Source organism: Siphonobacter sp. SORGH_AS_1065 (genome assembly GCF_030818595.1).
Classification (GTDB): Bacteria; Bacteroidota; Bacteroidia; order Cytophagales; family Spirosomataceae; genus Siphonobacter.
In genome coordinates this window covers 1-57,671 of record NZ_JAUTAM010000001.1, presented here as the reverse complement: position 1 = coordinate 57,671, position 57,671 = coordinate 1, and the positions used below count along the sequence as shown (strand labels likewise).

The following is a 57,671-nucleotide window of genomic DNA, read 5'->3' as shown; positions in this document are numbered from 1 at the left end:
GGTTATGAACTTGGGTATTAACGGCAGGTAGGAACCTGCCTTATTGCAGGAACGAGATGGAATCTTGCACCAGGGGTTCTTTCACACAGAAAGAGCCCAGCCTTATATAAAGACTGGGCTCTTTCTCTACATTTAGATCCACTAAACGGCAACCATGGCCTCTTTGAGTGCTTTGGCTGCTGCTGCTGGGTCTTCAGCTCCATAGATAGCACCACCGGCCACAATAACATCCGCACCTGCGGCTACGACGTCTTTAATGGTATGAATGTTGACGCCACCAGCCACAGAAAAAGGAACTTTCGCTTCTTTCCCTTCACTGATTAATTTCTGAATAGAATAACTGGGCAGAGCTTGTTCATCTAATCCTGCGTGAAGTTCTACGAAAGCTACACCAAAGGCGGTAACTTCTTTAGCCCGCTGTACTCTGTCTTTTACGCCGATTGTATCTACTACAACTTTTTTTCCATGTTTTTCGGCGGCTTCTACCGCACCTTTAACCGTTGCATCATCAACCGTTCCCATCACCGTAACAAGATCTGCTCCGGCCTGAAATGCGATTTCTGCCTCTAAAAATCCGGTATCGGCAGTTTTCATATCTGCAAAAACTAATTTGTCAGGATGGGCCTCCTTCATAGCAGTTACCACCTTCAAACCTTCTGCTTTGATAAGAGGAGTTCCCAATTCGATGATGTCTACGTAAGGAGCTACTTTAGCGGCCAGGGCGAGAGCGTCTTGGGTAGTTAATAAATCTATTGCTACTTGTAATTTTGCCATTTTGACTTATTGTTAGGTTACTGATTAATTACAATTATTCCAGGTTAGCATGACGCTTCCAAAGAGTTTCGGCGGTCGAACCTTCAAGTTTCCACAATTCCATGAAAAGAGCGTCTCCGGTCAATAGTATGGACTGTTCAAATAGACTTCCTGCATATTGCTTCGATCGGCTGCCTTGGTGATCCTGTTTCTCGGCGGCAGGGAGTTGAAGGTGAGCGTCAGCAAGCTGAGCTAGTGTTGACGCAGCATTGGTCGTAATAGCAATAATTCGGGCCCCCACGGCCTTTGCTTTTTCGGCTGCCTTAAGGATGGATTCTGTACTACCAGAGCCGGAAGAAGCCCAAAGCAAGTCACCTGGCTGAATAGCCGGGGTGGTCGTATCGCCTACAAAATGAACCTTTAAACCTAAGTGCATCAAACGCATGGCAATAGATCGCATGGCGTATCCAGAGCGTCCTGCGGCCACTAAAAAAATAGCCTTCGCTTGGCTGATTTCATTCACGAACGGAGCAAATTCATCAAAATTAATCTGGTCGACCAGCCTGGTATTTTCCAAAATAATTTGTTCGTATCTCTCTCGAATATGGGCTCCCAAATCTGTTCCGGGTTCTATTGCTAAGTGCATATGGTATATCCGTTTATGGGCAGCAAAACTATAAGGTAACCCCCGCTCAGGAATTATACATTATTCTAGAATTGTTGGACAATTTGGAACATCTTCATCTACTAATGCTTATTTTTAAGGACTCAAGATGGACTATTTCCGAATAGTCCTCCATTACTGGCAAAATATTCCATCTGAACTCAGAGCAATCAAATTGAAAAATATAGCGGAATCCCGGCTCTCAAATACCTTAGTGTACATGAGGAATTTGCACAACTGCCCACCGAGTTATTTAGAAGACCCGAGTAGAAAAGACTTCTTTGAGATTGTATGGTTAAAAAATGAAGATCCCCTTCACGATATCCGATCCAGTGACATCCAAGTTAAGGGCGACTGGGTATATTTAATTCCACCGTATCGAGTCCACCAGCTCAACAAAGCCGGCAAGAGTGGCGAATTATTGTCTTTTAAAAGAGAAGTGATTAGCGAAGAAGACAAGGAGTTTTTACTCGATATCTTTAAAATCTTTAATGTACAGGGAGAATTTTCATGTCTTAAGCTGGAAGAACCTATAGCCAGAGAACTGACCGCCGTTTTTCAGCTTATGAAGGATGAGTATCAGAAAGAAGCAGCAGACTTAATGATTCTTAAAGCGATACTACGGGTTTTTCTGCTCAAGCTAATTAAAGTGAAAGAGCAGGAATTCACCAACCATGATATTCATCAGAAAAGAGTTTTTGATTTTTTCACGCTTTTAGAGAGTAACTATTTACACGTTCGAAATACAGATTTTTACGCGGGAAAACTGGGCTTAAGTTCAAAACGGCTGAATCAGATCTTGAAGGACAAACTGGATAAGACCGGCATGCAACTCATCCATGACCGCATTATTCTGGAGGCCAAGCGGCTTATCATTCACAGTGATTGTACCATTAAGGAAATATCCTTTCAGCTGGGCTTTTCGGATCGTCCTTACTTTAGCCGCTTTTTTAAGAAGCAAACCGGGCAAACTCCCGAGCAATTTCAAAAGCAGTCTCAAAGTCATCTTATTCAAAAGCGTAATACTTTATCAGATGACAGTACGATTTAGAACATTTAGTAGCTTATTCAAAGCCAAACGGTAGTATATAAATAGTCAATCAAAACCGATACGTGGTTCGTAAAGCCAGATAACGTGGTTGCAGTCGATAACTGAATTCGGTAAAGGAAAGAGGACTTAAAAAATTTGTAAAATAATAGCGGGTATCAAGTAGGTTCTGAGCAACTAGTTCTAGCTCGCACTTGGTGTTGGAGGGCTGATAACGTACACTGGCATCTGCCAGATAAAAGCTGGTGTTGGTGACACCACTCTTCCAGAACAGACCTTCGCCCCAGACCTGCATGCTCCATTTTTTACCAATCTTGCCCGTAATGAGCATACGCGGTTGTAGGAGCGTCGATTTCTGCGTCTCTTCACTGATGGATTTACTTCTCATTTGTTGATGATCCAGTGATAATTCTATATTGACCGGGCCATCGAATGCACTAATAAAGTTGGCTTTGTAACCCATTGATTGGAAGGGTAATAGTTGTACCTCGCTTTGGTTAATTACGGTAGGAAGCTGAGACAGCATTAGATTGCTAGTCAGCTGTAATTTAAAGTCGGCTTCAGCGAAATATTTATCAATAGAGGTGGTGAAGTGCCAGTCATAACGAGAACCCTTAAAAGGTATGAGCATGTTGACTGAGAACAGGTCGTTAATTGTATACCCATGAAGGGTGCCCCCAGATTGAAGCTGATAGGAAATTTTACCTGAGGCTCTAAGGTACGACTTTGGGCTATTATGATGGAAACCTAGCTCAGCCCGGGAAGTCTCTACGGGGCGAAACGCCAGCAATCCCTTAGTTAATGACCGATAGGAGCTCAGTAAGTAGCCATCCCACAGGCTTTCCACTGGGGGTAACCGTAATTCACGGGCCAAGAGCAGACTTAAATACTGATGGCTAGCAGTCGTATGATAACTCAAATGCACCTGCCCCGTTGGTTGTAACCGATCTGATTGGATATACGTATTTCGGACATGTTCCCGAAAGGTAATCGAATAATAGGGCCATCTGCCCGTAAGATCGAAATGCCAATGCTCTCTCTGATGTTTGAACTCAACTAAGGGTACGATTAGCCATTGCCGGTAATTTCCCCGATTTGACCATGAGGAATCCGCCAGGGGATGTTCGTTTAGCGAAAAGCGGGAATCAAACGTATCCTGCTGGAGGTGTGTCTCTATTCCGGCTTTCCAATAAATAGAAGGCTTATTAATGATGTTTTTACCTCGGGACCCCTTCCAGATGACACTCGACTGCCACTGCTGGCTACGGTAATTGATTTGATGAAGTAAGAGGGGAATACCTGTCGAATCCGAGCGATTAAACGAAGCATACCGCCGGCTCCCAAAGGTAGCTTGCAGCGGCTGCGAACGGAATCTATACTGGCTACTAGCAACCAGAGCGTTCCGGTTATTGAGCTTATGAACCCACTCTACCTGATGGGCCTGTTGCTGCGTACGAATGCTGCTTTGCAGATGGAGGCGTTCTGATAAGGCACGGTTGAAGGAATGAATGAAGTTTCGTTGCGGATTGTCCTGACTTGACACGTCCGATAGCCAGCGGATGGAATGCCTAGCTCCAAGGGTATAATCCAGTCGTAAGCGTCCATTTATTTCACGGGGCTTTTCAAATTGCCAGGTCGAATCACGGTACTCAACCTGGCTGTCAGGTAACAAGTTTACATTACGCATGACGGATTCCGCCCGTTGCTGATCCTGCCAGCCACTGCCTTCCAATTTGAGCTTCAGTTGTTTCGAAAGTTTAACATTGACATCCGTTCCCAGCAAGGCTCCTTTGTTGAAAAGAAATCGTTTGCGAGCTACATTAAAAGGCGTGGTAATGCCCAGCCCTACACCTTGATTCATTTGAGGGGTCAGCAGCGGTGTCAGACTCTGAAAAGCATCATCCTCATTATACCAGCGTGCCGTAGGAACGAGTAATTCACGGCCTACGTTATTGGCACTACCAATCAGACCTAGCTTGGTCGGGCCTTTTAGAGAGAACAAGCTTCCGTTCAAACTCCCCCTTTCGAGTGTACCTAGTTCCGTAGTCACATTTCCCATCAGCTTCGTTTTTCGATGAGCTTTAACTTCGAGATTCAGAACGGGCTCATCGGATTGCTCAATGCCTCGAAGTAAAGGGTTTTCTGTATAATTGCTAATGGCCTGTATTTTGTCAATCAGATCAGCGGACAGATTCTTGGTAAGCAAGGTATAATTCTGACTAAATAACTCCTGTCCATCCAGAAAAATCTTTTTGATTAGTCGGTTATTGTAGAACAGTTTTCCTTCCGAGTTCATTCGCAAACCAGGCAATCGTTTCAGTAAATCTTCCACGGTTCGTTCAGTTCCATTGGCAAAGGCTTTGGCGTCGAATTCCAGAGTATCGCCTTTGATGTGGATGGGAGGACGCTTCTGAGCAATTTTTACTTCTCCTAACTCAGTAGCCTGCGGTTTCATTGAAATGAGGTAAGGAGGCACCCATTCCGCACCCGATAATTGAACGGGAGCGTATCCCATCGCACGAATACGAAGCAAAAAATTTCGATTGATACTATTTTCCAGCGTTAGCAAAAACACTCCCTCCGTATTGCTACGAGTATATTGAAGGAAAATAGTATCTTTTGGTGTAACCCGATAAACCATAACTATTGCCGAGGCAATAGGCTTTCCCTGATCATCCTGCGTTTTTCCAGTCTGTGCTGTTGTAAAAAGAGGTAAATAGCAAAATCCTACAATCAGAATAAGAAGTATAAAAGCTTTCATGGACGAATAGGCAGATTAATGATTACCAACAGGAACTTCATTAACTTAATGACGTTCGTTATTGAATTCATGGGTACTTTAATAAGAAGCTATATTGATGCAAACCTTTTGTTGTTATTAATCAAAATATCTTCTTTTATAGGAGTTGATAGTTTGTAGTCTTCAGTTGATAGCTAACGTTTTATGACTAAACAATAAGTAACCCATTAAGCATATTTATTTTTTAGTCTGTAATCATAAATACCATTACCGTAATTTCATTGATAATTGCTATTTTTAACAACTCTTTTGTTGAATAATAAAAAATATATTTTTTATTATAAAAGTGTATCAATATTTGGGCATTAAACAACCACTATAAACTATATAACTATGAAATTTTCTCTATCTTACTCCTTATCATTTTCTAACTGAAACGGATAAATATCAATACTTGGAATATTTAGCTTCTGGGTGAAGCTTATATTTTCCCCTAATGTAGAAGTAGTATTATCTATTTTCATATGTCTTTTAATACTTTCTTCAAGTATCTTTTCGAATTTTTTAGAACTAACATTATCAGGATTACCAAAATTGTAAATATCACGTACGACTACCGAAGAATCCCTAAATTCAAGCTTATCTATCACTATTTTTACTTTGTTATCCTTTGAATGAGCGTCCAGAATGAGACCGGGCAATCCATATAATTTCCAGGGGCCGTCTTCTAATGCTAGGTCTGGAGCAAACCAAACTTCATATTCCCGACCTCTAACGGTGGCATAGGCCGCATTACATTTCCATTTCCCAATCATCCGCTCCTTATTGGAAATTTCCCAGGGAATCGCTACCAGGCTATCTTCTACAAAGTAATTTTTATCGAACGTAGGTTCAGGAGCAATCATACGTTTACGAGTAAAATCCTTGATTATTCCATAAGGCTCATAATCGATAGAAGGATTATTAATCATTACAAATTCAGATTGATTTTTATTAAACCTTAATTCGTATGTTGATACTCCATATTGATTAGATTGAGGGTCGTATAGCATTTCAAGACGATAGGTTGCCACACCGGACACCACTTGAGCTACAGCTTGCTGAGTTAACAATACTAGAAAAAGAAAGTACCGCATATGAACAGGAAGGATTAGGTTAAAGTAAGTAGTTAATCGTTTTTAGCAGTTGATTGATAGTTAATATTTTAAAACTGAACCATAGGTCATTAAATAATGACAAGAACTTATGAAACTAGCTGAATACATTCGTAAAATTTTTACAAGGTGCATGAATATATTTTCTCAACACGTTGTATACTAAATTTAAAGGTTAGATAATATATCTATTTCAACCAGAGAAATATTTCGATACAAGTGTAAAATATGAAAAATAAAAAAGCAAACTATTTTTTATTTTTAAAACAATTTAACAAATACGACATATGCATTTAAATAAGCAAACATATTAAACTCATATTTTATTAAGTGTATTCTTATGGCGAATAGATGATATTATTCATTTAAGCCTATAATGTATAAATGATAGTATACAAATAGATTTAGTCTGCTATCAACATCTGTACCTTTCTTAATTATACATTGATTAATATTTGTACACCAACAACCTATGTAATTCAAATAATCTATCTTTCTTAAGCATGATTCCTACAAACAAACATCAATATTATTCAGCATTATTAGCATATAGTGTAATGTTCATCACATAACTGAATCACATAAAGTATAAGAGATTATTTATTTTAAAATATTTTATTTAATAGCCCAATTAGGATAAAAAAATCCTATTACTAATCGGCTATTTTATGGCCTGTGCCTATGTAAATGCAAGCGTTGAAATCGAAGGGCCTAAAGTTGATTATTTACTAGAGCCGATAGCGTTTTCAAGGTAGTAACCCTAAGTATTTATCGATTTCCTTAACAAATAACCTCTTCCCCACTCTCCCAGTAACCACACCCCACTCACTGGAACACTTTTATACCCTTCTAGGAAAAGTGTTCAATGGATATACATAGGTAAAATTTGGTACTATGAATCCACAGTTCGCTTTTCAATACTCACTATAACTACTTAAAATCGGTATGAGTCCACAACCCCGGCAAACCGTTGCCATTATTGGGGCTGGTGCCAGCGGCGTGAGCTGTCTGATCCAGCTTGTATTTAAACAAATCATTCGTCGTTCCTCTACCCCCCTTTCCCTTTTACTTTTTGAACGCAAGGAAGAATTCGGCCCGGGCTTAGCCTATGGCACGGGTCAGGAAGGTCATTTACTCAATACCAAGGCCGGACTGATGGGAATTATGCCCGGTGAGCGTCAGCACTTTGTCTCCTGGATGCAGGACCATCGGGCCATGATTGAAAAAGAATACCCTGACGTAGATATTCATGAAAATGCTTACCCACCCCGAATGCTGTACGGAAGTTATGTCAAGGACATGCTGGCAACTTATACCCAACTGGCCAAAGAACACGGTATTACCATCGAAAAGGTGGCGGAAGAAATCACGGATCTTGATTTCACTGAAGATAAAATCCTGCACCTCACCACTTCCGGGGGTCAGGTCTTTACCAGTCATTATGCCATTTTAGCGACGGGGAACCCCGCTCCTTCGGCTTTTCAGGAGTTTGAAAAGTTGCCATCTTTTCTCATGTCCCCCTGGCCTACGAGCGTGCTTTTAGAAACCATTCACGATAAAACCGCCTCGGTGGGTATCGTTGGCAGTAGCCTCACGGCTATCGATGCGTTGATTACACTTACCAACAACGGGCATACGGGGCCTATCCATTTTTTTTCCAAAACAGGACAACTCCCCCGCGTACAGTCTCCTACTGAAGTAGGGGTTGATCGCAAACATTTAACGCTTTCCAATATACGTAAACTAATTCGAGAGCAGACCAGAACTCTGCGGGTGAAGGATCTTATTCGTTTGTTTCGAAAGGAAGCCGAAGAACAATTGGGTTACAGCCCCGACTGGTCTCGGGACGAACGAAGCGAAAAGGATGCCCTGACGCTATTACAAGAGGACATCGTGCTGGCTCGGGAGGGGAGTAGCGTATTTCAGAATATCCTTTACGACATGCGGGAAGAGATTTATGACATCTGGCAATTGTTGCCCGTAGACCAGAAACAGTTGTTTGCAAAATGGATCAATCCTTTCTTCAGCATCAATCGTCATGCCATTCCGCTTGAAAATGGAGAAAAAATGGCCCAACTATTTAAATCCGGGCAGGTTCGTATGATAGGTCTTAGCGAAGACATTACCTGGGATGGGGGAAAGTTCTTATTACATCAGCAGGACGGCTCCGTGAGTGACGTAGATTTCGTGATTAATGCCTCAGGACCCGCCACAAAAATTGAACAGATGACCGATCAGCCGCTTCTGCAAGCGTTGCTGGGAAAAGGATACATTCAGGCCTACGGAGCGGGTGGACTAGTGGTTAATCTTCAAACGCTTCAGGTAAAGGCCGAGGGGAAAGAGCTGCCGCTTTATGCCTTAGGTCAACCCCTGTCTGGCATTCAACACGAAGTGAATTCGCTATGGTTCAATGTAGAACAGGCAGACTTACTTACCAATCATCTGCTTGAACATTTGTAGCCCATGGACATCATAAAAGAGTTACTTAGCAAAGTATTACCCCTGTATGGCTTCATCATTTTGGGGTTTTTCGCGGCCCGAAAATGGAATTTGAAAAGCAAATGGATTTCCAAAGTTCTACTCTACGGATTAATCCCGCTCGTTATTATTGAGAATCTTCTCAAAGCCGATCTGTCAGAAACGGCAGTGGTCGGAGCCATGGTTTTTCTGTTGGCGGCACTGATGAATATTCCCGCTCTGGTAGCCAGTCGGTGGATTGCCCCGGATATGAATAAAAACATGCTTCAGTGCAGTTATTCCTATTACAACATTGGCTGGTTTGGCATTCCCGTTGTGATGGCCCTGTTTGGTGAAGCTCAGATGCCGCTGATTATCAGTGCGTACGTAGGTAATGCCTTGTATGGGGATACGGTTTGTTACTATCTGATGTCGAAAACCAATGATGAGTCGCCGGGGAAAGCCTTAGCCAACGTTTTTAAAATTCCGGCTATTTATGCCTGTATTCTCGCCATCGTTTTAAATGTGATGGAGGTAAAGTTTCCCGAAAATTTAGAAATCGCCGGAGACGTAGTAAGCTGGACCATCTCAACTTTAGGAATGTTATTGATTGGCATTACGTTGGAAGGCATTGATTTTAAGGAAGTAGCCTATGCTGTTTTCGCTAAACTACTGGCCATAAGATACGTAGCGGGAGCAGCTATTCTACTAGGTCTGGTTTTTCTGGAGAAAGGATTGATTGGAAAGCTGGATGAAGATCAGTCCAATCTGATGATTCTTCTGGTGAGCTTTCCCATTGCCGCTAATTTAGTGGTATTTGCCACCAATCTGGATACGGAAAAAGAAAACTCTGCCTTAATGGTAGGACTGTCTTCTATTGCTTCGCTCCTACTGGTTCCTTTACTTGCTCTGGTTTTGTTTTAGGAAACCTGGCTATTTTTAGTAGCGTTCCTGTCATTAGTTACTTCTATCTATACTAGCATAAACACTGAATATCAATACATTAAACAGCATTAGCTACTTATTTACTAATGCCCTGCGGGTCTTCGCAGGGCATTAGTCGTATTTATAGACGGGTAATCAGAGCCGTCCAGCCAGTCTGGTGACTGGCTCCTAATCCCCGGGAGGTATCCCCGTCAAAATGTTCGTAGTACAGGATCAGATCTTTGAAGTGAGGATCTTCCGCGTAAATGGTATCCTTTCCATAGCAAGGTCTCAAACCCTTTTCGTCGGGACGGAACGCATGCCACAGTCGGGCGGACAGAAAAGCAGCAGCATCTTTCAGATTCCCCTGATTGTCACTACCTGTTGGTAAGGCTACCTGTACCTGATCCTGGTAATAATTCCCAAATTCTTCCAGCGATTTCACAATGAAGAAATTGAAAGGAAACCAAACCGGGCCTCGCCAGTTCGAATTACCGCCAAACATGTTCGAGTCGGACTCACCAGGCGTATATTGGATTTCTTTATGCTCACCCGCAATCTCCATGGCAAATGGTTCCCGGTAGGCAGCCGATAAAGATCGAATGCCCCCTGGAGCCAGAAATTCGTCTTCTGAGAACAGGAATGAGCTCAACCTTTCCAATTGTTTGGCCGAAAGCAAAGCAAAAAGTAACGATTCCCGATCAGGATTATCATTGATGACACAGTAACAGGGATTATCAGAAGCCGTATGCTGGAGATACTCCTGCACTTTCTCGTAAAAAGTGGGTAACTTCTGAATATGCTCCCGTTCGACGGTCATCACGGCAAAAAGGTTAGCTAGTCCAACCAGCGAACGCAGGGGAATAGTTAGCTTTTCTCCGCTGGGTAAGTGTAAGATATCGTAAGCAAAGCCATTATCACTGTCTGGGTTATCATCGTCAATCCAGAGTTTAGCGATGTTTTCCAGAGCTTTACTGATGTGCAGGTATTGATCGAAATAATAACAGCTCAGGGGTTCATAAATTTCGGGTTTTTCCTGAGCCAGCTCTAAAGCGATTCGCATCATCGAGAGGGTGTAAGCCGCTACCCAGGCAGTAGCATCCGCCTGATCCAGTGTTCCTCCAGCCGGTATGTCTTCGCTTCGATCAAACAGGCTAATGTTGTCCAGCCCCAGAAAACCACCCTGAAACAGGCCATCTTCTACCCCACTGGCGTGATTGATCCACCATTCATAATTGGGTCGCAGGCGGTCGAACATGACGGATAAAAATTCATAATCTTTTCGTCCCGTAAACTCCAGCTCCTGTTTGTAAAAAACCCAACTGATGGCGGCCCGTAACGGCGGGTTATTATCCGAAAAATTCCATTCGTAGGCGGGCAGACGTCCGTCTGGAGACTGATAGCGGAGATCGGCATGCAGGTATAACTGTTGCTTTGCAAATTCCAGGTCAATGCTTTCCACGGCAATCGACTGGAAAGCCTGATCCCAGGCCGCAAACCAGGGATACTCCCATTTATCAGGCATAATCATGATGTGTTCGGCATTCAGGTGCTGCCAGTCTGAGTTACGCCCACTCCAGCGTTCACTCGGAGGAATGGGCTGTCCGACATCCCCTTCCAGCCAGCGACGTACATCGTAATGATAGTATTGTTTGGACCACAGAAGGCCAGCCCAGGCTTGCCGCTTGATGCGGGTATCGTCTTCCGTAAGCCCTTCGGTCAGAGGGGCATAAAAGGCATCTGCTTCCTCGGCCCGTTGGTTAAAAACGGCCTCAAAATCCTCTCCTAAATCGGCGTTTTCGTTGCTGCTTAACCGCAAACGAACTTCCCTGGATTCGCCTGCTCCCAGTGTAATGACATAGACAGGAGCGGCCTTGGTTCCCGTCGGTTGTTGTGAAAACGGTTCATAGTGGCTAGTCGTAACCGCGTCATGAAAAGCATCCTTTACGAATGGGGACGGATTAGGATGGTTAAAGACTCGCTCGGTATTGGTTTCGTTTTCCGTCATTAACACGTGCTGGGCCTAGTCGAAGGTAAAGTGATACGTACCTAAACGCTGATGCGAAGCCCGAAGCTGCTGATCATTCAGGCGTTCAATGACGGGTTTTTCATCTTCTATGTGAAAAGCCCAGCGATTCCGAAACCAGAGTGTGGGTAATAAATGCAGGGTAGCTTCCTGACCGCCCCGATTATGCACGACGATTCGGATCAGTATGTCCTGGGTGTCCTTTTTAGCATAGGAAACTTCTACATCAAAGTAAGCCCGGTCCTTAAAAATACCCGTATCAAGTAATTCAAATTCAGGATCATGCGGACTACGATTGGCGTTCTCTTCAACCAGTTGTTCGTACGGGAAAGCGGCCTGTGGGTACTTGTACAACATCCGCATATGACTATGCGTAGGCGTGTTGTCGAGGTAATAATACAATTCCTTTACATCTTCACCGTGATTCCCCTGCTCATTGGAAAGGCCAAACATGCGTTCTTTCAAATAAGGATCTTTGCCATTCCACAGCGACAAGGCAAAACACAGCGTCTGGGTTTCGTCAGAAATGCCCGCTAATCCGTCTTCGCCCCAACGGTACACCCGCATACGGGCGTGATCGTGGGGAAAAGAATCCCAGGCTTCTCCTTCGGCGGAGTAATCTTCGCGAACCGTTCCCCATTGCCGCTCGCTTAAATAAGGACCCCATTTATACCAGTTTTCTTCATTAGACCATTGCTTGGCCAACCGGTCTTGTTCCAGGTTTTGATTCATGTAATTAAGTATTAATTGTGCAGGTAGTTTATAGTGTATTAACTCAGAATGAATGCTTTTTGAAGGGCGTTCAAAAGGGTAAACGTAATGGCTTTTGATGAGCAGGCCATGCCTCACTTACCAGACCAGGGAAAGTGTGGCTAGTGATGCCAATGGCAAAACAAGTGGGTACATTCCGGTGCATTACCTGACATCCGAACGATTGGGATGCTGACAATCGGACCAGTAACGAATGACCGAATCAAGCTGTCTTTTGAATTTTTCCAGATCGGGACTTTTCTCGAAGAAGCCCTGAATGGTTAAATGGTAGGCTTCCTCAAGTTCTCTTTTGAAGATGGGGTGAGAAAAGAAAACAAATGGAATGGCCTTGGTTCTGATATCATCGTCTTTATCCAACTGTCTTCTCAATTCCATGCCCGTCATACCACTCAGGTGGACTTCAGAGATAATCAAAAAGGGTTGTAAGCTTTTGCTTTCTAAAGCAACAAGTAAATCTTCTCCTTTCGCAAAAAAACGAAGCTGAAGGTACGGGGCTATTTCACTCAGAACGTCTTCATAAATATGTTGATCGTCTTCGTCATCTTCTAAAATAACTAAGGGGTGGGTGTCAAAAGAAAAAGGCTGAGTCATTTTCAAGGGTATAAATAATGGTGTTTTGTATCCCCTACAAAAACCATGCAAGCCCTGTTATTTTTACTCAATGACTAACCTTGCCTACCTGACTTTATTGAAGAAAACCCAGAGCAAAGAAGGGTATATCACTCACTTTCACCAGAAGTATCGCTATTCTTAAACGGGCAGATAAAGTTCAAACAAAGCTCCTTCTCCGAGTTCACTTTCCGCAGTAATGATTCCCCCGTGGTTCAAAGCTACTTTCTGGCAGATAGCCAGCCCTATGCCCGAGCCTTTAAACTCCGCTTTACCGTGGAGTCTTTGAAACACCCCAAAAATGCGTTCTACGTATTTTTTTTCAAAACCTACCCCATTATCCTGAATACTGATGCGGTAATAGCCACTGTTTTTCAACGAAAGTCCGTCAGGAAGTTCATTGGCCGTCAGCGTTCGACAACGAATACGAATCAAAGGCTTCTGGCTTTGCCCATTCAAATCTTTACTACTGAATTTCAATGCATTAGAGACCAGATTTTGCCAAAGCTGTTCAAGCTGGAGGGAATCCCCCAGCACGGTAGGCAGCAGGTCTATGGTAAGCTCCGCCCCGGTCTCTTCCAGTGAAACGGCCAGGTTCTCCTGAACTCGTTCGAGAATTCGGTTCAGGTTAACGGATTTAAGCACGGGTGAAGCGTTTGAGATACGGGAAAAGGCTAACAAATCCGTTACCAATTCACTCATCCGGGTGGCCGATTGGCGAATACGGTCCACATACATTTCATTCAGTACCTGCTCCCGTTCATAGTATTTTACCAACAGATCGCTGAACTGCCGGATTTTACGGAGCGGTTCCTGTAAATCGTGGCTGGCAATAAAAGCAAACTGCTCCAGACTTTCGTTGGAGCGACTCAGGTGCTCGTTGGTTTGCACGAGCGCCTCGTTACTTACCTGCAACTTTTGATTAGAGGTGGCCAGCTCCCGGGTTCGTTCCTGTACACTGGTTTCCAGTTTGTGCTGCATGAGTCGCTCAGCCGTTACCTCTCTAACGAAGCCCCGAATTTGAACGGCCTGGCCTTTCTCATTAAACTGGGTGTGTCCCAACGCATAAAAGATAAGCTTTTGCCGACTCTGCGGATGTCTGATTTCCAGTTCAATTTCAAATTTTCCGGAGGAAGTATCCCGAACGGCAGCCAGATAGGCTCTTCTAAGCTGGGAAACTTGCGAAGACAAAGCCAAAATTTGTTCAAATGTCAACGCAGAGGTCATGCCTATCCAGGTGCTCACGGCGGGAGAAAACATAACAATCCGTTCCCTAATATGCATGACCCAGGTACCTAACTGAGCCAGATCCACGGCGTTCTGAAGCGATTGGCTTGACTGCTCCATTCGTTTCTGAAGCTTTATCTGGGAAGTGACGTCAATAGAAAAACATAGCACGCCATAACTTTGGCCATTCTTGTCCACTAAGGGAGCGTAACAAACGTCAAAAAACTTATGCTGAGTCAATCCTTTTTCCACAATCAGGGCGGGCAACGCTTTTTGCTCATACACCTGCTGGGTAGTGTATACTTCTTTCAGTAATGCTAAAAAAGGCTGTCCTTCAATTTCCGGCATTACTTCTATCAGGGGCTTATTTAATACATTAGGGCCTTTTCCGGCAATTTCGATAAAGGCTTTATTAACGGTAGAAAGCGTGAAATCTGATCCTGTCAGACGGGCAATAGAAACCGGAGCCAACTGAATCACGTGCTCAAGCTTAGCTTTTTGAGTTTCCAGCTCTTTTCGCATCTGCACTTGTAGCGTCACGTCAGTGGTGATGATTAAAAGCGTTGCGTAGCGATTAAGATCTGAATTCCACTGAGGTTGATACGATACATCAACGTAGGCAGGCTGCTCAGGAAAACTTCGCCTGATTTCCACCTCTGACACCCGGTACGCGGTTCCAGTGGCAAGTGCCTGCTGCAGGTGTTCTTTCTGCTCCAAGCTTTCAAGTTCGGGCATTGCCATAGCGATAGGCATTCCCAGAAGCTGATCCGGCGTTTTTTCCTTCAATTTTGCAAAAGAGGCATTGACTTTTATAAAACGGAGGTCTTTTTCATCGAGTAAAGCGAGGCCGATGGGCGAATAATCGAGCCAATCAAAGAGAGAAGGCCATTCCCCCGAGTTGTTTGGATCAGCGGGATTGGCTACCGCCTGAATCACTCCTCTTCCTATGCTTCTTTCCGCTTCCTTCGTCACACTCCCCCAAAGTCGTATCCAGGAAGGAGCTGGTCTGCTAATCTGAAACGTAAGGTCAATCTTCGGCCGACCTGGTAACGTTTGAAAGGCTTCATTCACCTCATTTTGATTCATAGAATGAATATCTTTTATAAACGTTCCGAAATCGCTTTCTGCTGGTTTATCTAATAACTGCTGAGCAAACGTGTCCAGATAAAGCGTTTGAGTAGACGAATCCAGTTGCCAGGTTCCTAGCCCAGCGGCTTGTAAAGCTAAGTTACTAGATAAAGGTAGAGCAGACGAATCAGACATAAAGCAATAAAAATATACTGGAGTTAGAATAATGGACTAAATCCTGTAAGCTAGTAAAAGTTAAGGATTAGTGAATTTTACCTGAGTCAGTCGCTTTGGTATAAGTGTGATGGCAGGCTTGATATTTTTTTATCATCATAACTTCTCTGGTTTGATTATAAATGTTCAAGTAGCCCCAGCAGGTAAGGCAACTTAGGGTCAGGGCTATTACTTAAAAGTGTGCTGACGTGGGGACTATATAAACGGGTTAGCCGATAATTAGTGGGTGTACCGAGTCCTTTCTGAATAATCTTCTCGGCCTCAAGCCGCTCAATCAGAGCCTGTAATAAGTTGATTTCCAACATAGGTTGCGTTTTGGCAAGCAGATAAAGCCATTGATCAAACGTAAACCTGCGTTTAGACCCCAAGCGATAAGATAAAAAACAGAGGCTATAAAAGATTAGGGGATCTTCCAGATGATCCAGCAAATTAATCCATTGTTGTCCTTGAAGGGGTGTGGAAGCAGTAGGCATGAGTAAATGACGGTAGGAATGGCGGTGTTAGAAGATGGTATAGTTCCTTTTCTACCCATGCATGCTACTTTAACAAACCTTCACTGCTATTGTTTTGTACCTATGTCGCCTCCAGTAACAAGCCCTTAGCTATCGTCCTTTCTACTTAACGAACTGAATTTTACTTATAGTAAACTTTTAAGCCAAAATCTAAATAGGAATGATTTACTATGGCTGGGTACCTTATCCACCTACTCGGAAAGGGTGGTTAACGTTTCTATAGTTAATGTTACAGGAGAGATGATTTGTAAAAAATCACAAGTACATTAAATTGCTTGAAAGGTATGCTATCTGAATGTCAGTCTATTACCTATCCTTCTATTTGTTTTCTTGCTAAAGAAAAATGTGTCCAACACTCTTAATCCTGACTTTACGAAAAGAATAGAACATTTGAACTTTAAATGGCAAAGCCTAACCAATGATTTCAATTGGGTAACGAAAACGAAGATACCTGTAACGAAGTAACCCTATTTTATCGAATCACATGTATCTAAGTTAAATTAGGCAGGCTAACGTGTCTTCCCCAAAACGAACAGATTGTATGCCAGAGCTCAATAATGGACGTATATCCTTCTGGTTTAGGGATAAAAGCATTCACTCCTCGCTGATAGGCCTCATTAATAAGCTCTGGACGATTGTGAATCGAGAACATCAGAATAGGTATGGCTTTCCATTCGGATTCTTTCAACTGTTCCATCATTTCAAAGCCGCTCATGCCGGGTAAGTCGTAGTCCAGCAGGATAACGTGGGGGATCAGGTCTTTTGCCTTCAAAAAGGTCAAAGCATTTTCAGCCGTTTCTATACATACATAGTGACAGCTAATGTTGCTGCGTTTATGACCTCTTTCTAATAATTCAATATAGTCTTTATCATCCTCGACTACTAAAATTAATGGTGTTGTGATCGATGGGTTCATGGCTTTATGCTTTTTAAGTCATTGCTAGTGAAAGATGTATTCCAGGCATTTACTTAAACTCAACAAACCCAGCTACTACCAGGCCTGCCTGATCGGGATTCGCCAGCTACCAGAGGTACTTGTATTTAGGTTAAAATATTGATAAGCAAATATTTACTTATCTGAAATTTTAAAATACATACTCAGTAAAAATAGTCATTTGTTAATTTTAACTAAAAATAATCTTTAGTCTTAGATAGTATTTTTTTGTATTGACTCACATTCCTCTCTCCTGTACTTGTACATTTCTGTGGAATCTGGTATGTACTTACCAACTTATCTTTTGCTTTCTTCGATCTTTGTCATGAAAAACTTATTCCTACTCGGGGAGGAACCATGATTATTTAACACTTACAGCAAAGCTAATTAAGTATTAAATAATCATCGCAATATTGCGATTGATTTAAATTCATTTTAATTTCGCCTCATGGGAGTTACGAAAACGGAAAGTTTTACCGCCGAACAAAACCGGATTGCTGATCTGGCAAAAGCCTTTTCGCATCCCGCTCGGGTGGCCATTCTACAAATGCTGGCTGCTAAAAAAGCATGTGTTTGTGGAGATTTGGTAGATGAATTGAACTTGGCTCAGGCAACCGTTTCCCAGCACCTCAAAGAACTCAAACGCATTGGTATTATTCAGGGGGAAATTAATCCACCCCGTGTTTGCTACTGCATTAACCCAGAGGTATGGAAGGAGGCTAAGCAAGTCTTTGGAGGCCTGTTAGGACCCATTACTGAGGTTTCCTGCTGCAGCTAGTGCAGCTTTTTTTTGAATGAATTCATCGTAATAATACAATAAACCGATAAAGCTATGACTAACCAAACCAGTCCTATGACTTGGCAGGTGTTTAAAAGTACATTGGAAGCTCATCCGAACTTGCACCTAGCTTTTGAGTATCAATCGGGGGAACAGGTGGATGCTTCGTTTCACATTACAGAGATTAAGCAAGCTCCCATAGTATCCGTTGATTGTGGAGGACAAATGAACAGCTGGACGGAAGTCATTGTACAGCTTTGGGAACCACCCGTAAGAGAGGCTGAACGTTCCATGACGGTGAGCAAAGCCCTTAAGATTGTAAATCTCGTTGAGAAGTCCCTACCGCTGAATCCTCTAGCCATCGTTAAAATTGAGTTTGGCAATTCTAAGTTTGACACTCGCCAAATGTATCCCGGTGAGTTTTCCATCACTTCTGAACACTTTACCGTTCATCTTGTGCCAGATTTTACGCAATGCAAAGCCCTGAGCCGTAACGAAGCTTGTGGTGTAACGGCATCGGATTCGTCGTGCTGTGGTACCGCTACTGAAAAACCAGCTTTAGAAATTGTAGCCGAAGCAGCTACCCGTAAACCCAATTCTCTTTGTTGTTAACGATTCATTCCTATGAAAAAGATTCTAGTGTTATGTACGGGGAATTCAGCCCGTAGCCAATTAGCTGAAGCTTATCTACAATTCTTTGCTGGAGACCGGGCTCAGGTATACAGTGCCGGAGTAGATCCGAAAGGAGTAAACCCAGTGGCTATTCAGGTAATGGCCGAAGATGGGATTGATATTTCTCATCACACGTCTAACCATGCCGATGAATATACCGGAATGGCCTTCGATTGCGTCATTACGGTTTGCGATCATGCCCGGGAACAGTGTCCTTATTTTCCATCCGCCGGGCAAATGATCCATCAAAGCTTTTCTGATCCCGGACACACCGAAGGAGAAGATCTGGTCACTTCTTTCCGCCGGGTGCGAGATGAAATCAAAGCCTATAGCCAGGCCTTCGTTCAAAAAAACCTGTCTTAGTGTACCAAAACTGTAGTAATGTGGGCGTGATAACTGTAGAACCATCAAAATCTAAAAAAAGGCTTTCCTTTCTGGATCGTTATTTGACGCTCTGGATTTTTCTGGCGATGCTGGTAGGGGTATCGTTAGGTTACTTCTTCCCAACTGCACCTGAGTTTGTCCATCAGTTTAGTACTGGGTCGACGAATGTACCCTTAGCCATGGGCCTAATCCTGATGATGTATCCTCCTCTGGCAAAAGTTCGCTATCGGGAACTCCCACTAGTAGTGGAGAACACCCGCCTTTTACTGCTATCACTGGTGCAAAACTGGATCATTGGGCCTTTATTGATGTTTGGGTTGGCGGTTGTGTTCTTACCCGATAAACCCGAATACATGACGGGCTTGATTATGATCGGCATTGCTCGCTGCATTGCAATGGTGATTGTGTGGAATGATCTAGCCGGGGGTGACCGGGTGTATGCCGCCGGATTAGTGGCTTTTAATAGCATTTTACAGGTACTCTTTTACTCGATCTATGCCTATGTATTTGTTACCCTACTGCCGCCCTTATTCGGATTACAAGGCTTTGATGTTGCTATTACGATCGGTGAAGTAGCTCAGAGTGTATTTATCTATCTAGGCATTCCATTCCTTCTAGGCATTACCTCGCGGGAAGTACTCAGCCGGGCATTCAGCCAGCATTGGTACGAAACCAAATTTTTACCCACTATTAGCCCAGTTACCCTACTTGCCTTATTGTTTACGATTGTGGTAATGTTTAGCCTGAAAGGACAGTTGATCGTAAGCATTCCCTTCGACGTAGTACGCATCGCTATTCCGCTTACCGCCTATTTCGCGATCATGTTCTTTTCTGCCTTTTACCTTTCCAGGAAAGCGGGAGCTGATTATCCTAAATCGACTTCACTAGCCTTTACTGCCGCAGGCAATAACTTCGAACTGGGGATTGCGGTGGCTATTGCCGTCTTTGGTATCCATTCAGGAGCTGCTTTTGCCGCTGTGATTGGACCACTGATCGAAGTGCCCGTATTAATCCTGATGGTAGCGTTTGCTCGTCGGCAGCAGCGTAAGTTTAATTCAGGCTTCTGATGTTTTTAAGAATAGTTAGTATATGCTTAGGTTCTATCAACCCGATTACTCCTACGCTAGTATTCTTCTAAGCAGCATGTTAGGTTCAGAAAACAAAGCATTGCTCCGGTCTATGGGGGAAGGGCACGAACGAAGTAATAAAAGGAGAAAGGCCGAAGCAATTGCCTTTCTTCGGCCTTTCTCCTTTTATTACTTAGCCTGTACAAACTGAACGGCATCCGCTACTACCGCTCCATCCGCTTTCTCATTGGTAATTTCGACGTATGCTTTTTTACCCGCCGGTAGTTTAAAGGTTCCCAGCGGAATCCAGGCACCGGAGGTCTGACCTTCGACGATAACTTGCTCTTTATTGAGATGAACCGTTTGCGTCTGGCTGCCATCATATACCCGGAACACCGTTTGAGAACTGGCGTCTTTTCTTCGGGGCACGTATACGTACACCTGATAAGCCTGAGTGGCAGGAAGTGTAGGCGTGAAGCGTACCGCAGCCGGAGCCTTAGACTGCGTACTTAACAGGGAATGAGCGTAAGACCCGGCTTTTTCCTGAGTCCAGTCGCCCGTAATCTGAACGTCGCTGCTTTGAGCATCATCCACGACCACATCAGCAGCCGAACCATTCAGCAGCGGATCTTTGAGTAACAACTTTTGGATATTCCGGCCATCGATGGCCTGTACGGACGTTTTTCTGTCAATAGCCATACTCGCCGCAACGGCGGCAGACTGGCCCAGAACCATGAAAACGGGTTCCATGCGAATGGAGCCATAGGCAATGTGCGTAGCCGACATGCACACAGGAACGAGTAAATTGGTGCATTCGCTAGCTTTAGGAATCAGCGAACGGTAACTGATGGGATAAGGAGCAAAGCCGCCCACTTCTACATTTCCTTCGTTTTTGACCATTTGCTTGCCATCTTTTTCAATAACTATTCGCTGACAATTGTGCGAATCCATGGTATAGGCAGCGAGTCCTACGCCATCCGTAACGGTTTCTTTTCCTTCGCAATTGGCCTGCGTCATGACGTAATCCCCTACCATTCTTCGGGCTTCGCGGATGTAAAGCTGAGGCGACCAGTGGTTGTTATCGGTATATTCATCTTTGGGGTAACCCCATTGCTGCATCTGTTCCCGAATGGAGGCCGATACACGGGGGTCATTCCCAATAAAGTATAAGAGACCTTTGGTGTAATTTTCGTGCTGACGAATAATCTCCGCCCGTTTTTCGTAGGAAGCTTCGGGATATTCATAATTCATCCCAATCATGTCGGTAGAAAAGCCGTTTCTATTGTTAATATCCGTCTTTTCATTGGGCATGTTGCTCCAGATAAATCCATCGTTCAGCGTCCTCCAGGGCTTTTTTTGCATCAGACGTAAGACCAGTTCATAACGGCTGGGGTCGTAATCGTCAGGCTTAGTAATGGCGACCCGGTTGTTTGGATTTTTGGTTAGACAGATTCGGTAGTTATAGGCTTGTACTTTCCTATCGCCCTCGCCCCTGGCCGCCAGTTTTTCAGGACTAATACCCCAGAGCAGGCCGCTTTCGGGTTTGCCTGGTTCTTTATAGGGGTCAATGCCATCGGGAAACTGGTGACCATCTAAAAGCTGAACGCCGTTGTAAGTTTCTTTATAGTCCGCATTGGCTTCGCGTCCCACTCGGTAAGACACGCCCGCTTTCGCCATGAGGTCACCTTCGTAGGAACAATCCATAAACATTTTAGCCCGAATGCGTTGCGTTTGACCACCCGAAGCGGTCTCCAGCGTGATTTCTTCCAGCGTTGTTTTATTTTTTTTAGCCGATTGAATCCGGTACCCGTATACTACATCAACCTTGTCTTCTTTCACATACGTTTTATAGAGATCCTCGGCTACATGCGGCTCAAAAATCCATTGCTCAAAGGGACCATAGTGCTGACCCAAACGTCGGTAAAAGTGAAGAGAAAGACCCGTAATGGCGTATTTATTACCAATATCCGTCAAACCTAATCCCCCCGAAGTCATGCCTCCTAGATGTTGACCGGGTTCGATGAGTAACACCGATTTACCCAAACGTTTGGCGGCTACAGCGGCCATTACCCCCCCTGACGTACCTCCGTAAATGCAGATATCGACCTGTTTCTGAGCGTATAAAAGGCTTGAACTGAGCAGAAAAAAAAGCGTAATAATTTTCATAGGCTTAGCATCTTATTTTAAACTCGCTAATTGCTTGGATGCAAAATCTTTAGCATGAACGTCTATGCCCGGCGAATACACCAGTATCGCCTTTTGCTTGAGAAGGGACTCTTGTAAAGCTTTGATGGAAAGCTTATGTACGGATGCAGAACCCGTTAAGGCCGCAGCGGTACCCGCCGCCTGTCCCAGAGCCATCCAGCAAGGTTCCATGCGAAGGGTAGAAAAGCCAATGTGCGTAGCCGAAGCAGCAACGGGACATAATAAATTCTCAATCGGAGCATCGGGAACCATGACGCGGAAGGGAACGGTGTAGACTTGGGAAGGGTAACTTAAAAAGCCGTCCAGGTGTACCCGACCCGCTTCCCGCTTCCGTACCGCGTGCGAATCCAGAGCATAGTGACTGGCCGTAACGCTATCGGAGTGAAGCGGAGGTCTGCCACTGGAGCCGACGGCCTGGGCATCCTGAGCTTTGAAGATATATTTACCCTTCATGCGGCGACCTTCCCGCACGTAAAGCTGACGCGGGAAGTACCCATTATCGGCGTATTCATCCTTAGCCCAGCCCCATTCCGAACATTGCTTACGGAACCACTCGGGTAACTCGCTGTCGTTTTGAGCGAAGTAGAAAAGGCCTTCGGTATACTCCCGCAATCGCTGGGCAAACTGATCTCTCCACTGCCAGCCCGAAGTAGGATAAGGCCAGTTTTCTTCCGGTAAATCGGTGGAAAGAAAAGCCAGATGTTGATTGTTGGCATCCGTTTTCTGATTGGGTAACTTCACCATATTGGTCAGCCGGGCAATGCCCTGGGGCATACCGGGCACTTGCGGAGATTGACCGGCTGCCACTCGTTTCTCGTTTTCGTCGATTTGAGCTGGCGTCAGTTTTTGCATCTGAACGCCCGTGTGACGGCCCGTTTTTACGTCTTCAATCAGAGAAACAAACTCGTCTCGGTTGTAGTGAGCTGGCTTTTGAATCGTAACCCGGTTGGCAGGATTATTGGTCAGACAAAGTCGGTAGTTATAGGACTCGATGGCGTTATCCTCCTGATACGTAGAACCTTCGCCTTCGGGTCCGGCCCAGTATTTATACACTCGTCCCGCCCCTACTTCATTGTATTGGCTTTTGCCTTCCCGACCCAGAAAAAACGGCACGCCCGCCGCCGCGATGAGATCACCTTCGTAGGAAGCATCAATAAAAAAAGTACCCGAGTAGGTTTCTGGTTTTTGAGTAGTCCGGTTGATTACCCGGATGCTTTCAATGCGGTTGTTACGAATGCTTAGGTTTTCGGGCTCAAAATTGAACTGACGAAGCGTTAACACCTCAATAGCCGGATGTTCTTTAATAAAATCCTGAAAAATTTTCGTAGCAACGGAAGGTTCAAAATGATACCCGTCTGAACAATCTTTTACCTGTTGGGAATCCGCTCCGTATGTATCGATGTAATAGTTTTTAATGCGATCCACAAACTCCAGAAACAGGCCGCCCGTGGCTCCACGGGTCGCAATATCGGTAGCTCCGAGGCCATTGGCGGGCAATCCCCCCAGATAAGCCGTCCGTTCCAGAATGAGGGATTTCTTTCCTAAACGGGCCGCCGCTACGGCAGCCATGATTCCGGCGGGAGTGGCCGAGAGAATAATGAGATCGTAGGTAGCCGCCAGCCGAGTGGCCCCGCTAAGGGCCAGTCCAACGCTGGCAAGACTGGTTATTTTTAGAAAGTGGCGACGAGGGTAATGCGACATAAGCTCAGGAGGTTTAGAAAATACTTGCTGCACACGATTTGCAAGTTCTGAAAGAATCCATTAATAACCAGGATTTTGATTTTCAGCGGTTAATAACTTATTGTAAAGAATTTCGGAGCTGGGAATGGGCCAAAGCATGTGCTTATCGGCCACTACAATTTTCTTCACTTCCAGAATGCGTTGTTTGGCAATCCCCAGTCTTTTTAAATCGAGCCAGCGTTTGCCTTCATACATGGTTTCGTATCCCCTTTCTTCAACCACTTTGTCAATAAAGGAGGTCAGGTTATAATCGGTCCGTTTGAGATCGACGGCAGACACGGTGTTAGAAGGATAGCCATACGCCCTGCGGTGTACTTTATTGAGACTTTCGAGGGCGGCTTCCGTTGGAGCCTGATTGGAACGGGCTTCGGCCTCAGCGTGAAAGAGCAGAAGATCAGCGTAACGATACCAGGGATAATCGTTACCCGCTCCATAATTCGTAGCGGCAGGATCTCTGAATTTTCGGTACAAACAACTGCTTTTACCCAATCCAATATCGACGTTATAGAGAATATGAGCTTTGCGTAGATCCTTTCCACTCCAGTTTTTAATGACTGAATTAGTGGTCGAATCGGTGTACTGAGCGTACACGCCGCCGGGACCGTAGTAGTTATATTGAGCCGTTTTGCGGTGAGCATAACTCACCAGGCCGAAACCCTGCTGACGGGAATACTTAAAGTAAAAAATCTCTTCGGCAGTGTTCACTACTTCCGGACCATAAATTTTCTGAAAATCCTCGGACTGGCTGACTTCTACCAGAGCGTACTTTCCAGAGTCGATGACTTCCTTCGCTTTGGCCGCCGAAGCCTTGTAGTTTTCCTGATACAGGTAAATTTCCGACAAAAGAGTCTTGGCCGCCCACTTGCTGGGCCGACCGATTTCGGCAGGCGTGTCTGGTAGTGAAGCCTCTGCGGCCAGAGCATCACTTAAAATAAGTTCATACACTTCCGCTACACTAGACCGGGCTACGTCCGAAACCGTCATATTGGCCTCTGTTCTCAGGGGTACACCGTTCCAGTTACGCACCAGAGCAAAGTAGAGCAACGAACGGAGAAATTTGGCTTCCCCCAGAAACGCTGCCTTATTGGCCTCCGAGATGGCCGTAGCCTTAGGTACATTGGCGATGACCAAATTGGCATTTCGGATGGATTGGTAAAAATTATCCCAAATCACGCCAACGCGGTTGATATTGGTATTATCCAGGCCCTGATAGAGGCTCACTGGCGTTTGACTTCCTCTGGAATTACCGTAATCTGCCAGTCCTTCCAACTGTGCAGGGTAATTAATACTCAGGGCATTGTCGGCACGCATAGGGCCATAAATGGCATTCACTGCGGCCTTCACCTCCGCATCTGTGTTATAGAAAATCTCTGAGGCCAGCGATTTTGGCTTTTCCAGCAAAGCATCCGAGCAGCCAGTCGTGAGGAGCAGTAGAAGTAAGAATATTTTTTTCATGACGGTCATGTTCTCAATTAAAAACCAACTCGAATGCCCACAGTCGTGGTTTTGGCTACTGGATATACATAATGATCAATGCCCAGCAAAACGGAGTTTGATCCACCATAGGAGTTAATTTCGGGATCATACCAGGAATACTTGGTAAACGTGAATAGATTCTGGGCACTGACATACACCTGGGCATTTTCAAGCCATTTCAGCTCTAGTCTGGAAACGGGCAGTGTATAACTTAACTGGATGTTTTTCACGCGTAAGTAAGAGCCGTCTTCAATGAAACGGTCGGATACCTGCGGCTGCGAAGAGGTACGGATGATGGGATACTTGGCGTTAGGATTCGACGGAGTCCAGTGGTTGAGGTAAACCTCGCGGGGCATGTTTAGAGCCTGTCCATAATCATTGGTCTGGTTGACCGCACTTAAATTGAAGATGTCATTCCCCTGACTTCCCTGAAGAAACAGCGTAAGCTCAAAGTTCTTAAAGGACATCGTCGAATTTAACCCGTAGGTAAACCGGGGCAGTGGGTTCCCAATGATTCGTTTATCACCCGCATCGCGAATACCATTGTTATTAAAATCTTCGTAAACGACCATTCCCTTCTCATCGTAACCCTTGGATACGTAGCCATAAAAAGCCCCCAGCGACTCCCCTTCCCGAATGATATTGATGTTATCATTAATGACGGAAATATTAATGGCATCGCCCAGAATATCGTTTCCGCCGTAGAGCTTCATGACTTTATTGCGATTAAAGGAAATATTACCTGATACGTCCCATTTAAACGCCTGTTGCAGGATTTGGGCACTGGCTGAAAGTTCAAGTCCTCTGTTTTGAATTTTACCAATGTTCTGAATGGTGTACAGGTAGCCCAGTGAAGAGGGTAACTGAACGTTATTCAAGAGGTTACGCGTGTTTTTAATGTAGTAATCCAGCGTGAACGTGAAGCGGTTGTTGAAAATACCAATGTCCAGACCAGCATCACTCTGGGCTGTGGTTTCCCAGCGTAAAGGCCCTGCCAGTCGGGTACCCGGAGCGTAGGAAGTAGTCAGGGCATCGCCAAAAACGACCCTCCCGGAATTAAGTTGATTCAGGGTCTGGTAAGGGCTAATGGCGGTGTTACCCGTTTCCCCATAACCCACCCGAATTTTGAGATCCGAGATAAAGGGAAGTTTTTGAATAAAGTCTTCTTCGGACAACCGCCAGGCCAACGCTCCCGAAGGGAAATATCCCCATTTCTGCCCTTCGCTGTAGCGGGATGAGCCGTCCGAGCGAATACTCAACGTAGCCAGAATTTTGTTGTTAAAGGTATAATTCACCCGGGCCAGGTACGAAAGCAACGCCCATTTGGAGTAAGACGAGCTAGGTACATTTTGCGTAGCAGCCGCACCAATGTCGTATGTTTCCTGAATGTCACTAATGAAACCGCTTCCAGAAGTGGCAAATGAGGTATAGGTATAGTCCTGATAGGTAAAGCCCGCGACGGCTGAAATCGAATGCCGGTTCCAGTTTTTTACGTAACTCAGCGTGTTTTCACTCAATAGACTAGTTATCTGAGCCGTACTGATACTGGCCGAGCCGACTGAATTTACGAAACGATTGGACGTAAAGCTGTCGGTCCGATCATCCGTACTTTCAATACCCGCCATCGTCTTCAGAGTCAGACCCTTCACGGGTTCGTAGGATAAAGCCGCATTGGCTAAGACTTTGTTGGACTGAATTTTATCATTTTGCAGATAGATGAAATTAAGGGGATTAATGATGGCATTCGAACCCCATGCATAGTATTGACCCAGATTGCTATAACTGCCGTCTGGATTTGTGGCAGGAGCCGTAGGATAGCCCGATAATATCGCTGAAATGAGCGAGCCACCCCGGTTGCCTTTCTCTGAATTCTTCCGATCTGACTTGATTTTACTCAGAATGGAGCTAACGTCAAGTTTAAACTTTTTCCCTAGGTCAAAACTCAGGTTAGCCCGTAAGGAGTTTCTTACGTAATTGCTGCCGATAATGATTCCCTGCTGGTTAAAGTTACCTCCCTGCACGGTAAAGCGGGTTTTCTCGCTCCCACCGCTCACGGATACCGAATGATTTTGCACGGGAGCAGATCGAAAAACTAAATCCTGCCAATCCGTTCCTTTGCCAAACTGAGCGATTTCTTCGGCGGTAAAATGAGGAGCAAGTCCGTCATTGGTTGCTTGTTCATTATAGAAATTGGCGTATTCCTGAGCGTTCATCAGGTCGAGTTTTTTACGAACCGTCTGAATGCCATAATACCCATCATAACTGACGCTGGTACGGCCTGATTTACCTTTTTTTGTGGTAATAAGAACGACCCCGTTAGCTCCCCGCGAACCGTAAATAGCCGTAGCAGACGCATCTTTTAATACCTCAATGGATTCAATATCCGAGTTATTCAGTAAAGTCGGATTGCCGGAATAAGGAAAGCCGTCTACCACATACAAAGGTTCATTACTTCCCTGAATGGAATTAGTACCTCTGACGCGTACACTAATGGCACTGCCGGGCGAGCCGTTGTTTTGAGAAATGTAGACACCCGCTGCCCTGCCCGACAAGGCCTGAACCATGTTTGTCGTCGGGTAAGCATTAATTTCCGATGCTTTGACCGAAGCGACCGAACCCGTTAAATCGCTTTTCTTCACCTGTCCATACCCAATTACCACGACCTCATTGAGCGATTCCGGGTTGGGCTTCAACTCGATGTCAAGATTCGTTTGGGAGCTGACTTCAACCTCTTGTTTTTCATAGCCCACGTAACTGAAAATGAGGGTAGCAGGAAGGGAAGGAATGGTAACCTGAAACTGTCCTTCTGCATTGGTTGTAGTCCCCTTCGACGTACCCTTAACTAATACCGAAACCCCTACCAGAGCCTCTCTGGATTCGGAGGCTACTACCCGGCCTGTGACCACTGATTCCTGAGCCAAGGCCTGTGACCTAGTTAACTCTGACGTAGAAGCTGATTCATGGGCTGAATCTTTCTCTGAAGCGTTTTTTTTAGAACGCTTTATGATATACGTCTTCGCTTTGAGTTTTTGAAAATGCAGATCCAGGGGTTTGAATAACTCTTCCAGAGCCGCTTCCGGTGAAGCATACCGGGAAAAATTAAGGCTGGGCACGTGCTGGCCTTCCACCAGTTTATCGGCATAGATTAAGTCCACCCGATAATAATCCCGCAGGTTATGAAGCACTTGTTGGAGGGGAAGCGTCTGCTTCGCCGAACCGGAAACTACGGAAGGAGGCAACCAGGCCAGCGTTTGGCTAAAAGCTGTAGGGAAAAACCATAGACATAGTCCGCCCAGCAACGCATACCTTCCAAGCAAGTAGATACAGCGTCTGTTCATAGAAAATCTGATTTAGAGGTTAAGCTTTTTTGGAGCTACAGAAGTTATTGAGAGAACGTAACGTGGTTGTTTTGACGGTTATAGTTGATTTCAAACAATTGGGAAATGAGCTGAAGTAATTCATCGGCATTACGGGCCTGATAGGACCCCGATGTAGTTTCCTTTCTCAACGGCGGGTTCTTAATGTCCACTTCCAGACCATAGTTTTCCTCTAACATATAGGAAAGTTCTTCCAGGGAAGTATGATTGAATTCATAGCGATGATCTTTCCAGGCATCGTAAGGGGTCGGACTCGGTACCTGCTTCCGCTGCAAGCGTCCTTTCTGATCCAGACTGACCAGCTCGCCGGGTTTCATGAGTAGCTTTTCCGAGCGATGGTCCTTCGTATAATCAATCTGTACCTTACCCGTTTTAAGCACGAGCTGCGTCTTTCGGGAACGGGCAAAAACGGTAAACTTCGTACCGAGTACCGTTACCTGAAAATTATGCTCAGTAGTAATGCGAAAGGGTTGATGATCTGGGAGGTGTTTGACATCAAAATCGGCTTCCCCTTTTAAAAACGCCCGGCGACTATTCGCAAGAAAGGTGAAACGAGGTACCTGCAACGACGAATGAGCATTAAGCGTCACGAGGGTGCCGTCCGACAGGGTAATTTGTTTGACCTGTCCGTAACCCGTTTCAAACGTTTTATAAAAAATACGATCAAAACCCGCATAAAAGCAGGCCGAAAGGCTCAGTAACAAAAGAGCCGCTACGCTTAACCGCCGGAATGTCAACCAGGTCCTGGAGGGCTTTACTTCTTCGGGCCTCTGGTCTGGCATTTCGCCCAATTGAGTCAGACTTTTTCGCAAAGCCTCTTCCGAATCGGCAACGTATTGTAAGTTCTGATGTTCCCATTCTTCCAGCCAGGTATAGTAGATTTCCTGGTGCTGAGGTCTTTCAAGCCATTCTTCCATCAGGCGTCGTTGCAACGGCGACAGCCGACCAGCAAAGTGCTCGAAAACCATTCGTTTAGTAACCGGATGTTCCATAGGTGGGTATGAGAAGTGTCAGGGCTTTTCCCGACTTAGCTGATCCAGAGTAAAAGAAATAAAAAGCCGTTTTGCGTAATGCGGCGTAAATGCTCCAGGGCTTTATGCAAATGGGCTTCCACCGTTTTCTGATTAATATTCAGCTCATCGGCTATTTCGCGGTGCTTCTTCCCCTCAAATCGACTCAGCAGAAAAACCCGCTGGCATTGGGGCGGCAGAGACCGAATGCCGTTTTCGAGCTGATTGAGTAGTTCGGTGTACTGTAAAATATGCTGAGGATCATCCTGCGTGGGCAGCGTTTCTTCCGGCTGTTCCAGAGAAATTCCCCTTCTGCCGAATTCTTCCTGTACATGCGAATAGGCTCGTTTACGAACGGCTGAAAATAAATAAGCCCGGTAGCTGCTGGTAATGGTCATGAATGACTGATTTCGCCAGAGACTCAGGAATACTTCACTCACCAGGTCTTCGGCCACTTCCCGGCCATACACGTAACGCACGGCGTGACTGCAAAGGACTTTATAGTACCTTCGGTATAGAAGCTCGTAGCCCTTGCGGGAATCCTGAGCAAAAGCCTGTCGAATGAATTGCTCACTGTCAGCCACGATGGGTACCTTATCTTCGGAAAAAACAGGCCCTTTGGTTGTTGGTTCTTGTTCAGGTAAAGACTGCATCCGGCGTGTTAGCTCTAAAAGTTATACGGACAAAACTACCCGATTGAATAGCTGAAGCACGAAGACGAGTCCTGACTTCCTGTTTCTATTACTAAGTCAGTGAAATGCCCAAACACCCTTAGTTAAATTCAAAAAAAACTTTGTAAATCAATAACATTTTCTTTTGCTGAGCAACAAAGAAGAAAGAGCTGAAGGGAAAAGGATGGCTTCAAGCAACTGTACTCCTAAAAGATGTACCCCCTCTGCATGAGAAGAAAACGGGATAATCGCTTTTAGATTCGTCCCTTCCTTTATGCCAGAAGAAACGAACCTAGAAGCGATTACCCCTTAAAACGTTAGCTTTAAATCCAGTAAAGAAAAATGTTAATGAGCCCCGTCTATGACATCGCGTTTATCCTGCGTTTGGATTGGTTTATAGGTTACGTTCGAAATTTTTAGTACCACCGGATTAGGCCACTGGTTATTGGTATAGAGTCGCTGTCCGTTTACGGCACTAACCGCCAAACCCATACTAGTGGGCTGCACCAGTAACCGGGCATCAAATCCCTGTCGATATTCCACTAATTCGCTGGCATAACCCAGCACTTCCACGCGAGTCTGAGCGGTGCCTTCCAGGGTATGAAACACAAAATCTTTTCTTTCGCCGTATTTCCACTCTTTTCCTCCGGGAACAAAGACATAAACGGTATTCGGCTCCCGAGCCCTGGTAAACCAGTAAGGGCCTTCCCGGGTCAGCGGCCAGGGTCGAACGTGGTCTACACTTTCCTGATTTACCAATTGCCACAGGGCTATTTCACGTAATAAAGCTTCCTGTTCCATCTGAATTTCTCCATTGGGTTTAGGTCCTACGTTCAGGAGTAAATTTCCGCCTTTGGCTCGTGTTTCAATCAGCATATGGATAATTTCCGTACCCGATTTATGAGGATCATTGGTAGGCTTATACTGCCAGTCCGTCCCCATGGTGAAACAAGCCTCCCAGGGACCCGGAATCGGCTGGTCGGGCAGCGTTTGTTCGGGGGTATTCATCTGTCCTCGGGTAACCACTAGTTCGGGTTGCAGTTGCCAGGCGTATTCTTTCAGCCCCTCGGCTGGTCCATCAAAAAACAAAAGATCAATTTTCCCGTACTGCGTCAGTAACTCTTTGAGCTGACGCTTATCGTAAGCCATCAAAGCCGGGTTCTGGGCCGGATAATGTTGCGGATGTTGCAAGCGTCCGATGGGAAGCTGATGCTGATACAGAAAGTAAAAGTCTTCTGGAGAAAAGTATAACCCAATGGCAATGCCCTGCTTTCGAAATGCTTCCATTACTTCCCGAAGTATATCTCGCCCGAAAGGCGTTTGCATGACCTGAAACGCAGTCGTTTGCGTATTCCACAGGCAGAATCCTGAGTGATGCTTGGCCGTAAAAACGACGTATTTCATGCCTGCCAATCGGGCCAGCACCGCCCAATCTTCGGGATCAAACTTCTTTGGGTTGAAGGTTTTAGGTAATTCCGTGGTAAATCGCCGGAGATAGTCCGAGGAGGCTCCGGCCATGGAGTGGCTAATGACGGCTCCCACCTGAGCATCCAGACTCCAGTGAATGAACATCCCAAAGCCCAGATCCATGAACCAGGCTTCCCGCTCGGGTTTATTACCCCGTTGCTGGGCATTGGCCATTAAAATGCCCAGGATACAAACTAGCGTTAGATACGTTTTTTTCATGGGATGCGGTCTAAGGAATCAGGTCACCCACCAGTAAAAGCTGACCTGCGTACCCGGCATTTTCTTCAAAGCGGCGGCTATCATCCATGCGTTGATTTCTTTTGCTGAGGATGTCGGCCTTGTTCAGTTTCTCCCCGGAAATCCGAAACCGGATGACGTGGGCCTGCTCGGGGGACGTTGGCATGACAAAGAAATGGGATCGGTAATAGGTGGCGTACGAATCGAACCGAGGAATGAGTTGGGGCGTTTGCTGATCCATTTGCCATTCATAGGAGCCGCAACCCGGCCCTACGACGTCATACAGACCGCAGGCCAGCCCTTTCATGCGTACTTCCAGGTAATCGCCCGGCTGTGTGGATTTTAGCAAGTACGAAAACCGATTGCGAAGCAGGTAAGCAACAGAATCCGTGCCGGGTTTTATGACCTGCCAGCTACCGTGCCGGGCAAGCCTGTCGAGGGGCACCATGCGGGCAGCTTCCCAATGATCGGCCACGAAAGGAGCGGGCATCACAAAAGCTCTTTCCTTTTTCTGTACCGAAGCCAGTTTACGCAAAGCTGCTCCCAAAGCCTGGGTATAAAGAGCCTGACCCGTCTCTGGATAAGGATGTACGTTATCTGCCGAAAATACCAGTTGTTGGGGATGCTCTTCCGGTTTGCCTTTAAAAATCAGTTTCCCTTCCTGAGCCAGCCGGGCCACTTCCAGCCCCAGACAAACGCCCGGAACGTCGTAGTGCTCCGCAATTTCCTCCATCGCCAAAGCCGCCGGTGGCAGTTCCTGCCGCTGGTAATAGGGAGCCAGATCAGCCGTCAGGGTATAGACGAAACAAATGTCAATGGCCGGATTCTGCCGCCAGATTTTTCTTACGATGCCTTCCATGGCCCGGTAAATCTGCTCCGGTTTCTTCCCCTGATCATTCACTGCAAATTCCACAAAGACCAAATCTGGTTTCAATGCCAAGACCTGAGGTTCTACCCGGAACACGCCTAAATCAGAGCCCGTCCCTCCAACGCCGGCATTTATTCCCGTAAACGTGGCCTGCGGATACTGCTTCTGTAACCATTGCAGAGACTGGTCTCGCCAACCCCCACTGGCTTCGGTAATGCTTCCGCCGAGATACCCTATCCGCACCTTTTCCTTCGTTTTGATCTTTTCAAAAAAGTGAGGCAATCCCGCCCGGACTTTAACCAGTTGGGCTTGCTTTAGAGAACTGGGCTGAGCCAGAATTAAACCGGGAATCAGGAGCCAGTAAATGAGTAGTGTACTACGGATACGCATATGAAAAATCAGTAAGTCTGGGTTCAAGGGCAGCAAGCCACGGAACCCAGGCTGTGTTTTAATAGCCGTCATTCTGAGTTAATTGTGAACTATACTGCAACTCAGCCAGTGGCAGGGGAAAGAGTACCTGATACGGTTGTACCTGCACCAGGCTACCCCCACTATTGACAAATAAGCCATTATTAGGAACCTGTGGGGTAGAAGCTATTTTGGCGTACTTCTCATAAAAGGCATTCATTACGGGTAATAAACGGCCCGTTCTGATCAGATCAAACCATCGGTGCCCTTCGTAACTGAGTTCAAGGCGACGTTCGTTTTCCAGGGCCAGGCGGAGTTCACTCGGGCTGCTAGTGGTTAAAGCGGCCAGCCCCGCCCGGCTCCGAACCGCGTTAAGATAGGTTAAAGCAGTGGTTGATGATCCTGATTCATTGAGGGCTTCCGCGTACATCAGCAATACATCCGCGTACCGAAGTACAATCCAGTCATTATCGCCATCATTGCGAGCAAAGGGAGCCCCGTTGCCAATGTATTTACGGGTGTAATAATCGGAAGTCGCGGCACTGTTTCCTTTGGTGTAATAACCAACCGAAAGGGCTTTGCGACGGTCCCCTTCCGGAAAGGCAGTGGCCAGATCCTGCCGCACTACCGGGCCGCCGGATAATCCCGCTTTGATAATATCCGTTCCAGAATAGGTAGGAAGAAAATTGCTGGCAAATCCACTGCCCAGCCCGATGCCTCCCGACAGATACCGCACCGCGAAGAGTATTTCCTTATTCATTTCGTTACCCGTCGAAAAAACATCCTCAAAACTCGTCGTCAGTAAGGCATGTACGCTGGCCAGATTGCCCGCCGTGGGCGTGCCGGGAATCAACTCCCCCAGTACGGCGGCGGCCTGCGAATAATTCCCCTGGGTTAAATACACTTTCCCCAGCAAGCCTTTGGCAGCACTACGAGTAGCCCGCCCCAGATCTCCAGCCGAATACGTCACGGGCAGAGCCGTTGCAGCTTCCTGCAAGTCCTTGACAACCTGGGCATATACTTCGTTGACAGGCGTTCGGCCATAAGTATAGGCCTTTTGATAGTCCGCTCCTAAATCTTCCGTTACCAGCGGCACCGCTCCCCAGATGCGTACCAGATTAAAGTAGTTTAAAGCCCGAATAAACTTCATCTCGGCCAGGTAGCGGTTACGCAAGGTCGTATCCATAGCGACCGTTCCCGCATGAGCTAGCACGGTGTTGGCCCGGCTGATGCAGCGGTAACTATCCGTCCACATGGTTTGCAGGTTCGGGTTGTTTTCCTCGACTCCAAAAATGGAGAAGAAATACCGGGCATTGGCAGAGACGGGTTCGTAGGCATTATCGCTGGCCATTTCCCCGAATACGAAATAGCTATTGTTATAAATGGGTTGTAACTGGCTGTATACGCCCGTTACGGCAGCCGCCACATTCGAAGCGGACGTAAATAAATTTTCCGTTGGGATCTTTGTTGGATCTCTTAATTCCAGAAAATTTTGTTGACAGGCCGTTAAACAAGCCATCAGTAGACTAGTAATAAACAGGATACGTTTCATAGAATTAAAAATTGGCACGGTTAAAAACCCAGGTTTATGCCCACCGTAATGGTGCGGGCTAATGGATACGAAGCCGAATCATAGCCGTACGTGGGGGCAGTCGTGTTTCCGTTATCATTGGCTTCGGGGTTATACCCGATGTATTTCGTAAAGGTGTATAGGTTCTGACCGCTCACGTACAAACGAGCCTGCTCGATTTTCCAGCGTTTGGTAAGGAGGGAAGGAAGGGTATACCCCAGGGATACCGTGCGGATACGAAGAAACGAAGCATCGTATACGTAACGACTCGACGGGTTGTTGGCTCCACCCGAAGGGGTGTTCGTAGCCCGGGGCTGCCAGCCATTGCCGGGATCGCTGGCTGACCGCCAGCGATTGGCTACGTCCGTAATGGTATTGGCGTTGCCGTTGAAAAAGTAACCCGATCGCAACCACTGAGCCCAGATTTTATTTCCCTGCGAGCCTTGCAAAATGACGTTCAGATCAAATCCTTTCCAGGTTAGGGTATTGGTGAGTCCGTAAATGAATTTCGGCAGCGGGTTACCCAAATAGGTTAAATCCGACGCATTGATTCGGCCATCTCCATTGATGTCTTCGTACTTGATATCTCCGGGTTTTGAGCCTCCACTGGCCCAGACGGCTCCGGCATCTACCTCGGCCTGATCCTTGAAGACACCTATCTGTCGGTAGCCGTAAAATTCTCCCAGAGCCTTCCCCGGTTCAACAATGGCGTAATTCGTAAAGCCGCCCGCACTGTAGTAAATGGGTTTGTCATTCACCAGCGAAAGCACTCGGTTTTGATTGAAGGAGATATTACCGTTGGTAGTCCAGCTCAGGGATTTGCCGCTTACATTCCGCGATGTAATGGAAAGCTCCAGCCCCTTATTGCTTATTTTCCCGATGTTCTCCAGCACCGAGCCTGCGATTCCAACCAGAGCCGGAACATTTCGGTTATTCAACAGACCCGTCGTGAGCCGTTGGTACACATCTGCGGTCAGGTAAATCCGGTCCTGCCACAAACCTAACTCCAGACCCAAATCCGTCTGCTGGTTCGTTTCCCAGGTGAGGCTGGCGTTGGCAATATTCGTAGCCGCATACCCATACGTACGAGCCCCGGCCCCTGAGCCAAAAGAATAATTGGCCTGGGTCGCATAACTCTGGGAAGCGTAATTCCCAATGTTATTATTACCCGTTAGCCCGTAACTACCTCTGATTTTCAGATCACTAATGAGGGTTACTGATTTCATGAAGTTTTCTTCCGAAAGTCGCCAGGCAGCAGATACCGACGGGAAGGTAGCATAGCGATTATTCGCTCCGAAGCGGGAAGAACCATCCCGACGAATAGCCGCCGAAAAGAGGTACCGATCCTGATAGCTATAATTAACCCGCCCCAGATAAGATACCAGATTGTTTTGAGAGTAAGTATTCGTCGCTGTAGTCGTTCCGGCTCCGCTCACATTCGTAATCAGATCGTTAATGAAACTGCCATTTACTCCCGTAATCACATTCCCGGACCCCGTGGCCGACTGCACTGTATAACCAGCCAGAACATCGAAGGTATGGTCTTCGTGGAAAGTTTTACGGTAATGCAGCGTGTTTTCCCACAGCCAGTTGGAGCTGGTATTCATCCGTTTGGCGGCAGCAATGTTATTTACCAGTGGGTTACTCAGGTTTGCCGTGGGGGCCGTGTTGGAGGGCATCGTGGCGGGCACAAACTGATTACGGGTATCCGTATTGTACTCTACGCCAAAGCTGGTTTTAGCAGTCAGATCCGGTATCAATTCCCATTCGATGAAAGAGTTGGCTAAAAACCTGGGACTGCTGCCCCGATCCCGGTACTGATCAAACTGAACCGTTGGACCTCTGAAGTTAGGCGAGATGGAATTAGCTCCCTGCGTCAATGGATAATTATTGGTGTTGGCATAATCGCCATTGGGCAGGCGTTCGGGAAACAGCGAAGGCATCACCAGAGCCGCCGCAATGGGGTCCGTTCCCACGGCAATGATGGAGGCATCGTTAGTACCAGCAACGGTTTGGTACTGAGTATTCGTAAGAGAGGGAGCCAGTACTACGCCAGCTCGAACGCGTTTGGAGAGTTGCATTTCCAGGTTAGCCCGTAGCGTAAACCGTTCAAATCCGGTCGCTTTAAGAATGCCCTCCTGCTTGAGGTAAGAACCCGAGACGTGGTAACGTACTTTCTCACTTCCACCCGAAGCCGATAGCTCCTGCTGAGTCATGAATGCCTGACGATAAATGGCTTCCTGCCAGTCGGTTTCAGGCAAATCGCTGGGCGGATTGTCGTAAAAAGCGTAATACTTAAGCCCGGCATTGATCGCCGATTCTCTGGAGAAATCAATGAACTGCTGGTTGTTCATCAATGAAACTTTACGGGCCAGATTTTGCACGCCCGCGAAGGTATTAAACGTGATTCGGGGTTTACCCACTTCGCCGCGTTTGGTCGTCACCAGGATCACGCCATTTCCTCCTCGGGAGCCGTAAATGGCCGCCGCCGCCGCATCTTTTAATACTTCTATGGATTGGATATCGCCAGGATTGATCTGATTGAAGTTATCCGCACTGGCCAGCGGATACCCGTCTACTACGTAAAGCGGACTATTACCCGCTCCGAGCGAACCTACTCCCCGAATACGAATGACCGGAGCCGCTCCCGGCTGACCACCCGTTTGGGTGATGTTCACTCCTGACACCTGAGCGGCCAGAGCCTGGGCGGGGTTGGCTACGGGAATATCTTTCAGTTGTTTGGAGGATACGGAGCTTACAGCAGTTGAAAGAGATTTGCGGCTCTGTTCGCCATAACCCACTACCACTACTTCGTTCAGGGCCTGAGCATCGGGTAACAACGTTACGTCAATAGTGGTCCGGTTGGCTAGAGGTACCTCCTGTTTAATGTAACCGATGGAAGAAAAAAGCAGGGTTCCGTCCCCCGAAGGAAGCCGGAGCTGATACCTTCCTTCCGCATCGGTAGAGGTGCCTATGTTGGTGCCTTTCACTACTACGTTGACCCCGGGTAAGCCCTGACCACCCTCAGCCGTGACCCGACCCTTCAGGGAAAGTTCCTGACCTGACCCCAGCAAAGGAACGAACCACAACACTAAAAAAGGTATGAGTAATCGCATAAAAATAAGTTTAGATAAACGGTGTAAGTCTTGACGAGCGTCATTAGCCCCTTTTGAATCGACTATTTATGATGATATTTTATCTTCATAAAATTCAATAATGACTGAGCAAATGTAGCCTCTCACCAAGTCGCGGAGTGGGCCGAGATGTTGCAGACACTAGTGGAAATGTTGCTTTTTCGCGTTTTTAGACCCATTTAAATGAAAAAAGCCCCGAACCGGGGCTTGAATGCATGAGTAACTCCTAAAAAACGCAGTAGTGCCAAGCCCTTAGTGCACCTGACGGTCAATCAGGTCCTGAAGGTATTCGGTGGGGGCTTTGCCAAACTGCTTGCGAAAAGATTTGCTGAACGAAGACGGATTCTTGAAGCCGACTTCATACGTAATTTCGGTAATGCTGTGACGGCGTTTCAGTAACAGGTTCATGGCGTGTTTGAGTCGAATGAAATAAATGAATTCCAGCGGCGTCTGACCCGTCAGGGCTTTCAGTTTTCGGAAGAGGTTACTCCGACTCATGCACACGCAATCGCCGAGGTCTTCCACGCTGAATTCTTCATTACTCAAGTTTTGCTCAATGGACGAGATTACCTTTTGCAGGAAAGCCTCATCAAGCGGATTGCGGGTTAACGCTTGCGGAGCTATTTCTTCGGCTGACTGGTATTTCCGAATGAGCTGCTGCCGACTTTCAATCAACTTCTGAACCCGAACCCGTAGTAATTCCGGGTGGAAGGGTTTGGCCAGATATTCGTCCGCCCCTACCCCAATCCCTTCCATTTCGCTTTCCACCCGTGTGCGGGCCGTTAATAAAACCAGCGGAATGTGACAGGTATGGAGGCTGCTTTTCAATTGTCGGCACAACTCCAGTCCATCCATTACGGGCATCATAATATCGCTGATGATGGCCTGAGGCTCATGCTGCTGTAGATAGTCCAGAGCTTCCTGCCCATGACGGGCCCGATGAATGCGATACTGATGCTGAAACAGGAGCTGAAGGAAATCCAGAATCTCCTCATTATCATCTACTACTAACAACTCAGGCAGTTCCTGATCTGAAACCAAATTAGGAACCATTTCAGGAACTGAAATAGGAACAGGAATGCCAATATCCAAAGGCTGTAAGTCTTTTTCTTCTGCCTTCATTTGCAAAGGCAGCCAGACCGTAAAGTTGGTTTGTACATGCGGCTGACTCGATACGGTAATCGCTCCACCGTGTAGCTCAATGAGACTTTTCGCCAGCGATAATCCCACTCCCGAGCCGCCCCTATTAGGGTCCGACTGGTAAAAACGCTCGAACAGGTGGCTCTGCTCTTCTGCACTCAGTCCACTACCCGAGTCCTGCACGTTCAGACAAACCCGATCTTCCCCTGAGATAGAAACTTCCAGCCGGATTGTCCCACCCGTAGGCGTGTATTTAAAGGCGTTAGATAATAGATTGTTCATCACCTTTTCCATTTGCAAAGGATCAATCATTACCCAGACTTCCGCATCTGGCCTAATGCATTCAAAGCGAATCTGTTGGCGTTGAGCCAGCGGGATAAAGTTCTGATAGATTTCATTCAGCCATTCCAGCAGTTTTACCGACTGAAGCTGAAGGGTAATTTTACCCTGCTCCAGTTTCTGGAAGGTCATTAACTCCTCAATGAGTTGCAGAAGCTTACGACTGTTTCGCTGAAGCATACTCACTTTTTCCCGGATGGTTCCTTTTACTTCCGGGTTACTGATGAGATCTTCAATAGGTCCGGCCATCAGAGTAAGGGGCGTCCGAAATTCGTGCGAAATGTCGGTAAAAAAACGAAGCTTCAGCTGATTCAGGTTTTTAATCTGCTCTTTTTCAGCCTGTTCCAAGGCCAGAGCATCCCGTTGACGAGCCTGGGCAAGCAAGTGACGAATAAAGACGAACATTAACCCATGAAAGACCAGAATGTACCCCGCAATGGCCCACCAGGTTTTCCAGGGCGGCGGCAGAATGGTAAGCGTTACGCTGGCGGGTTGCCGACTCCACTCGCCGTAACTATTAGCCACTTTTACCCGAAAAACGTAGGTCCCGGCACTGAGGTTGGTATAGGTAGCCGAACGATGCTGCGGGTCTACGTTAATCCAGGCTTTATCAAAACCTTCCATCTGGTAGGCATACCTGGCTCCCTCGGGATTGGTAAGCTCCAGAGCTGCAAAATCAATACTGAATACGTTATTTTTATAATTGAGCGTAATCGCTCGCGTTTGCTGAAGGGATTGATTCAAAACGGTATCGCCATTGATTGCCTCGCCAATGCCTACCCTTTCACTAAACAATTTAAAATCCGTCAGAACCGCCCTCGGAGGTAGCACCTGACGGCTTAATTGAAGCGGATCAAAATACAGAAAGCCGTTCGTTAAGCCGTAGACGAGTGCGTTGTTTTTGAGGCGGGTAATGACGTTATAATTGAAATGCTGATGCGGCAAAAACGTTTGAAAACGGCCCGAGCCAGGATCAAAACGCATGAGTCCCTTGATTGTGCTAATCCAGAGCAGGCCGTTTTTATCCAGAATAATACCATTGACGGAAGGATGCAGGAGGCCGTCTTTTTCCGTGAAGGTCTGAATCTGGTACTGCCCGGTAGCTTTCCGCTGAATCCGATGCAGTCCTGACTCGGAGCCTGCCCAGATCACATTTTTAGGGAACTCAACCAGCGTGTAGATAGCCGTGCCCAGGCGATCAGAATCCGTTCCCTGCACTCGTTCAAAGGCTCCCGTAACCGGATCATAGCGACCCAGCCCGTTGTTATCAAAACCAATCCACAGCTTGCCCGATTGATCTTCGGTCAGGGAGCGAATGAATTCCGTATCCGTGTTCCCTAATCGAACGCAAACTTTCGTGCCGTCAAAACCATGACGGTAAAGCCCCTGGTTACTTCCTAGCCAGATGTTTTTCCGGGAATCTTCCAGCAAACAGAAAACGGCGGCTCCCTTTAGTTCGGTTTCAATCTGCTGGTTTTTCTTCAGCCGCAGGGCTCCGCCGAGGGTTCCCATCCATACGTCTCCTGCTGAGCTGACCAGCAGAGCTCGATGATCGTTCCAGAAAGGCGTATCAAACTCGTATTTTTTCGTAGATCCGTCGAGTAAGGAATAACGGTACAGACCCGCTTTACTCATGCCCAGCCAGACCGATTCTTGGGCATCGGTAGCAATGCTACGAACCTGATTATCTGCTAATCCCGTTGAAAAAGAGAACGACCGGAAAGGCAATAAGCTCAGGTCGAGTGCACTCATTTGCTGCTCAGTACCGCACCAGAGTACCTGCGTTCGATCCAGATACAGCCGATACACCAGGTTATTACTCAAACTCTGGGGATTGCTCGCATTGGTGCGGTACCACTGAAGCTGAGCCTGGGGCGTGTGCAACTGGGTTAATCGGGCCAAGCCCTGATCGGTTCCTAACCAAAAGGCACCGTCGGGAGATTTACAGATGTCAAAAATCTGCGTGCGTTCCAGGGTTTGGCTGGGGAAGTGGTTCAACGGCTCAAACGGGCCGTATTTTTTAGTAACGGAATCGTAGGGCAACCGCCATAAACCATTGCCGCCCGTAGCCAGATACAAGTGCTGGTTGTCTTCCAATAAAGACCAGAAGTGATCGCCATATGCATTGGGCTGCACCGAAAAAGGATAAAATGTGTGCTGGCCGCTGCGGCTGTTGTACCGAACGGGACCGGCTGCGGTCGCCACCCAGAGGTAATCGCCCTGCGAACGGATGATCCGCCGAATGGGACGATTCAACGGATACGTCTGAATCGTTTGGAATTGCCGACTAGCTGAATTCCAGACACTTAATCCCTGGGGTGTTCCGATCCATACCTTCCCCTGCGTATCTACGGCCAGGGCATTAATCTGATTACAAAAAAGTGAGGTCGGGTCGCTGGGATTATTTCTGAAATTCTCAAACGTTTCCCGACGAGGATCGAAGCGACTCAGTCCTTCCCGGGTTCCAATCCAGATGAAGCCCTGCGAGTCTTCGCAAAGATCATACACCCAGTTGCCCGCAATGGCGTCTTTATTTTTGTAAAATTTCCGAAACCGATACCCATCGTACTGGGCCAGTCCGTTCATGGTTCCTACCCAGAAAAAACCTTTTTTATCCTGAAGAAACGAACGAACCCGATTATCCGGCAGACCTTCGGCACTACCATACCGTTTGAAAATGAGATCTTCCTGCAAGCCCCTGACTGGGTGAACAGATCGTTTGGGTTGTGCGAAGGCAAAAACTACCATCAGATTCAACCCCAGAAGGAAGAGCAGGCTTCTCATTGAAATACGGTTAGATTACGTCTTTTCCATAAGGTCTGAATTATCCTGCTATACTCTTATTTTTTAATCAAAAAATTACAAAAATACTTTAAGCAGATACAGTAGCAGGCCCAGAAGACTTACATAACTAAGAATTAAGATCAGAAAAGACTTTAGCGGTTTTCTTTTCACGGGTGAAAGAATTAAGGGTTGGCAGAGTATTCTGGTAGGCAGAAGGTTCCCTGATCGCTTCTGAGAAAGATTACAGGGTCGAAGGCACACCAAAGGCCCTCCCGTATGAACGGAGGGCCTTCGACGAATGCTTTACTTTACAAATTTTCGGATGTACGTTTTTGAATCTTCCTGAATTTTCAGCAGGTAAACACCGGGGGTGAGGGACTCAATATTGCATTCAAATCCCTTCCCGGCAACGGCCATTACCCCATGCTCAGCCAGCATTACCTGACCAGCGAGATTGAGAATACTAACCCGAAGCGGTACCGAGCGATCTTCCTTCAACTTTACCTGAATAACCCGCTGGGCGGGATTCGGATAGACGGTAATCACATCCGTTTCCGGGCAATGTACCGAACCTGAGATGATGGAGCTGTACGCAAAGGAATGATCCTGATCCATGATTTTCAGCCGATAGTACCCGATTTCTGCGGCGGGCGGAGTAGCCAGCAAGGAATAGTAGTTCCGCACTTTACCCGCCGGACTAGCGAACGTGAGCGGCTGAAAATTGAATCCCATCACGGCTGTGTTCGACGATGAATTGGCTTACGTTTCGCTCTTCGGATGTATTCCAGAATAGCTTTACCTGGCAATTTTCGTCTCTTAGGTAAAAGTTAAGTAATTTGAGAGGTAAAGGAGTACTGGTTTGTTTTTCAAGGATGACGGACGCGTAGGGAGCCAGCGTGTAATTACCCGAATACGTTACACCACGCACGTCTTTATAGGTCTGCGTTCCCAGATTAATGGTCTGGCTTACGCTATCTGGATTGACCCGAAAAAGAATCTGATCTTCGGGGGAATGTTCGGTCACTTCCAGCTCAGCAAATACCACATTATCAATCCAGGCTTTACGGGGAGCATCGTGCAGGGTGAGGCTTAAGAAGGTATTGTCGTTGGTATAGTTCGGACTCAACAACAATTCAACTTCCTGACGGGACGAGGATAGAAATACCGTTTTTAACTTGCATACGGCGAAATTGGAAGAAGCAGAGGTCAGCAAGGCTACTTGCAGAGCCGTAGTGTCCACACTGCCTTTGGCTGAGAACTTCAGCCGGTAATACTTGCCATACGTTAGCGTCCCGACATTGATGACCACCCGGGAGGATTTGGTTCCATTCCCCTCGTCCATGTTTAGTCGGAGAGAGCCTCCGTCCAGTTGATTGGTGTTATCCCAGGTAGGGGCATTCGTTCCGCTGGCAGGTGTCAGGGTATAAGCCGTAGCACCCGTGGTGAGACCCGTGGTAAACGTACTGTTATTGGCATTGGTAATACGATTGGCCCCTGCCGACTGAATCGTTACGGGGGCATAATAACTCGTTCCAAATTGACTGTGTGCATCGTAGGAAAGACCCTGCCATTGGCCCAGCGTCAGGGCTCTGGATATGCGGGGCGTGGAATTGGTAAGGACGGTCTGCACAAACGTAGGATCTTTCTCGAAGGGCTGGGCATAAAAATTACTATCCAACGTACCGACCATCGGCAGGAAGGGCTGTCTTCCCGTCTGCAAGATACCGCCCTGCTGACTCACCAACTTGGCATAAAATAGGTTTCCAGTAACCCGGTGGTTTCTTGACACAAATACGGTATCCGGGAAATAGCCAAAACCGTACATATTATCGTAAAAAGTATTGTTTCGTACAGTATGCGAAGAGGTGGTTACATTCAGCATCAGAGCCGCACCCATGACTTGATGCACGGTATTACCCGCCACCAGATTCCCGAAGCTGTTCCCATCCATGTATATGCCAGTGGCATAATTGGAATTAACTACCTTCGATGTCGTTCCGAAGAGGTTCGGATAGGCCTTACTCACGATATTACCAATCACCTGGTTATTACCGTATCCGTACGTTGCCGGGGCAAAACCCTTGAAGGTATAAATTCCCCCCACGTCACATTTCACCAGAGCAAAATTAGAAATGCGGTTATTCTTTACGATCAGATTACGCCCTTCAAACCGGATGCCGCAAAAGCCTACGCTATCAATGTAATTCCAGGCAGACAAAGCATTTCGTCCTACCATATTGATGGCATTGTACTGGTTATTATTAGGCTCGCCCATGCCCGCCCGCAAAGCCGTGCGGGTAATTCGGTTGCGGTTGCATTCGTATTCGCTGGCGGTAATAAAAATGGCGTTGTTGTTGGTGTTTATACATTCATTCGCGGAAACCACCACCTGCGAAGCCCGGTTTACCCAGACCCCGTTATGCGTATTTTCAAAACGACAGTTTTCTACCCGAATGCCCTTCGTTAATACTCCTGCGGCACTGTCTACGCGTACGGCGTACTCATTGGACTGCGTGAACGTAAGTTGCTGGAGACTAAGGTTACTTTTTCCGCTGGCAAAAAAGCAGGTACTGCTAGCGGGAGCTTCCGTCAGTAGTTGATTAGGGTCTACGTTTGAATACAGATAGATTTTCTGAGCCGTTCGGTCATAGTACCATTCGCCCTGCTGATCCAGGGTTAACAGGTGATTTTGAATGAAATAGCCATAGCCCGCATTTACTTTATAGTTGCCAAGAGCTGGTGACGCAAACGTGAGGGTGTTACCTACGTGCGACTGAATGACGGGCTTGTTGAGCAGAAACAAATTAACCCGAACCACAGCCGTAGCTCCCGTCCAGTCTTGGCCTGATAGCGTATTATCCGTTAATACATTATTGCCAATTCCTGACTGGATTCGCAAGTAGCCCTGATTTGTAGCGTCGGCATTGGGGTAACGGCCTATTTGCTGAGACACGCCATTGATGAAAAAGTTGTTCAGCGATGAGAGGGAACTGGCGTAATCAGCCACGTAGATATTACCCTGATAAAGACTCCAGTTGGTAATTACCTGCGAGCCATTAATAACGGGTTTGGCACCCTGACCATAAGAGCTATACGTAATACTCGCTCCCGCTGTCCCGGATTGATTCGCCAGTATTTCTCCGCGAAAGACGTCTCCGCTTCGAAAGAGAATGCTATCGCCCGCCTGGAAGGTAGTGGCATTGAGTTTGGCAATGGTTTTCCAGGGACTCGCTGGACTTAGTCCGTCGTTGGTTACATCGTTCCCGAGGGATGAAACATAATACGTCTGCTGAGCCTTAAGCCCCAGACTACTCGCCAGAAAAACGAGAATACATAGGTAATACTGTTGCATAATACGTACGGTTTAGAAAGTGTATTCGTACAAGAAGCCCGACTTCACTCTCAGCCTTCGGAAGAATGCCTTCCTTATCCGAAAGAAGCTTCTTATAAAAACATTTATTATTAGCAAAGTACCATATTTAAAAATCGAGGGATCGGATGAAATGGTGCATAGACTACCGGAAATGTTGCAATCTTCAAGGTATACGCTGATTTTCCGGTGGTAACATCGTCTTTACTACTCATAGATGTTGGGTTCTATGATCTTCAAACCCCATCAAACCGTGAGTTCATTAGTAAAGCCATGTATCAGACTTGACCATCTGGTCCAGCTCCACATCTTCAGAATCGTTCAGAACAATCTATTGCATTTTTTATACTGAACAGAACATTATTATCCCATCCCTTCGCTCGATCTATAAGGCCTTGCCAAAGTTCCCGTTTAAATATTTTATTATTTTGTTTTGATTATATAATTATCATTTTGTTAATTTACGGCATACTTAATAAATATTATTATTAAGTATGCCGTAGTTTCTGTGTTCTATTATCAGAGAAGCATCCCTTTCGCTATTGATTCATTATTCTGAACCTATTTTATGAAGGTACTTGATTACCAGACTCTTTATGAGAATGAGTTACTTGAAGGCATCATCCCTTTTTGGCTGAAGCATTCCATTGATTCTCAACACGGAGGCTTTTTTACCTGTCTGGATCGGCAAGGCCAGGTATATGACACCGACAAATTCGTTTGGCTACAAGGACGGCAGGTATGGTGTTTCGCGATGCTCTATAACCAGATAGAACCTAAAAAAGAGTGGCTGGATTGTGCCGTTCAGGGAGCCGAATTTTTACTCAAACACGGGCGTGATGAAGCCGGAAACTGGTATTTCTCCTTAACTCAGGAGGGAACTCCGTTGATTCAGCCTTATAATATTTTTTCCGACTGCTTCGCGGCGATGGGTTTGGCCCAATTGCATCGAGCCACCGGAAATGAGGTATATGCCCAGGTAGCCAAAGAAACCTTCCTGAATATCCTCGCGAAACAGGGTAACCCCAAAGGCATTTATACGAAGCAGTATCCAGGCAGCAGGCCTTTGAAGAATTTCGCCTTACCCATGATTCTTTGCAATCTGGTCCTGGAACTGGAGCATTTGCTGGACCCGGCTTTGGTAGAAGAAACGATTCAAAAAGGGATTCATGCGGTGATGGAAGAATTTTATCGCCCTGACCTGAACCTGATCCTCGAGAACATTGGGTTGGATAACCGTTTTTCTGACTCGTTTGAAGGACGTTTGATTAATCCGGGGCATGGCCTGGAATCCATGTGGTTTATCATGGATTTAGCCGAACGCCGGGGAGACAAAGAACTCATTACCAAGGCTAAAGACCTTACCTTATCCCTGATCGAATACGGTTGGGATTCGGAACACGAGGGCATTTTCTATTTCCTGGATGTCAAAGGACATCCGCCTCAACAACTGGAATGGGATCAGAAGCTCTGGTGGGTGCACGTGGAAACGCTGGTTAGTCTTTTAAAAGCGTACCTGCATACGGACGATGAACGTTGCTGGGAATGGTTTGAAAAAATCCATGCGTATACCTGGACTCATTTTAAAGATGCAGAATACCCCGAGTGGTTTGGTTACCTGAATCGCCAGGGTGACGTACTTTTACCGCTGAAAGGTGGCAAATGGAAAGGCTGTTTTCACGTACCCCGAGGTTTGTATCAATGCAGCCAGACGCTTCGGGCCATTGCCACGAAAAAAGAAAGCCCGCTTTATCAGGATTAGACTATGGCTAACATCCCCGTTTCTGAGTTTACGCAATCCAGTGAGGATTCACAGGTAACTTCCTATAAATCAGCTCTGGTATCGCTGGCGGTGTTATACTTTATGATCGGTTTTATTACCTGTCTGAACGATACGCTGGTGCCTTTTTTCAAAAAGGGATTTGATTTATCTTACTCTCAATCCTCACTGGTCCAATTCTACTTTTTTCTCACCTACGGAATCATGTCCATTCCAGCCGGGAAAATCGTTGAAAAAGTAGGCTATAAATCAGGGATGGTTAGGGGATTTATGATTGCTTCCCTGGGAGCTGCCCTGTTTTTACCAGCGGCTCTCCTGCATGAATATTACCTGTTTCTGGGGGCCTTGTTTGTCATTGCCATTGGTATGGTTTTACTACAGGTAGCCGCGAATCCTTACATTACCATTTTGGGGCCCGCGAAAACCGCCTCTTCGCGTTTAACACTCATTCAGGGGGTTGGGTCCATCGGGACAACCACGGCCCCTCTTTTTGGTTCTGCGTTCATTTTGGGCCCACTCGAACATGCATCAAGTGAGGCTGTACATTACCCTTATCTCGGCATTTCGCTGGTGCTTCTGTTGATTGCCGTAGCCGTCTGGAAACTGAAATTACCCACTTTAACCGCTAATCATTCTCATACGAAAGAAGCCCGAGGGCCGTTTACCTACCGCCATTTACGTTACGGCGTTTTAGGGCTTTTCTGTTACGTAGGAGCCGAAGTATCCGTCGGGACCTTTCTTACCAACTACATTGCCGATACTCTCCAAATCTCTGAAAATGAAGCCAACACCTTTGTAGCTTTCTATTGGGGAGGAATGCTGGCCGGTCGGTTGATTGGCTCTGTGGTCTTAAAATCCGTGGCTCCCGCACGCCTGCTAACCGCTCTGGGCTTCGCTTCCATGGCGTTAATTTTCTGCTCGCTGAATACGAATGGATACGTGGCCATCTGGAGTATGATTGCCCTGGGGGTATGTAACTCCGTGATGTTTGCCATCATTTTTTCACTATCGGTAAAAGGGCTGGGAGCGGCTACCTCACAGGCTTCCGGTTACCTGTCCACCGCCATTGCAGGAGGGGCCATTGTCTCCTACGGACAGGGGTATCTCATTGATCATTACAACTGGTCGATTGCTTTTGTATTACCTCTGATTTGCTACGCATACATCACTTTTTTTGGAATGAAGGGCTATAAACCCGAGCAAACCTATACCGCATGATTCGCTCTTTGTTGTTTTTGATGATCTTCTGGAGTTTTTCCGTAACGGCACAGAAACCAGGGAAAAACCGGATTTTGCTAATTCCCCTGGATGACCGTCCCCCCTGTTTGCAATTCACGCAGCGAATGGGGCAAATTGCCGGGGCCGAAGTCGTAGCCCCACCGCTGGCGATGCTGGGCCAGTTTACCACACCGGGCCAGTCGGAAGCCATTGGGCAGTGGATTCTTTCCCAGGATCTTTCGTCCTTTGATGCGGCCATTGTTTGCCTGGATATGCTAGCGTATGGCGGACTTGTGGGGTCACGCGTTCATCAGGTGCCGCTGGAAACGGCAGTAAAGCGACTGGAGATTATTGCCAAACTCCGGGAAAAAGCTCCTCGTCTGCCTCTCTATGCTCAGAGTGTACTGATGCGACTAGCCCCTTCGGCTGATATGAAGAATGACGCTTACCGGGCCCAGTTAGCTCGTTGGGCCGAAATTTCCCCTGACCCTTCCCGTCAGGAAGAAACCGCTCAGTTAGCGAAAGTTATTCCGGCAACGGCACTGGCTGATTACCAACAGGCACGGCTTCGCAACCATACCATCAATAAGAAAGCCATTGAATGGGTAAAAAAAGGAATGATTGATTACCTCCTCATCACGCAGGATGATGCCAAACCGCAGGGTGTTCACATCGCGGAAGGGCAACGCTTACGGGAGCAGATCAAGCAGCAAAACCTTCAGGCGAAAGTAGCTTTACAACCCGGTACGGATGAGGTGTCTATGTTGCTGTTAGCTCGTTTCCTGACCCAAAAGGCTGCTTTTACTCCTAAAATTAAAGTCTATTATTCGTCGGATTCCCTCTCCAAACGGGCGATGCCTTTTGAAGACCGTCCGCTGACGACTTCGGTGCGTTATCAGATTGAATCCGCCGGAGCTACCCAGGTTGACAAGGAAGCAGATGCTCAGATTTTGTTATACGTATATACCTCCCGTCAGCAGCCTCAACGAGCAATCTCCTTTGTAAACGAAATCAAAGAAAAGCTGGCTTCGAGAAAGCACGTTATCGTAGCAGATATTGATCCCGTTGGGAATGTGCAGGGCGGAGATTCCGTTTTTTCAGCATTACTCATCAAACACCAGTTACTACCCGCCTTGAGTGGGTATGCATCCTGGAATACCGCCGGAAATACGTTGGGAACGGCTTTACCCCAAGGCGTTACGTATTACCTGGCTTCGCAACGTTTTAAACAACCCAAAACCGCCCTATACTCGGCCCAGCAATGGTTTTTACTCAACCGGGTTCTGGATGATTATTATTTCCACACGCTGATTCGCCCGGAAGCCAACCGCCGCTTTGGTAAACCCGGGTTAGGAGCACTCATTCTGGATGAAAGCCGGAACAAGCAGGTGGAAGCCTTCTGTCTGGATCGATTACAAGGGTATTTGAAAACGCTTGAGCAGGATTACTTTACCTCTAAACCTTTTGCTTCTTTCTGCCAACGACCCCAGCATCTGCAATTCAGTCTTCCCTGGCACCGCACCTTCGAAGCTCTGATTGATTTTGATCTGGATTGTTCGCGGAAGAATTAACCTAGTTTCACCTCATATTTTACTTCATGCGATGATGAATTTTACCCAATCCCGGCACCGGGAATGGCTGCTAGCCTTTTTTCTGGTGCTGATGCAAGTATGTACACTTTCAGCACAAAGTCTGATCGTAAGAGGCAGGGTAACGGCGGATAATGGAGAGGCCCTACCCGGAGTAACGGTAGTTGTTAAAAACACTACTACAGGTACCACCACGGACACCGATGGACGCTATACGCTCAGACCCGGTAGCTCTTCGGGTATACTGGTCTTTTCTTACCTCGGCACCACTACGCAGGAAGTTCCTTTCAACGGAGCCGGGGAGTATAACGCGGTGCTTAGTGAAGAATCCAAGAAATTAAATGAGGTAGTCGTGGTGGGCTATGGCACTCAGAAAAAGGTCAATCTGACCGGATCGGTGGCCATTATTGACCCCAAAACCCTCACCAATCGTCAGGTAGGTTCTACTTCCCTGGCCCTACAGGGAGCCGCTCCCGGCGTAACCATTACCCAGCAGTCGGGCGTACCCGGCGGGGATGCTGGCACCATTCGCATTCGGGGCGTAGGCTCTATCAATGCGGGTCAGAGTCCTTTGATTCTGGTGGACAACGTGGAGATGAGTCTGGATGCCATTGATCCGAATAACATCGCCAGCATTTCCATTTTAAAGGATGCCGCCGCTGCCGCCGTTTACGGTTCCCGAGCCGCCAATGGGGTGGTCTTGGTCACGACCAAACGCGGAGCCAAAGGGGTTAACATCAGCTATAATAGCTACGCTTTGAAGCAAAGTCCTACGGATTTACCGAAGAAAGTAAGTGCTCTGGAACACATGATGTACTGGGATGTAGCCCAGGCTAACAGCGGACTTCCCGCCACTTTTACCCAGCAAATTGCGGCTTACCAGAACACAGGCCCGGATAATAAAACCATTTTCAACACCGACTGGCAAAAACTGGTGCTGACCAATTCTGGGCTGATGCAAAACCACAGCCTCACCCTCTCCGTGGGTGGTGATCGCATTAAAACCTTTGCTTCGGGCAGTTTTTTAAATCAAAACGGACTCACGGCGAACACCAATTACAAACGCCTGGACCTTCGCTTTAACACGGATATCAGTATCACCAAAAAGCTGAATGCCTCGGTGGATCTGGTATTAAATAATTCCAACCGACTCTGGCCGGGACAATCTTCCCCTCAGTACCTGATTCGTGAGATGATTGGGCTTCCCGCCATTACCCCAGGCCGTTTCGATACCGGCCAGTGGGGCGAAGGCTGGGCTAACTCCAACCCTGCCGCCAAGGCCCAGGACGGTGGTTTTGACCGTAGCCTAACGGATTCCCGCATCATCAAAGGAACCCTTACCTATACCCCTATCGAAGGGCTGGAATTACTAGCCACCTACAGCTCGAACTATTACACCAATCGGGCTCGCAATTTCGTCGATCAGTACGACATCTATTCAGCGGACGTGGCTAATAATACCATGATTTATCAACGTTCGTGGCCCGCTCTTAACTCGCTCTCCGATAACATTTCCCAGAATAACCAAAATCTGTTCCGGGCCCAGGCCACGTACACCAAAGCCCTGGGTAAACACGCCTTTACGGGTTTGGCGGGCTTCAGCACGGAAGATTTCAAAACGAGCTTTATTAATACCTTCCGTCAGAATTTACTCTCGCCCGACCGTCCTTACCTAAGTAGTGGCGATCAGTTAGGACAGACGCTGAACGGGGGCGAAAGCCGCTTTTCCATGGTGTCGGCTTACGCCCGACTGAATTATACCTACGACGAACGTTACCTGCTGGAAGTCAATGGCCGCTGGGATGCCTCTTCCCGTTTCCGGGAAAACAACTGGTGGAAGCTCTTCCCTTCCGTCTCTGGCGGCTGGCGGATTTCTCAGGAATCCTTCTGGGAAAGCCTTCGCTCTACTATTAGTGAAGCCAAAATCCGGGCTTCGTACGGATCTCTGGGTAACCAAAATCTGATTCGTGGCGGGGCAGCAGACTATTACCCGACCTACGCTTTATTTAATTCGGGAACGGCTTATAACTACTACTTCGGTAATGTCGTCGTGCCCGGTTATGCTCTTACGAACGCGGCTAATGCAGGAATTCGCTGGGAAACCTCCCGGATTCTGGATCTAGGTCTTGACATGAGTCTGCTCAAAAACCGACTTAACCTGACGGCTGATTTCTTCCAGCGGGATATTGTCGATATGCTTCAGTTGGTCCCCATTCCTTCGTATGTGGGCCTGACCGCTCCGTTTGTGAACTCCGGTTCCATGCGAAACAAAGGCTGGGAGTTGGGACTAGGCTGGCGTGATAAAGTCGGAGCTTTTAGTTACCAGGTTCAATTGAATGCTTCGGATGTAAAAAATACGCTGTTACGCAATGGCGGCAAACCTATCATCAACGGAGCTACCATTCAGCAGGAAGGCTCCGCTCTGGATTCGTATTACGGCTATCTGGCGGATGGGTTTTTCCAGACGGCAGAAGAAGTAAAAAATGCCCCTTTCCATTACGGCAACACCGCTCCCGGTGATATTCGCTACCGGGACATCAGCGGCCCAGATGGAAAGCCAGATGGAAAAATCGATGGGTATGATCGCACCATCCTGGGTAACTACTTCCCACGCTACGAATACAGTCTCAACCTCTCCGGCCAGTATAAAGGATTTGACTTTACCGTTTTCCTTCAGGGTGTAGGAAAAAAGGACAATTACCTGTCGGGAACGGCGGCCCGCCCGTTCTTTTCCTCCAACTTCCAGGGGACCATGTTTGAGTATCAGAAAGATTCCTGGTCGTCTGACAACACCAATGCTGCCTATCCGCGTCTGACCGTTAACAGTATGCCCAACAACTACGTAACCTCCTCTTTCTGGGTACGTTCGGCGGCTTACTTACGTCTCAAAAATATGGTGGTAGGCTATACCCTGCCTACGGGCTTTACCAATAAGGCTCGAATCAAATCGGCTCGTATTTACCTCAGCGGCCAGAACCTGATTACCTGGACTAACTTCTTCCCCGGTTTCGATCCTGAACAACGGGATACGGGTGGTGAGTTTTACCCCATCATGCGTACCTACACCGTCGGTTTAAATCTTAATTTTTAACCCTCATGAAATACAGATTCCTCTCTATACTAAGCCTTTGCGTATCGATGACCCTGTTTTCGGGTTGCAAAGATTACCTATCCCAAGCCCCCTTGGATGCCCCGGCTACGGGTGAGTTTTTCAATAACCAGAACGAAATGAACGGGGCCTTAACAGCCCTATACCGTTCGGCCTACTGGAATACGGGAAACACACCCTATCAGTCCATGATGGATGGTTGGACGGACTTAGCCCTGCTGCGTGGACTTGATTTAGGCGAAGGCAATATTGATGTGTACAACGCTCACGCCCAAAACATCTGGACCTTTGCCTATGCGACCATTCAACGAGCGAACACGATGATTGAAGGCATGGAAAAAGGGAAAGGGAATGTTCCGGCAGCTACGTATAACCGCTTGCAGGCCGAAGCCCGGGTCTTACGGGCCTATGCTTACTTTTACCTGGCTTTCATGTTTGGCGATGCTCCCTTACTCACGAAACCTTTATCGCCAGAAGAATTTTACACACAAACCCGAACGTCAAAAGCCGAGATCATCAAATTTATTTACGATGAACTCGACGCAGCAAGTAGCGTTCTGGCCTGGGCCCCAGCGGACTACGGACGAGTTAGTAAGGCGGTTGCTCTGGGCTTGAAAGCTCGCACCGCTTTGTATAATAAAGAATACCAGGTTGCGGCGAATGCTTCCAAACAAATCATCGACGGAGCAGGATTGAGTCTGAATCCAAACTTTGGGGATTTATTCACCAGAACCGGACAACTCAGTAATGCGGGCAAAGAAATCATGTTTCATGTCCTGCACTCGGAAGCCGATGCCAATTCGATTACGTACCTGCCGCTGGGCAGTATCTCCCGGTCAGCGGGCGGGCAATCGGGACGATTCCCCCAACAAAGACTCGTCGATATGTTTGAAGCCAAAGATGGCAAACGGATTGATGAATCTACGGTTTATGACCCCAGCAAACCCAGCCGTAACCGCGACCTTCGCTTAAAGTATACGGTAGCCTTGCCCGGTGATACCATCCGCATGAATTTGCAGACGCTGGTTTACACCATTTATCAGAATACCACCTCGTTTCGAAATACGGACGGTAGCTGGATTACCCGCACCAATGCCGATTTTGATAATGCCTTTGGTCCTGGCAAAAGTGGAGTAGGTTTGCTGCACGCCAAGTATACCTTAACCGAAGAAAATGCCTTTACTTCGCGGGTAGGCTTTATTCTGATGCGATACGCTGAAATTCTTCTGATGTACGCTGAAGCTAAAATCGAGTTAAATCAGGTGGATGATTCCGTAATCAATGCGATCAATCAAGTCCGGCAGCGAGCCAAACAGCCCGTAGTAGAAGCAGACGTTCGAACCAGCCCCACGAAACTGCGTCAGCTCATTCGTCGGGAACGGGTAGCGGAGCTGGCCATGGAAGGCTTCCGCTGGTTTGACATTCGTCGGTACGGAATCGGAGAGCTGGTCATGCCGCAGAAGATTGTGGGCGTTCCTAAAACGGCAACCACCCTTGCCGCTCCTCCTACGTTCACCAGCTCCGCGGCTCATGATCTGAATAACATTCCCGTGTATAACAACAGCGAATCCCAACGGTTCATGCGGGAACAACGATACTGGTATCCCCGATTGGAACTATTACCCGTTCCTCAGACCGAACGAGATATTAATCCGAAGCTTACGCAGAATCCTAATTGGTAAATTTTCCTTCCCCCAGATAAGATTTAGCTGGGGGAAGCTTCTTTTTTATAATTACGTATGAATCGTCGTCATTTTATCGAGCGTTTGTCCCTGGGCAGTGGGGGCTTAATGGCTTCCTCCGCTCTGGCCTTTCCCCTGTCGGGGCAAGCCGCTTCTTTTTCAAAGGCCAGCGGTCAGGAATACACCGCCGATGTTGTCATTGCCGGAGGAGGCCTGGGTGGCTGTGCCGCAGCTTTAGCGGCTTTACGAAATCAGCAGACGGTTATTCTCACCGAAGAAACCGACTGGATTGGCGGACAGGTAACCCAACAGGGCGTTCCTCCCGATGAACACGACTGGATTGAAACGCACGGAGCAACTCGCCTGTACCGCGAATTCAGAACCTCCGTGCGTCGCTATTATCAACAGTTTTATCCATTAACGGAGGCCGCTAAATCCCGCACGTATTTTAATCCAGGCGATGGAACCGTTTCTAAAATTTGCCATGAACCTAAGGTAGCTCTGGCCGTTTTGGAGCAGATGCTAAACCCTTACCTCAGTTCCCGACAATTACGCATTCTTTTGAATTATAAGGTAACGGCAGCGGACGTGAAGGGCGATGAAGTAAAAGCTCTGAAAGCCACCCACCGCCCCACAGGTACCACGGTAGTTCTTACGGCTCCTTATTTTGTGGATGCCACTGAACTGGGTGATTTATTACCTCTGACCCGAACGGAATTCGTTACCGGAGCGGAATCCAGAAAAGAAACCAATGAGTTACACGCCCCCGAAAAAGCCGAACCCAATAACGTTCAGGCCTTCACCATGTGCATGGCTTTGGATTACATTCCCGGATCCAATTTTGTCATTGACAAACCCAAAGAGTACAGTTTCTGGTCCAATTACACGCCTAAATTTACGCCAGCCTGGTCGGGGAAATTGCTCGATCTATCGTACTCCAATCCGAAAACGCTGGTCCCCAAAGCTTTAGGCTTCCATCCAGAAGGGATTGCTACGGGCGATAAACTGAACTTGTGGAATTACCGGAGGATCATTAACAAGGCTAATTTTAAAGCCGGATTTTTTCCCGGAGACATTACCCTCGTCAACTGGCCCCAGAATGATTACACCCTGGGTAACCTGATTGGTGCCAGTGAAAAAGATTTTACGCACCACGTCAATCGGGCCAAACAGTTAAGCCTTTCCCTGTTGTATTGGTTGCAAACCGAAGCTCCTCGCCCCGACGGCGGAGCGGGCTGGGCGGGACTCCGGCTCCGGGAGGATATTATGGGCACGGAAGATGGACTTGCCAAATATCCGTACATCCGCGAATCCCGACGGATTAAAGCAGCCTTTACCATTCGGGAAGAACACGTGGGAGCCGAACAGAGAGCCCAGGTTACGGGTAAAAAAGAAACGCTGGCCGCCCCCTTTAAAGACAGTGTAGGCGTAGGATATTATCACATCGACCTGCATCCCAGCACGGCCCAGAATAACTACATTGATTTTGGCTCGCTGCCCTTTCAGATTCCGCTCGGAGCCTTGATTCCGCAGCGGGTTCGTAACCTCCTGCCCGCCAATAAAAACATTGGCACCACTCACATTACCAATGGCTGTTACCGACTGCATCCCGTGGAATGGAGCATTGGCGAAGCCGTAGGTATGCTGGTAGCCTTTGCCCGTCAAAAACAGGTGATACCCAGGACGGTGTACGAAAAATCTTCATTGCTTGAAGAATTTCAAAAGACCGTTCGCTCCCAGGGCATTGAAACCCAGTGGCCTGCTTAACCGGGCTTTGCAGGCTCTTAACTCTAAACCTATGTACTTTCGCTTTCTCTTTTTTTGCTTATTGTTTTTCCCTGGGCTCGGAAAAGGGCAGACGCCCGCTCTGATTCCTGTACCTGAGAGCCTTGAGATGGGTTCGGGTACTTTTACGCTGAGTACTCAGACACGATTTTACGCCAGTAACCCCGAAGTACGAGCGTTGATTCAGGAGCAACTCCCTTTCCTGAAATCAGCCTCTTCTCCCGCAGGAGCAACCGTTTTATTTGAGATTACCCCGAAGCTGACCTTGGGTCGTGAAGGGTACGACCTTCACATCAGCCCTAAAAGCCTTACGCTGAAGGCTACACAAATGGCGGGGCTTTTTTACGGCTTACAAACCCTGCGTCAATTACTGCCCGTTTCGTACACCGCTTCGTCCTACCCTGTTCCGGCTTTACACATCCGGGATCAACCCCGGTTTGGCTGGCGGGGGCTTATGCTGGACGTGAGCCGCCATTTCTTTGATAAAGCTTTTGTGAAGCGATACATTGATCAGATGGCCCGTTACAAGTTCAATGTCTTTCACTGGCATTTAACCGACGACCAGGGCTGGCGAATCGAAATCAAGAGTCTTCCCAAGCTGACGCAGGTAGGAGCCTGGCGAGTGCCCCGAACGGGTCGCTGGTGGGACATTGCTAACCCTGAACCGGGAGAAGTGCCTTCCTACGGCGG

The 57,671-nt window shown here is 47.1% G+C and carries 37 protein-coding genes; 14 read left to right on the top strand and 23 right to left on the bottom strand.

Features of this window, described 5'->3' with window-relative positions; genetic code table 11:
* Positions 1–141: 141 nt before the first annotated feature.
* Positions 142–774 carry a 3-hexulose-6-phosphate synthase gene (gene hxlA, locus QE390_RS00185; protein ID WP_307140576.1) on the bottom strand — a complete coding sequence of 211 codons (633 nt, stop codon included), beginning with the start codon at positions 772–774 and terminating at the stop codon, positions 142–144.
* Positions 775–808: 34 nt separating this feature from the next.
* A complete protein-coding gene (gene hxlB / locus QE390_RS00180) occupies positions 809–1,399 on the bottom strand; it encodes a 6-phospho-3-hexuloisomerase (protein WP_307140575.1) in 591 nt (196 codons plus the stop codon).
* Between the two features lie 127 nt (positions 1,400–1,526).
* Here hxlB and QE390_RS00175 point away from each other — a divergent pair, with 127 nt between their 5' ends.
* A complete protein-coding gene (locus tag QE390_RS00175) occupies positions 1,527–2,468 on the top strand; it encodes an AraC family transcriptional regulator (protein ID WP_307140574.1) in 942 nt (313 codons plus the stop codon).
* A gap of 49 nt (positions 2,469–2,517) precedes the next feature.
* Here QE390_RS00175 and QE390_RS00170 read toward each other — a convergent pair whose 3' ends face one another.
* A complete protein-coding gene (locus QE390_RS00170; RefSeq protein ID WP_307140573.1) occupies positions 2,518–5,226 on the bottom strand; it encodes a hypothetical protein in 2,709 nt (902 codons plus the stop codon).
* Between the two features lie 389 nt (positions 5,227–5,615).
* Positions 5,616–6,341: a GLPGLI family protein gene (locus QE390_RS00165; RefSeq protein WP_307140572.1), complete on the bottom strand. Its 726-nt coding sequence runs from the start codon at positions 6,339–6,341 to the stop codon at positions 5,616–5,618.
* Between the two features lie 963 nt (positions 6,342–7,304).
* On the opposite strand from QE390_RS00165, the gene QE390_RS00160 reads away from it, so the two are divergent.
* Both QE390_RS00160 and QE390_RS00155 read left to right on the top strand, forming a co-directional pair.
* A complete protein-coding gene (locus QE390_RS00160) occupies positions 7,305–8,819 on the top strand; it encodes an FAD/NAD(P)-binding protein (RefSeq protein ID WP_307140571.1) in 1,515 nt (504 codons plus the stop codon).
* Between the two features lie 3 nt (positions 8,820–8,822).
* Positions 8,823–9,740, top strand: coding sequence for an AEC family transporter (locus tag QE390_RS00155; protein ID WP_307140570.1), 918 nt, complete (start codon positions 8,823–8,825; stop codon positions 9,738–9,740).
* Positions 9,741–9,882: 142 nt separating this feature from the next.
* Here QE390_RS00155 and QE390_RS00150 read toward each other — a convergent pair whose 3' ends face one another.
* The 6 genes from QE390_RS00150 to QE390_RS00125 form a co-directional block, all read right to left on the bottom strand.
* Complete coding sequence (locus QE390_RS00150; RefSeq protein ID WP_307140569.1) at positions 9,883–11,748, bottom strand: hypothetical protein; 1,866 nt, start codon at positions 11,746–11,748, stop codon at positions 9,883–9,885.
* A 15-nt stretch (positions 11,749–11,763) separates the two neighbouring features.
* Positions 11,764–12,498 (bottom strand): hypothetical protein, encoded by a 735-nt coding sequence (locus QE390_RS00145; protein ID WP_307140568.1) that lies wholly within the window; start codon positions 12,496–12,498, stop codon positions 11,764–11,766.
* 183 nt (positions 12,499–12,681) lie between these two features.
* The gene (locus QE390_RS00140) at positions 12,682–13,128 is read right to left on the bottom strand and encodes a response regulator (RefSeq protein ID WP_307140567.1); all 447 of its coding nucleotides are present in this window, start codon (positions 13,126–13,128) and stop codon (positions 12,682–12,684) included.
* Between the two features lie 159 nt (positions 13,129–13,287).
* Positions 13,288–15,636, bottom strand: coding sequence for an ATP-binding protein (locus QE390_RS00135; protein WP_307140566.1), 2,349 nt, complete (start codon positions 15,634–15,636; stop codon positions 13,288–13,290).
* Between the two features lie 155 nt (positions 15,637–15,791).
* Entirely contained in the window at positions 15,792–16,148 is a 357-nt protein-coding gene (locus QE390_RS00130) for a hypothetical protein (RefSeq protein WP_307140565.1), read from the bottom strand.
* A 529-nt stretch (positions 16,149–16,677) separates the two neighbouring features.
* Positions 16,678–17,103 carry a response regulator gene (locus QE390_RS00125; RefSeq protein WP_307140564.1) on the bottom strand — a complete coding sequence of 142 codons (426 nt, stop codon included), beginning with the start codon at positions 17,101–17,103 and terminating at the stop codon, positions 16,678–16,680.
* Between the two features lie 466 nt (positions 17,104–17,569).
* Between QE390_RS00125 and QE390_RS00120 the strand changes: the two genes are divergently transcribed.
* The 4 genes from QE390_RS00120 to arsB are packed head-to-tail and all read left to right on the top strand — an operon-like array spanning position 17,570 to position 20,022.
* Positions 17,570–17,899: a helix-turn-helix transcriptional regulator gene (locus tag QE390_RS00120; protein WP_307140563.1), complete on the top strand. Its 330-nt coding sequence runs from the start codon at positions 17,570–17,572 to the stop codon at positions 17,897–17,899.
* Between the two features lie 54 nt (positions 17,900–17,953).
* Entirely contained in the window at positions 17,954–18,511 is a 558-nt protein-coding gene (locus tag QE390_RS00115; RefSeq protein WP_307140562.1) for a DUF6428 family protein, read from the top strand.
* A 12-nt stretch (positions 18,512–18,523) separates the two neighbouring features.
* Positions 18,524–18,934, top strand: a complete 411-nt coding sequence (locus tag QE390_RS00110; RefSeq protein ID WP_307140561.1) for an arsenate reductase ArsC — start codon at positions 18,524–18,526, stop codon at positions 18,932–18,934.
* A 26-nt stretch (positions 18,935–18,960) separates the two neighbouring features.
* Positions 18,961–20,022, top strand: coding sequence for an ACR3 family arsenite efflux transporter (gene arsB, locus QE390_RS00105; protein ID WP_307140560.1), 1,062 nt, complete (start codon positions 18,961–18,963; stop codon positions 20,020–20,022).
* A 189-nt stretch (positions 20,023–20,211) separates the two neighbouring features.
* On the opposite strand, the gene QE390_RS00100 is transcribed toward arsB, so the two are convergent.
* The 13 genes from QE390_RS00100 to QE390_RS00040 all read right to left on the bottom strand — a co-directional run bounded on the left by QE390_RS00100 (position 20,212) and on the right by QE390_RS00040 (position 45,800).
* Positions 20,212–22,188 (bottom strand): FAD-dependent oxidoreductase, encoded by a 1,977-nt coding sequence (locus tag QE390_RS00100; protein ID WP_307140559.1) that lies wholly within the window; start codon positions 22,186–22,188, stop codon positions 20,212–20,214.
* A gap of 12 nt (positions 22,189–22,200) precedes the next feature.
* Positions 22,201–23,928 carry an FAD-dependent oxidoreductase gene (locus tag QE390_RS00095; RefSeq protein ID WP_307140558.1) on the bottom strand — a complete coding sequence of 576 codons (1,728 nt, stop codon included), beginning with the start codon at positions 23,926–23,928 and terminating at the stop codon, positions 22,201–22,203.
* Between the two features lie 60 nt (positions 23,929–23,988).
* Positions 23,989–25,422 (bottom strand): RagB/SusD family nutrient uptake outer membrane protein, encoded by a 1,434-nt coding sequence (locus QE390_RS00090; RefSeq protein ID WP_307140557.1) that lies wholly within the window; start codon positions 25,420–25,422, stop codon positions 23,989–23,991.
* A 17-nt stretch (positions 25,423–25,439) separates the two neighbouring features.
* A complete protein-coding gene (locus tag QE390_RS00085; protein ID WP_307140556.1) occupies positions 25,440–28,781 on the bottom strand; it encodes a TonB-dependent receptor in 3,342 nt (1,113 codons plus the stop codon).
* A 44-nt stretch (positions 28,782–28,825) separates the two neighbouring features.
* The gene (locus QE390_RS00080) at positions 28,826–29,812 is read right to left on the bottom strand and encodes a FecR family protein (RefSeq protein ID WP_307140555.1); all 987 of its coding nucleotides are present in this window, start codon (positions 29,810–29,812) and stop codon (positions 28,826–28,828) included.
* Positions 29,813–29,847: 35 nt separating this feature from the next.
* Positions 29,848–30,483 carry an RNA polymerase sigma-70 factor gene (locus QE390_RS00075; RefSeq protein ID WP_307140554.1) on the bottom strand — a complete coding sequence of 212 codons (636 nt, stop codon included), beginning with the start codon at positions 30,481–30,483 and terminating at the stop codon, positions 29,848–29,850.
* Between the two features lie 363 nt (positions 30,484–30,846).
* Complete coding sequence (locus tag QE390_RS00070; protein WP_307140553.1) at positions 30,847–32,187, bottom strand: alpha-L-fucosidase; 1,341 nt, start codon at positions 32,185–32,187, stop codon at positions 30,847–30,849.
* A gap of 10 nt (positions 32,188–32,197) precedes the next feature.
* On the bottom strand, positions 32,198–33,463 hold the full coding sequence (locus QE390_RS00065) for an SGNH/GDSL hydrolase family protein (protein ID WP_307140552.1): 1,266 nt from the start codon (positions 33,461–33,463) through the stop codon (positions 32,198–32,200).
* A 58-nt stretch (positions 33,464–33,521) separates the two neighbouring features.
* On the bottom strand, positions 33,522–35,033 hold the full coding sequence (locus QE390_RS00060) for a RagB/SusD family nutrient uptake outer membrane protein (RefSeq protein ID WP_307140551.1): 1,512 nt from the start codon (positions 35,031–35,033) through the stop codon (positions 33,522–33,524).
* Between the two features lie 20 nt (positions 35,034–35,053).
* Positions 35,054–38,167 (bottom strand): TonB-dependent receptor, encoded by a 3,114-nt coding sequence (locus QE390_RS00055; protein WP_307140550.1) that lies wholly within the window; start codon positions 38,165–38,167, stop codon positions 35,054–35,056.
* A 270-nt stretch (positions 38,168–38,437) separates the two neighbouring features.
* Positions 38,438–42,448 carry a hybrid sensor histidine kinase/response regulator transcription factor gene (locus QE390_RS00050; RefSeq protein WP_307140549.1) on the bottom strand — a complete coding sequence of 1,337 codons (4,011 nt, stop codon included), beginning with the start codon at positions 42,446–42,448 and terminating at the stop codon, positions 38,438–38,440.
* 303 nt (positions 42,449–42,751) lie between these two features.
* Entirely contained in the window at positions 42,752–43,180 is a 429-nt protein-coding gene (locus QE390_RS00045; protein ID WP_307140548.1) for a T9SS type A sorting domain-containing protein, read from the bottom strand.
* Complete coding sequence (locus QE390_RS00040) at positions 43,146–45,800, bottom strand: right-handed parallel beta-helix repeat-containing protein (protein ID WP_307140547.1); 2,655 nt, start codon at positions 45,798–45,800, stop codon at positions 43,146–43,148. The genes QE390_RS00045 and QE390_RS00040 overlap by 35 nt, the downstream gene beginning before the upstream one ends.
* A 586-nt stretch (positions 45,801–46,386) precedes the next feature.
* On the opposite strand from QE390_RS00040, the gene QE390_RS00035 reads away from it, so the two are divergent.
* The 7 genes from QE390_RS00035 to QE390_RS00005 form a co-directional block, all read left to right on the top strand.
* A complete protein-coding gene (locus QE390_RS00035) occupies positions 46,387–47,580 on the top strand; it encodes an AGE family epimerase/isomerase (RefSeq protein ID WP_307140546.1) in 1,194 nt (397 codons plus the stop codon).
* A gap of 3 nt (positions 47,581–47,583) precedes the next feature.
* The gene (locus QE390_RS00030; RefSeq protein ID WP_307140545.1) at positions 47,584–48,816 is read left to right on the top strand and encodes a sugar MFS transporter; all 1,233 of its coding nucleotides are present in this window, start codon (positions 47,584–47,586) and stop codon (positions 48,814–48,816) included.
* A complete protein-coding gene (locus QE390_RS00025; protein ID WP_307140544.1) occupies positions 48,813–50,387 on the top strand; it encodes a DUF4127 family protein in 1,575 nt (524 codons plus the stop codon). The genes QE390_RS00030 and QE390_RS00025 overlap by 4 nt, the downstream gene beginning before the upstream one ends.
* A gap of 31 nt (positions 50,388–50,418) precedes the next feature.
* On the top strand, positions 50,419–53,496 hold the full coding sequence (locus tag QE390_RS00020) for a TonB-dependent receptor (protein ID WP_307140543.1): 3,078 nt from the start codon (positions 50,419–50,421) through the stop codon (positions 53,494–53,496).
* Positions 53,497–53,501: 5 nt separating this feature from the next.
* Positions 53,502–55,196, top strand: coding sequence for a RagB/SusD family nutrient uptake outer membrane protein (locus tag QE390_RS00015; protein WP_307140542.1), 1,695 nt, complete (start codon positions 53,502–53,504; stop codon positions 55,194–55,196).
* 57 nt (positions 55,197–55,253) lie between these two features.
* Positions 55,254–56,963: an FAD-dependent oxidoreductase gene (locus QE390_RS00010; protein WP_307140541.1), complete on the top strand. Its 1,710-nt coding sequence runs from the start codon at positions 55,254–55,256 to the stop codon at positions 56,961–56,963.
* A 31-nt stretch (positions 56,964–56,994) separates the two neighbouring features.
* The coding region (locus QE390_RS00005; RefSeq protein WP_307140540.1) for a family 20 glycosylhydrolase at positions 56,995–57,671 on the top strand (677 nt) is incomplete at its 3' end.

Coding starts and splice junctions, on each gene's coding strand:
- QE390_RS00020 (WP_307140543.1), top strand. CDS start 50,419: ATGATGAATTTTACCCAATCCCGGCACCGGGAATGGCTGCTAGCCTTT.
- QE390_RS00025 (WP_307140544.1), top strand. CDS start 48,813: ATGATTCGCTCTTTGTTGTTTTTGATGATCTTCTGGAGTTTTTCCGTA.
- QE390_RS00015 (WP_307140542.1), top strand. CDS start 53,502: ATGAAATACAGATTCCTCTCTATACTAAGCCTTTGCGTATCGATGACC.
- QE390_RS00170 (WP_307140573.1), bottom strand. CDS start 5,226: ATGAAAGCTTTTATACTTCTTATTCTGATTGTAGGATTTTGCTATTTA.
- QE390_RS00125 (WP_307140564.1), bottom strand. CDS start 17,103: ATGAACCCATCGATCACAACACCATTAATTTTAGTAGTCGAGGATGAT.
- QE390_RS00060 (WP_307140551.1), bottom strand. CDS start 35,033: ATGAAACGTATCCTGTTTATTACTAGTCTACTGATGGCTTGTTTAACG.
- QE390_RS00040 (WP_307140547.1), bottom strand. CDS start 45,800: ATGCAACAGTATTACCTATGTATTCTCGTTTTTCTGGCGAGTAGTCTG.
- QE390_RS00050 (WP_307140549.1), bottom strand. CDS start 42,448: ATGAGAAGCCTGCTCTTCCTTCTGGGGTTGAATCTGATGGTAGTTTTT.
- hxlA (WP_307140576.1), bottom strand. CDS start 774: ATGGCAAAATTACAAGTAGCAATAGATTTATTAACTACCCAAGACGCT.
- QE390_RS00120 (WP_307140563.1), top strand. CDS start 17,570: ATGGGAGTTACGAAAACGGAAAGTTTTACCGCCGAACAAAACCGGATT.
- QE390_RS00165 (WP_307140572.1), bottom strand. CDS start 6,341: ATGCGGTACTTTCTTTTTCTAGTATTGTTAACTCAGCAAGCTGTAGCT.
- QE390_RS00090 (WP_307140557.1), bottom strand. CDS start 25,422: ATGAAAAAAATATTCTTACTTCTACTGCTCCTCACGACTGGCTGCTCG.
- QE390_RS00035 (WP_307140546.1), top strand. CDS start 46,387: ATGAAGGTACTTGATTACCAGACTCTTTATGAGAATGAGTTACTTGAA.
- QE390_RS00095 (WP_307140558.1), bottom strand. CDS start 23,928: ATGTCGCATTACCCTCGTCGCCACTTTCTAAAAATAACCAGTCTTGCC.
- QE390_RS00080 (WP_307140555.1), bottom strand. CDS start 29,812: ATGGAACATCCGGTTACTAAACGAATGGTTTTCGAGCACTTTGCTGGT.
- QE390_RS00130 (WP_307140565.1), bottom strand. CDS start 16,148: ATGCCTACTGCTTCCACACCCCTTCAAGGACAACAATGGATTAATTTG.
- QE390_RS00055 (WP_307140550.1), bottom strand. CDS start 38,167: ATGCGATTACTCATACCTTTTTTAGTGTTGTGGTTCGTTCCTTTGCTG.
- hxlB (WP_307140575.1), bottom strand. CDS start 1,399: ATGCACTTAGCAATAGAACCCGGAACAGATTTGGGAGCCCATATTCGA.
- QE390_RS00070 (WP_307140553.1), bottom strand. CDS start 32,187: ATGAAAAAAACGTATCTAACGCTAGTTTGTATCCTGGGCATTTTAATG.
- QE390_RS00175 (WP_307140574.1), top strand. CDS start 1,527: ATGGACTATTTCCGAATAGTCCTCCATTACTGGCAAAATATTCCATCT.
- QE390_RS00145 (WP_307140568.1), bottom strand. CDS start 12,498: ATGAATCAAAACCTGGAACAAGACCGGTTGGCCAAGCAATGGTCTAAT.
- QE390_RS00100 (WP_307140559.1), bottom strand. CDS start 22,188: ATGAAAATTATTACGCTTTTTTTTCTGCTCAGTTCAAGCCTTTTATAC.
- QE390_RS00110 (WP_307140561.1), top strand. CDS start 18,524: ATGAAAAAGATTCTAGTGTTATGTACGGGGAATTCAGCCCGTAGCCAA.
- QE390_RS00160 (WP_307140571.1), top strand. CDS start 7,305: ATGAGTCCACAACCCCGGCAAACCGTTGCCATTATTGGGGCTGGTGCC.
- QE390_RS00075 (WP_307140554.1), bottom strand. CDS start 30,483: ATGCAGTCTTTACCTGAACAAGAACCAACAACCAAAGGGCCTGTTTTT.
- QE390_RS00155 (WP_307140570.1), top strand. CDS start 8,823: ATGGACATCATAAAAGAGTTACTTAGCAAAGTATTACCCCTGTATGGC.
- QE390_RS00045 (WP_307140548.1), bottom strand. CDS start 43,180: ATGGGATTCAATTTTCAGCCGCTCACGTTCGCTAGTCCGGCGGGTAAA.
- QE390_RS00140 (WP_307140567.1), bottom strand. CDS start 13,128: ATGACTCAGCCTTTTTCTTTTGACACCCACCCCTTAGTTATTTTAGAA.
- QE390_RS00135 (WP_307140566.1), bottom strand. CDS start 15,636: ATGTCTGATTCGTCTGCTCTACCTTTATCTAGTAACTTAGCTTTACAA.
- QE390_RS00085 (WP_307140556.1), bottom strand. CDS start 28,781: ATGAACAGACGCTGTATCTACTTGCTTGGAAGGTATGCGTTGCTGGGC.
- QE390_RS00010 (WP_307140541.1), top strand. CDS start 55,254: ATGAATCGTCGTCATTTTATCGAGCGTTTGTCCCTGGGCAGTGGGGGC.
- QE390_RS00150 (WP_307140569.1), bottom strand. CDS start 11,748: ATGACGGAAAACGAAACCAATACCGAGCGAGTCTTTAACCATCCTAAT.
- QE390_RS00065 (WP_307140552.1), bottom strand. CDS start 33,463: ATGCGTATCCGTAGTACACTACTCATTTACTGGCTCCTGATTCCCGGT.
- QE390_RS00030 (WP_307140545.1), top strand. CDS start 47,584: ATGGCTAACATCCCCGTTTCTGAGTTTACGCAATCCAGTGAGGATTCA.
- QE390_RS00115 (WP_307140562.1), top strand. CDS start 17,954: ATGACTAACCAAACCAGTCCTATGACTTGGCAGGTGTTTAAAAGTACA.